21 protein-coding genes, 1 tRNA gene and 2 pseudogenes (1 of these 24 only partly in view) are annotated in these 42,187 nt (G+C 56.6%); 5 read left to right on the top strand and 19 right to left on the bottom strand.

The window, feature by feature from the left end; translation table 11 throughout:
• A pseudogene (locus tag AC07V8_RS00825) lies at positions 1–1,445 on the bottom strand (beta strand repeat-containing protein); the annotation flags it as partial.
• Positions 1,446–1,880: 435 nt separating this feature from the next.
• Positions 1,881–2,009 (bottom strand): annotated as a pseudogene (locus AC07V8_RS00820) (ESPR domain-containing protein); the annotation flags it as partial.
• 724 nt (positions 2,010–2,733) lie between these two features.
• On the opposite strand from AC07V8_RS00820, the gene AC07V8_RS00815 reads away from it, so the two are divergent.
• Entirely contained in the window at positions 2,734–3,768 is a 1,035-nt protein-coding gene (locus AC07V8_RS00815; protein WP_494677089.1) for an AraC family transcriptional regulator, read from the top strand.
• Between the two features lie 745 nt (positions 3,769–4,513).
• Complete coding sequence (locus tag AC07V8_RS00810) at positions 4,514–5,542, top strand: helix-turn-helix domain-containing protein (protein WP_494677090.1); 1,029 nt, start codon at positions 4,514–4,516, stop codon at positions 5,540–5,542.
• Positions 5,543–5,889: 347 nt separating this feature from the next.
• Here AC07V8_RS00810 and AC07V8_RS00805 read toward each other — a convergent pair whose 3' ends face one another.
• From AC07V8_RS00805 to AC07V8_RS00780, 6 genes are all read right to left on the bottom strand, one after another.
• Positions 5,890–7,464, bottom strand: a complete 1,575-nt coding sequence (locus AC07V8_RS00805; RefSeq protein WP_494677091.1) for an OmpA family protein — start codon at positions 7,462–7,464, stop codon at positions 5,890–5,892.
• A 104-nt stretch (positions 7,465–7,568) separates the two neighbouring features.
• Positions 7,569–8,609 carry an OmpA family protein gene (locus tag AC07V8_RS00800; RefSeq protein ID WP_494677092.1) on the bottom strand — a complete coding sequence of 347 codons (1,041 nt, stop codon included), beginning with the start codon at positions 8,607–8,609 and terminating at the stop codon, positions 7,569–7,571.
• A 271-nt stretch (positions 8,610–8,880) separates the two neighbouring features.
• Positions 8,881–9,126 (bottom strand): GlsB/YeaQ/YmgE family stress response membrane protein, encoded by a 246-nt coding sequence (locus AC07V8_RS00795; RefSeq protein ID WP_494677093.1) that lies wholly within the window; start codon positions 9,124–9,126, stop codon positions 8,881–8,883.
• Positions 9,127–9,918: 792 nt separating this feature from the next.
• Positions 9,919–10,965, bottom strand: a complete 1,047-nt coding sequence (locus tag AC07V8_RS00790) for an ABC transporter substrate-binding protein (protein WP_494677094.1) — start codon at positions 10,963–10,965, stop codon at positions 9,919–9,921.
• An 88-nt stretch (positions 10,966–11,053) separates the two neighbouring features.
• Entirely contained in the window at positions 11,054–12,175 is a 1,122-nt protein-coding gene (locus AC07V8_RS00785) for an NAD(P)/FAD-dependent oxidoreductase (RefSeq protein ID WP_494677095.1), read from the bottom strand.
• Complete coding sequence (locus AC07V8_RS00780) at positions 12,172–13,590, bottom strand: FAD/NAD(P)-dependent oxidoreductase (protein WP_494677236.1); 1,419 nt, start codon at positions 13,588–13,590, stop codon at positions 12,172–12,174. The genes AC07V8_RS00785 and AC07V8_RS00780 overlap by 4 nt, the downstream gene beginning before the upstream one ends.
• 2 nt (positions 13,591–13,592) lie before the next feature.
• Between AC07V8_RS00780 and AC07V8_RS00775 the strand changes: the two genes are divergently transcribed.
• Together AC07V8_RS00775 and AC07V8_RS00770 are read left to right on the top strand one after the other, a co-directional pair.
• The gene (locus tag AC07V8_RS00775; protein ID WP_494677096.1) at positions 13,593–13,904 is read left to right on the top strand and encodes a hypothetical protein; all 312 of its coding nucleotides are present in this window, start codon (positions 13,593–13,595) and stop codon (positions 13,902–13,904) included.
• Positions 13,905–13,919: 15 nt separating this feature from the next.
• The gene (locus AC07V8_RS00770; protein WP_494677097.1) at positions 13,920–14,408 is read left to right on the top strand and encodes a LysR substrate-binding domain-containing protein; all 489 of its coding nucleotides are present in this window, start codon (positions 13,920–13,922) and stop codon (positions 14,406–14,408) included.
• A 279-nt stretch (positions 14,409–14,687) separates the two neighbouring features.
• Here AC07V8_RS00770 and AC07V8_RS00765 read toward each other — a convergent pair.
• Positions 14,688–14,764: transfer RNA gene (locus AC07V8_RS00765), tRNA-Val, on the bottom strand.
• Between the two features lie 66 nt (positions 14,765–14,830).
• Entirely contained in the window at positions 14,831–15,574 is a 744-nt protein-coding gene (gene dnaQ, locus AC07V8_RS00760) for a DNA polymerase III subunit epsilon (protein ID WP_494677098.1), read from the bottom strand.
• Positions 15,575–15,725: 151 nt separating this feature from the next.
• Here dnaQ and AC07V8_RS00755 point away from each other — a divergent pair, with 151 nt between their 5' ends.
• The gene (locus AC07V8_RS00755; RefSeq protein ID WP_494677099.1) at positions 15,726–17,039 is read left to right on the top strand and encodes a tyrosine-type recombinase/integrase; all 1,314 of its coding nucleotides are present in this window, start codon (positions 15,726–15,728) and stop codon (positions 17,037–17,039) included.
• 898 nt (positions 17,040–17,937) lie between these two features.
• On the opposite strand, the gene AC07V8_RS00750 is transcribed toward AC07V8_RS00755, so the two are convergent.
• The 9 genes from AC07V8_RS00750 to AC07V8_RS00710 all read right to left on the bottom strand — a co-directional run.
• On the bottom strand, positions 17,938–18,747 hold the full coding sequence (locus AC07V8_RS00750; protein WP_494677100.1) for a 4'-phosphopantetheinyl transferase family protein: 810 nt from the start codon (positions 18,745–18,747) through the stop codon (positions 17,938–17,940).
• 59 nt (positions 18,748–18,806) lie between these two features.
• On the bottom strand, positions 18,807–19,883 hold the full coding sequence (locus tag AC07V8_RS00745) for an ABC transporter permease (RefSeq protein WP_494677101.1): 1,077 nt from the start codon (positions 19,881–19,883) through the stop codon (positions 18,807–18,809).
• The gene (locus AC07V8_RS00740) at positions 19,880–20,827 is read right to left on the bottom strand and encodes an ABC transporter ATP-binding protein (RefSeq protein ID WP_494677102.1); all 948 of its coding nucleotides are present in this window, start codon (positions 20,825–20,827) and stop codon (positions 19,880–19,882) included. The genes AC07V8_RS00745 and AC07V8_RS00740 overlap by 4 nt, the downstream gene beginning before the upstream one ends.
• Entirely contained in the window at positions 20,824–36,981 is a 16,158-nt protein-coding gene (locus AC07V8_RS00735) for an amino acid adenylation domain-containing protein (protein WP_494677103.1), read from the bottom strand. Before AC07V8_RS00735 ends, AC07V8_RS00740 begins: the two co-directional genes overlap by 4 nt.
• A gap of 305 nt (positions 36,982–37,286) precedes the next feature.
• A complete protein-coding gene (gene fabD / locus AC07V8_RS00730) occupies positions 37,287–39,197 on the bottom strand; it encodes an ACP S-malonyltransferase (protein WP_494677104.1) in 1,911 nt (636 codons plus the stop codon).
• 139 nt (positions 39,198–39,336) lie between these two features.
• On the bottom strand, positions 39,337–39,609 hold the full coding sequence (locus AC07V8_RS00725) for an acyl carrier protein (RefSeq protein ID WP_494677105.1): 273 nt from the start codon (positions 39,607–39,609) through the stop codon (positions 39,337–39,339).
• The gene (locus AC07V8_RS00720) at positions 39,606–40,877 is read right to left on the bottom strand and encodes an aminotransferase class I/II-fold pyridoxal phosphate-dependent enzyme (protein WP_494677106.1); all 1,272 of its coding nucleotides are present in this window, start codon (positions 40,875–40,877) and stop codon (positions 39,606–39,608) included. The genes AC07V8_RS00725 and AC07V8_RS00720 overlap by 4 nt, the downstream gene beginning before the upstream one ends.
• Positions 40,878–40,911: 34 nt before the next feature.
• Complete coding sequence (locus tag AC07V8_RS00715) at positions 40,912–41,961, bottom strand: NAD-dependent epimerase/dehydratase family protein (RefSeq protein ID WP_211443793.1); 1,050 nt, start codon at positions 41,959–41,961, stop codon at positions 40,912–40,914.
• On the bottom strand, positions 41,958–42,187 hold the 3' portion of the coding sequence (locus AC07V8_RS00710) for an SDR family NAD(P)-dependent oxidoreductase (RefSeq protein WP_494677107.1). 16,132 nt of this gene lie beyond the right edge of the window; the window shows 230 of its 16,362 coding nt (coding positions 16,133–16,362); its start codon lies off the right edge, out of view; the stop codon is at positions 41,958–41,960. Before AC07V8_RS00710 ends, AC07V8_RS00715 begins: the two co-directional genes overlap by 4 nt.

Raw genomic sequence — 42,187 nt, 5'->3', positions numbered from 1 at the left:
GAAGTCGATGTCGACAACGAAGACACGCTACTGTTAGTCGTGCTCAGACCGCTGGACAGCGAACCAATGTTACTGGCGTTGGTGCTGATGCCCGTGGAAGTCGACGTCGACAGTGACGACACATTACTGTTAGCCGTGCTGAGACCGCTGGAGAGTGATGTGACGTTGCTGTTGGTCGTACTCAAACCGGTCGATGTCGATGTCGACAGCGACGACACGCTGCTATTCGTCGTGCTCAAGCCGGTCGACGTAGAAGTCGACAACGAAGACACATTACTGTTAGTCGTGCTCAGACCGCTAGACAGCGAACCAATGTTACTGGCGTTGGTGCTGATGCCCGTGGAAGTCGAAGTGGACAGCGAAGACACGTTGCTATTCGTTGTGCTGAGACCACTGGACAAGGAGGTAACGTTGCTGCTGGTGCTGCTCAAACCTGTCGAAGTCGACGTCGACAGCGAAGACACATTGCTATTCGTTGTACTGAGACCACTGGACAAGGAAGTGACGTTGCTGCTGGCGCTGCTCAAACCTGTCGAAGTCGAAGTGGACAGCGAAGACACGCTGCTGTTGGTTGTACTCAGACCACTGGACAAGGAAGTAACGTTGCTATTGGTGCTGCTCAAACCCGTCGAAGTCGACGCCGACAGCGAAGACACATTGCTATTCGTTGTACTGAGACCACTGGACAAGGAAGTGACGTTGCTGCTGGTGCTGCTCAAACCCGTCGAAGTCGAAGTCGACAGCGAAGACACGTTGCTATTCGTTGTGCTGAGACCACTGGACAAGGAAGTGACGTTGCTGCTGGTGCTGCTCAAACCCGTCGAAGTCGACGTCGACAGCGAAGACACATTGCTATTCGTTGTACTGAGACCACTGGACAAGGAAGTAACGTTGCTGCTGGTGCTGCTCAAACCTGTCGAAGTCGAAGTCGACAGCGAAGACACATTGCTATTCGTTGTACTGAGACCACTGGACAAGGAAGTAACATTGCTGTTGGTGCTGCTCAAACCCGTCGAAGTCGAAGTCGACAGCGATGCGATATTACTGCTGGTTGTGCTCAGGCCGGAATACAATTCTGACCCATTGATTGCATCAGTCGAGGTTGCAGAAATCCCGCCGGCAGCAACGTTCGTGACTTGACGTTCAGCGCCTGAGGCTCCAACACTAAATGTGCCGGAAGTGGCTGGTGTCGTGCCCTGGAAGCCGCTATAGGTGATACCTCCGACGGTTGCACTGCTGGTATTGACGCCAACGGTCGTCGCCGTAGAGCCAGACCCAATCGCCACGCTATTTGGATTCGATGCGCTTGTATTTAAACCGATGGCAATCGTATTGGTGCCTGAAGCAACGGCGTTATTCCCAATAGCGATTGAAGACGCGCCAGCAGCGTTGGTGCCGCCGAATCCCGCAATGATGGAATTGGTTCCCGTAGCAGTACCTGTTGCCAGCGCTGTCGTAGCAGCAAAATACGGGATGGCAAAATTTCCAGTTACCGTCAGATTATTAATATTCGCGTTCTGCAAATACGCTGCCGTATTCACGTAAAGTGTTCCGCCAATCGTCATATTTGTGGCATTGGACGTTGGATTGTTGGCATAGGCCAGAATACGATTAGTCTGGGTAGCAGCGTCGCTACTGCCGCAAATGACATTGGAACCATAGTAGGTTAATGATGTGTTGCCTACTCCGTCTTGGGTGGTCCCACTATTGCCGTAGCCATTACCAACCTGTCCGTAAGTTTGATATTGGGTGTCGCTACAGGTCATGGTTCCGCTACCAGCCGTACCGCCGCTGCCATAGCCGACTGATGTGAAAATTCCACCCACATAACCAGGTGCCGCCAATGCCTCGCCGCCAAACCCCGTCGCGACCGCTGCTGCAACAATCAATCCCTTAGCAATGCCCCTTGTGGTTTCGCTCTTACCTTTGCTGTGACTCTTCGCGAGTTCTCCCACAACACACCATTGCCCAGTTGCCTTATTCCAAATAACTCTGAAGAATTTATTCACGTTTTCACCACTTTCTAATTAGATTTACTTTGTAATACGCAGCTATATATTCACTGGCACACGTTGGCGAACAGAGGTCGCTTAGCTGAATAAAATTGCGCTTGCCTGCGGAAATTCATCATTTCATTTTCCTGCTGATTTTTTTGCACCTGACGAGTAGAGCTCAATGCAGTTGTCTCCATATCAAAGTCGCATTTACCTTAGAGACTTTTCATTTGATCAATAAAGATTTCAATCTTTGGCAAATGGAAAGGCACAAACACCTTTGAATTTGACTAAAAATTACATTGACTTACGAGGCGGATAGTAGGCGGGGGCAAAACGGAAAATATTGGCAATAACGGACAATTAATTAGCATTTGTGTCCACTAGCTTTTTGCCAGAAAATTTTTTCCGGTGTCGCTCAATCGATGAAGACGAAGAGTCATGAATCTTGACGGCTGCAGAATTCAAGAAAAAATTGTAACTGGGGCCAATTCAAGGATGGGATTCATAGAGGAAATGGTGAGAATTGAGCCGGCGGATCATTTCCGGGAAAAACATTTATATCATTTCACAAAACACATTTATATTTCCACAAGGAAATATAAATGCACGCCAAAATTGATCGTTAACAATTGTAAAATTTCACACCGGGATATTTCCACACAGAAACTCGTTGTATTTTTAGTGCAAAACTAAACGACGATTTGATCGATACGGACCGCGTCATATAATCCGAACTATGCGAGCGAATAAATTAAATACATTTGCGCAGGGCTTTGTATCTAGCGCCTATATGCGCGTGCTTTTTGAGTATTTAAAAAATCAGGGAGTGGATGGTTCAAAGCTATTAAATGAACCAATGCCGGACGATGTCGATCGAGTTCTAATCCGCTACCCGCTGCAACGCTGGGTCTCTCACTTGCAATGCGCAGCAGCTCACCTGGGAGATCCCCTACTAGGCTTACACATGGGGAGAACGATCACACCCGCGCATTTTGGAGTCATTGGTTACATATTCGCGTCGTGCCCAAGTCTCGGTGCATCGCTGTTGCGTCTGCAAGCGTACCAACGCCTTGTGCAAGAGGTAGATCATCACCCCATGGAGGCTCCCATTATTGACGCAAGCGATCTTGTGATTAAATGGCCTGGGGGAAGTTCCGGGGGATATGGGCGACTAAACCATGAATTTGGCATTGCAACATTTCTCCAGTTTTCCAAGTCCATCTCTAGTCAGGATGTCCATCTGAAGCAAGTGGGTTTCATTAATCCCGAGCCGTCTTCTTTAAATTCCTATACAGATTTCTTTGGATGTGATGTTCTTTTTAATCAAGCCACAACTAGCGTACGCGTACCCTTGCATTCGTTGACTGTTCCTGTAAAGGAACCGGAGCCTGTATTGGTAGCTCTGTTAGAGAGGCAAGCAAATGAGCTCCTAAATCAGCTACCTACAGCAAGTGAGTTCGTCATGTCAGTTCGGCGTTGCACAACCAGCCTCATTCATGAAGGCGAGCCAGAGTTGGACAGCGTCGCGAATAGACTTAACATAACACCAAGAACATTGCGTCGCCGCCTCGATCATTACGGCACTAGTTTCCGAGCGCTGCTTGACGAAATTCGTCAACGCTTGGCACAGGAATACTTACTAGATCCAGCGTTGCAACTTTCCGACATCGCTCAATTACTCGGCTATTCTGAGCAAAGTACATTTAATCGTGCATACTTGCGTTGGACAGGGTCAACGCCCAATACATATCGGCGAAGCATCCAATCTTAAGCAACAAGATCTGAGATTTTGCGTCAATTCGTTGCAGACGATTTCCTCACAACCTAGACATAGCTTGCCGGCTTGGCCTTTTTACCAGCTGCGCTAAAAGGAGAGCCTTTAATTCGACGAGCAGGCGGGGCGCTTCAAACATCTATCCCGTTACACCGCTTATTGCGAGGGCGTTCAGCACTTTGTGGGATGGAATGCGCCGTGCCCTTTGCAAGTCTGCATAATATTCCGCGCAAGTTCTCGTCAGGCTCGACAACTCGTTGAATTACTGATCTAGGCTGCATCGCTCAACGATGAAATGCTTGAATAATTTGACTCATGCTTGACTCCCCTGTTTGTCGTTTCGGAAAACCCAGCACGTCATTGATTTGCTCCCCAGGACGTTGTCTCGGCAGCGGGTCTGCCTGTTGCCGCCAAAACGCATAGTCACAACGAATCTGGCATCACTCAATCGATTGAAATGAAAAAGCAACATGACTCTTGATGATCGTGGAACTCAAAAAATTTTGAGGCCGATCTCGATCCAAGGATGGAATTTCGAGGAAAAATTGATGAAATTTACGCTAATGACATGCTCAAAAAAATTATTTATATCATTCTTTCAAAACACATCGATCTTCCAAGATGGTAAATAAACACCTGTAAAAATAAAACGTAAACGAATGCGATTTAGAACTTTGCAGGACTTTGAATACAGAACTGTAAGACGACTTGACCAAGACTTATAGTTTCTTATAATCCAATCATGGAAGCAATTAAATTAAATGCATTTTCACAGGGCTTTGTATCCAGCGCCTTTATGCGCGTACTTTTTGAATATTTGAAAAATCAGGGAGTTGATGCGTCAAAGCTATTGAATGAACCAGCACCTAGCGAGATTGATCGCACTCTATTTCGTTACCCTATGGAACGCTGGATCTCCCACATGAAATGTGCTGCAGCACACCTGGAAGACCCCCTTCTGGGTTTGCACATGGGGGCAACGATTACACCCGCCCATTTTGGAGTCGTTGGATACATATTTGCGTCGTGTCCAAATCTTGGCGCATCGCTGCAACGTTTGCAAGCATACGAAAGCCTTGTGATCGTGGAGGACCAGTACCCCATGGAAGCTATTATTGATGGAAGCGATATTATGCTTAAATGGCTTCCAGGAGTAATTTCTGGGGAACAGAGATGGCGCGAGTTTGGTATTGCAGCACTTCACCAATTTTCAAAATCCATATCTAGTCAGGATATAGAGTGGAAGGAAGTGTGTTTTATCAGTGAGGAGCCGCCTTATCCAAATGCCTATAGGGATTTCTTTGGATGCGATGTGCTTTTTAATCAGGTCGCAACCACTGTGCGCGCACCATTGTATTCGATGGCATTCCCCCTAAAAAAACCAGAACCTATATTGGTCACTCTATTAGAGAAGCAAGCAAATGAACTCCTGGATCAACTACCTACAGCAAACGAGTTCGTGATGTCAGTTCGGCGTTACATCACAAACCAAATTCATGAAGGCGAGCCAGAGTTGGATAACGTCGCGAGCAAACTTAATATAACGCCTAGAACATTGCGTCGCCATTTGGACCAATACGATACTAGTTTCCGAGCGCTGCTTGAAGAAATTCGTCAGCAATTGGCAAAACAATACTTGCTGGATCCAACATTGCAACTTTCTGACATCGCTCAATTACTTGGTTATTCCGAACAAAGCACATTTCAACGTGCATTTTTGCGCTGGACGGGATTAACGCCCAATACTTATAAACGAAGTATTCAATCCTGAATAACAAAGTGCGTTATTTTGCGACAATTCATTGCGGGCGATTTCCTTCGGAATCTGCAGCAGCGCGAAATCTTGGCGTTTTTTGAAAGTAGTGTATTTAACTCGGCAAATAAACGTGGTGGAGCGGAGGACTTGCAGCAGAAGATAGGGGTCAAGCTATTTTCTTCGAGATGAACGCGGCACGCAAAAAGCACTCGGATGCTGCCATCGCTGATGACGGCGGGCTTGAAATGGCAGGCCTAAAAGAAGTCTGTCGACAGTACTGGAGCGAGCTAAAAATATCAGCGGGACAAAAAAACCCGCTAACCTTTCGGCGCGGGTTAAATTTACAATTTACATTGCAATAACTACTTCTGCTCGCTAAACGCAATGCGACGATTTTGGAAACGACCGCTAGCAGTATCGTTGTCCCCTACAGGTTGAGTATCACCGTATGCCTTGGTTGTAAAAGCGGCCGCAGCAATACCTTTTGACACAAAGAAGTCGCGCACCGCATCGGCCCGTTTTTTCGACAGTTCCATATTCGCCGCAGACAATCCCTGATTATCGGTATGTCCGCCGATTTCAAGTTTTGCGTCCTTGGCGCAGTCCTTGATGGCGGTAACCGCCTTGCCGAACTCCAAAACATCTTCCTTGGGAATATCAAAGGAGCCGGAAGAAAAATTAAACGAATAGGTATTCATGGCGCTCACCACATCGGCCGAGGTACAAGAACCAGGTTTGAGCGCGGCCAAAGCGTCTTCAAATTTTTTCTTGCTGTTGGCCATGGCGTCGGAAAGATCGAACAGAGATACGGCATATCCAGCACCAAACAGCGCTTTCGTCTTATCCAGCAACTGTAGCTTAGGATCCGTCGCCGCCCCACCGATTTCTATATTGTTGCCCTTGATCGCCAATTCGGCATTCGGCAATTTCAAGTTTGTCAGCAAGCCCGGCAGTTCGCCAATCCAACCGGCAGGTTTGGTTGTTGCGTCAACCTTGATGTTGGCGTTAACCGCATCTCCATAGTTTTTTTTCAAATCATCCAGAATGGCTGCTTTGTCCATTTCACTACCTACGGTAGCAACAACGGTAGCCTTGCCATCTTTATCTGTCGTCAACGACAGCATCGGCTCCTTGTTAAGCACCGCAGTAGCAGCAGAGACCGGCGACGCTGCAGCCGGTGTCGGCGCAGATGCCGGTTCCTTATTGCAGCCGCGCAAAAAGAACAACAGCGCGGCCAAAGCTAGCAGCGCCAAGAGCCACCACCATTTTGCAATACCAGTCTTTTCCTTGGACACAGGATTGACATCGGCGTGTACAGCTGGCCGTGCATGCATATGAAAGGCCGACAGCGTTGCTTTGAGCTTGTTACCGATACCTTCGAAAAATACCGCCGCGGTCCCCAGCCCTAAGGCAGCCCACACGCTCTCAGGCAGTTTTCCCTGGATAAAAGGCACTTGATGCGCCAATGTGGAAATTAAGGCGTGCTGTTGTCCCTTGGCGGTTTGCAGGTGATTTTTAATCAATCCAAACAGGGTAGCGGTCACCACGCCAGTCATCGACGTGACAGCACTGATCTCCGTGCCGGTGTGCTGAGACACAGCATGCGCCAACTGATCTTGCGCTTTATCGCCAAGCAAGGCGGCAGCCTGCTCGCCGCCGGTTTTGATCAAATTTCCCGCCGACACTGGGTTGTCAAGCAGACTGACCAGATTTGCGCCGATGTTCGCATCGACGCGATGTGACATGATGGACGTGTAAAGCGCGCTCGCGCCATCGGCGGTGTCAGCCTTTTTGACCAAAGAAGCAATTAAGCTTGGCGTCAAGGTGTCAAAAGCGGCCTTGGCTTTGCTTGCGTCAATGCCAAAGTGGGAACTCGCGAGTTGAACAACCTGCCCGCCCAGCGTCGTTTGTGCAAGTTGTAAAAGATTAATGCTCATATGTTTTTCTTCCCAGGTAGATGAAATGGTTCCGGCTCCTAGCGCCGGTTGAAAACAGCAGCAGAAATGCCGCGCCTACTCGCCTCAGGCGTTTGCTGCTCGATTTAACGCACCGGCTTTTCAAACGTAACCTGTTCCAATTCGACGCGGCGATTCGGTTCCAGGCATTTGATCAGTTCCATTTTCTTTTTCTGATTGCATTCAACTACCGGGTTGGCCTTTCCTTTGCCGACCGATGTCAGGCGATTCGCCTCGACCCCTTTATTAACGAGATAGCTCTTGACAGCCTCTGCCCGGCGCTGCGACAGCTTTTGGTTGTACTGATCAGAGCCGAGGCGGTCGGTATAGCCGCTGATGGCGATATTTTTCACTTGTGCGTTGGCCGCCAGCACACTCGCAATTTCATCGAGCTTGGGCTGCGGCATGCGCAGCGTCGCGCTATCAAAACCGAACAGCTGAGTCGACGACAAGGTGATTTTCTCGAAGCGCGGAGGCGCCACTTGTGTGATGGCCGGCACCGGCTCCGGTGCCGATACCGGCTGCGCTACCGGCAGCGGCGCAGGCGCCTTGTCGAAGGCATAGATTAGGCCGATGCCGAATGTCGTATTGTTGTCCCGCTTGAAGCCGAAATCACTATTGTTCCCCAGGAAGCCGACGGAACGCCGTACGTCTGCCTGCATACTCCATTGATCGTTGAGGGCATAGCGCAAGCCGGCGCCAATATTGATGTAAGGAGCTGTCTTAGAAATGCTACCGCCAGCGTTAGTGACCTTATCGTATTCGACGCCCGCACCGGCTAACAAGAATGGCTGCCATGCGCTACGTGAAAACATATAGAGGGCATCGGCACCTAACGTACTTTGCCGGTAGGTGATTCCCACGTCTTTGTCTTTGGCGCGTCCATATGTCCCGCCCAATTGAACATCCCAATCCTGCGAAACAGCGCGGCCAAACCGCAAACCGAGACCGGGACCGTTCTTGTCGTTTCCGCTCAGGAAACGAGCATCGGGGTCAATCAAATTAATGCTCGGTGCGACATACCAAGATGGGTTATAGGAAGTAGCGGGCGCATTTTGCGCTGACGCATTGAACGCGGAGACACCGAATAGGATAAAAATCGCCAAGCTAATTTTGTTTGGATTCATCGTCATCTTTCTTTGTATAAGGGGTGATAAATATTGGCTGTACATTGAGTGCGCCGTTGAACGACGATTCAGTGAAACAATTTAAAACCGAAATACGTTGAGGCTAGGTGAACAACTCAAAAAAAGAATTTCCAGATTGAGGCCTCAACACGTACCGCAGCCGCGATTTAGGTTACCGGCTCTACCGTTAATGATTGTCAAAATATTCTGTTGATGAAAAAAACCCGCATTTAAGCGGGATTTTCAAATTCGTTCTTCGTGCTGAAAAATATCAAGTGCGTTTAATTAGTCGCAGAATGAATAGCAAGATCACCGCACCGACAGTGGCAGTCACAATCGACGCGATAATGCCGCTGCCGATATGAATGCCAAGCACCCCTGCCAGCCAACCGCCGATGAAGGCGCCAACAATTCCGACGATGATGTCAACCAGCACACCAAAGCCGCCGCCTTTCACGACAACCCCCGCCAGCCATCCGGCAACTGCGCCAACAATTAACCACGCTATAAATCCCATAAATTTCCTTTAAATTATTTACGATCAAACTACGCAACAACATTAGCATGAAAAAATACAGAAAATAACGCCGCAATTGTTAAGGATTGCTAAACCTAAGGAATTAGTTTCTCCTAAAAAAAACAATCAATGCCATTTTAAAAAAATAGAAAAGACAAACTGTTTGTCAAAAAATATAAATCATTGTCCAAAAATATTGGGGTTAGAAATATTTCAAATACACATCAACCGCATGGGCAAATAACACACTGCGAAGTATTGAAATGCTCAACGATGACGGCAACCTCACTCAGAGCAGCCACAATTATTGTGTGATCAATGAGCAGTGGCTCTTTGCAAGTCCGCACAAGATGCTCTCAACCCTGGCGCCAATTCTCTCCAGATCCTGTAGCCGGTTGCGTTATCGGCATCGACTGCAGCGACCTCGGCAAGCGAAACGCAGGAGGGTTCTCGGTCAGAATCGGCGGCAGGTTCAGGATCGTCGCCTGACCAGGCGGCGCCGCACAAGGGCACAAAGCCAGCATTGACAGCGAAACGATCGTTGCCAAACCCCGCCAACGACACCTTTCTTTGTTTTCACTCGCCCGATGACGATGTCGGGCCTAGCCTTCAGCTTGGCAAGAACTCTGTTGGAGAGTTGCCCATATTGATTGAGTGGGATGTCTTTTGGGTTCAGCAAGGCCTTGCCGCTTAGCCCGTGAACGCCGCCGGTCTCATACGGGTCAAGATACTGAGCCGCCACGATGGGCGGCGAGCGGTAGACAGTCGCGCATTATTTGATAATGCCAGCATTTAGCGTTCGATCAAACGGCTCCAGCGATCGTTCCAGGCGGCCCGTTCCTTGTTGATGACATCCCAGTCGACCGTGTTGATGTTTTTCATCAGCTTGTCGACATTGCCGATTTTGGCTTGCACCGATTCCGGGATCTTGACGCCCTTGTTGATCGGTATGGCGTTGGCATATTCCACCGCCTTGGCCTGTGAACCAGCGCTCAGCAGGTATTCCACCAGTTTCTGCGACAGCTCCGGCTCGGAATTGTTTTTCAGGGCGCAAGCGCCGACCATCAGCATGACGGCTCCCTCTTTCGGCGTGGCGAATTCAGCCGGAATACCCTTGGCCTTCAGATTCGCGATTGCCGTCGGCGTCAGTGGAAAAATGGCGGTTTCGCCGGTTTGCACCATTTCCGAGATTTTCGCCGAACTGGACAGGTACTCAAGCACGTTGGGACCGACGGTGCTGCCCCATTTCTGGAAACCTGGTTCGACATTCTTGTCGGTGCCGCCGACCAGGCGGTTGAACATCAGGAAGCTGTGCAGGCCGAAGGTGCTGCTCTGGATCGACTGGAACACCACTTTCCCCTTGTATTTCGGATCGGCGAAATCCATCCAGGAGGTCGGCGCGGCCCAGCCTTTTTCATCGAACATCTTCTTGTTGTATCCGATGCCGACGGTGCCCAGCTCTACCCCCACCGCCTGGTCGTTGGCCATGCGCGCAAATGGATAGATTTCCTTGAATACCGGGGCGTCTTTCAGTTTCTGGCACAGCCCCATGCCGATCGCGCGGTACATGACGCCGTCGTCGAGAAACACCAGGTGCATTTGCGGCTTGTCCTTTTGCGCCGACATCTTGGCCATGATGTCGGCGGAGGTGCCGGGAACCACCACGATCTTGACGTTATTGGCTTTTTCAAATTCCGGGAATATATAACTGGTGTAATTCTTTTCCATGCTGCCGCCGTTCATGCCGACATACAGCGTGCGCGTCTCAGCGTTGCTTGCCGCTGCGACGCCTAATGCAGAAATGAATCCTGTCGCCAGGAGAATCTGTTTGAATTTCATGGTCCCGCCTCCTCAAAGATTAAACGCCCCGATATGCCTGCCACATAATTTCCTGATGCACCGGCTTCAGCTTGTTTTCAACTTATTTTCAACTTGCTCCGCTGAATCTGCCGATGCTGAAAGCCTCGATAGGCGTTGCCGTCGCCCCATGGGCCACCAGATCCGCCAAGACTTCCCCCACTGCCGGCGCCAGTTGAAAGCCGGCGCCGGAAAAACCAAAAGCATGAAACAAGCCAGGCGTCGTCACGCTCGGCCCGAGGACCGGCTGATGATCCGGCAATGCGCCCTCGACGCCGGTCCAGCTGCGAATCACCAGTGCGTTTCGCAATGCAGGAATGAATTCGCAGGCCATCCTCATCGAGGCAAACATGGCAGCGCTGTCCGGCCGCGTCGATGCAATCGCCAACTGCCCCGTGCCGCGGCCGCCTCCCAGCACGAAATTTCCTCTTGCCACCTGGCGCACATAAAAGCCGCCGCCGACAATGCCGACGTTGGGCTCGACCAGCTTCGGCATCGGTTCGGTCACCCACATGTTTGGAAAAATCGGATATTCCGGCGCCTGCTCGCCAAATTGCTCGGCAAATTTTGCGCCCCATGCACCGGCGCAGTTAAGCAGGAATTTCGCTTTTACTTCCAGCCCGCCGGCAGCGCAAACCGTAAATTGCCTGCCGTCGAAAACGGCGCTTTCTACTATCGTCCCTTCGCGCAGGTCGGCGCCGTGATTCCTTGCCGCCAATGCAAAAGCTGCGGCCACCAGCCGCGGATTGGCGTGACCATCGCCCGGGCACAAGGAGCCGCCGGCGACCTTCCCGCCGAGCCAGGGATAGCGCTGGCGCAGTGCTGCCCGCCCGAGGATTTCAAGCTGCAAGCCGAAGCCGTCGGCTTGTCCGCGGTAGTCTTCAAGCGACGCCAGCTCCGCCTCGCTGCGCGCCAGTTTCAGATGGCCTGAAACCGTATATTCGCAGTCGCTGCCTATCAGCTGCGGCAAACGCTGCCAGATCGCATAAGCCCGCTGGGACAACGGCAGCTGCACCACGGGCCGCCCCTGGCGCCGCACTCCGCCATAATTGACGCCGCTAGCTTGCGCGCCGCACCAGCCCTGTTCCAGCAACACCACCGACAGGTTCATGCGACGCAAGGCCAGCGCCGCAGAGCAGCCCATCAGGCCGCCGCCGATAATGGCGACGTCAGCTGTCAGCCGCTCGCTCATGAGGTTTCCCGTGCTGGACTCAACGCCACGCCGACCGCCACCGGAAACGGCTTGATCGGAGGCTGTCCGCGCAAGCGTCCGATTTCCGCCAGCGATTTGCCGGCGCTGCAAGCCAGGATTTCAGCGGCGGCGGCACTGCAAACCCGTCCCTGGCAGCGCCCCATGCCAACCCGGGTCAGCGCTTTCAGGCGGTTCATTTCAAGCGTGCCGGCATGGTTCACGGCACGGCGCAACTCGCCCGCGCTGATTTCTTCGCAGCGGCAAATGATTTCTTCATCGGCGCACTCGCGCGCCCATGCGACAGGCGCCGGAAATGCGCGCTCCAGTCCGCGCCGAAACCCCTGCATGCGTTGCAATGCACGATCAAGGCGCCTGCCCTCGCGCAGGTCGATGGTCTTTCCCAAGTCTTCAAGTAAAGCCAGGGCGGCGCGCTTTCCCGCCAGTTCTGCGGCGTCGGCGCCGGCGATGCCGCCGCCGTCGCCTGCAAGATATACCCCTTTGACGCTGCTGCGCCCGGCCAAGTCGCGCTGCGGCAGCCATTGCTGATTGAGCTGGCTGAATTCAAACGCGCAGCCCGCCAGGTCGGCCAGCTGCGTTTCCGAGCGCAGGCCGAAACCGCTGGCAACCGCGTCGCACTCCAGTGCTTGTTCCCGGCCATTCTGATGCCAGGATATGGCTTTTACTTTTTGCTCGCCCGAGACAGCAATTTTTTCTACACCCTCCACCACCTTGACGCCATGACAGCGCAGCCACGCAAGAAAATACAAGCCCTTGGCCAAAGTGAGCGGTTGTTTAAGCAAGTCGAATGTTGCCCGCAGCTTGCCGGAAAAAGAAGAGGTATCCAGCACTGCCGCAATGCTGGCGCCGGCTTTCGCATATTGATAGGCAAGCAGGTAAAGCAAGGGCCCGGAACCGACCAGGACGATACGGCTGCCGATCACGCAGCCCTGCGCTTTCAGCGCAACCTGGGCGGCACCCAGGGTATACACGCCGGGCAAAAGCCAGCCAGGGAAAGGCAAAACCCGATCGATGGCGCCGGTGCATAAGATCAGATGCGAGTAGGGTAAAGAATAGGGCAAAGACTGGTGCCGGCCATGGCCCAGCAGGTCCAGCTGGCAGCCGGCGCAATTCCACACCAGGGTCTCGGGCAGATAATCGATATGGCTGCGCAGTTTGTTGAATGTGCGATGCAGCGCATCCGCCTTGGACGATTCGAAGCCGTAGAGCTGTTTTGCCGAGCGCACGAAGCCGGCAGGCGGCTGACGATATATCTGGCCGCCGGCACGCTGATTTTCATCGACAAGCACGGGCCGCAAGCCGGCAGCCACCAGCACCTCGGCAGCACGCACGCCGGCCGGACCGGCGCCGCCGACCAGATAAGCACCAGATAAGCATTTGTCGCCGCTAGCTGGAATAGATGCTGACGCGATTTCACTGCTGCGACCGGATCAGAATCGTATGCGATCGTCACATCCGGGTCCTTGAATTGCACGTCGCCAGCGTGGATTACGTCGCCCCACAGCAGCAATTTCTTGCCTCGACTACCGATCAGGTAAGCAGTATGGCCGGGGGTATGGCCGCGCCGCGTATCGCAACGGAACTATTGATTGCGCCGCGGCTTGCCCAATTCCGTAAGAACTATCCGGGGATAATCCTGGATATTTCGGTGGAAGATAAATTTGTCGACCTCGCAAAGCATGGATTCGATGCCGGAATTCGCCAAGGCTAGCTGCTGGCCAAGGATATGATCGCCAGCCGCATCGGCCCCGACCGGCGCTTTGCCGCAGTCGCCTCGCCCAGTTACCTGGCAAAACATGGCGTGCCGCATTTCCCGCTCGATTTGCAAAAGCACGAATGCATACGCATCAAGCGCCCAACGACTGAAGTCAACAAACCGTGGGGCTTCATGGACAAAGGACACACGCTCGAAATCTCCATCGCCGGACATTTACTCGTCAATGACGCCAATCTCGCATTGGCCGCCGCGCTAAGCGGTGCAGGCATTGCCTTGCTGGCGGAAGATCATGTGCGCCCCTATTTGCAAAGTGGCCGTCTGGCTGAAATGCTTGAAGGCTACAGCTGGTCCCGCGCTGGATTTTTCCTCTACTACTCCAGTCGCCGGAATATGAGCGCATCCTTGCACGCGCTGGTTTCATTCTTGCGCCAGCCGCTACAAGGCGCCACGCGCAGTCACGACGGGGCCATTGGAACCATGTCTAAAAATCAGGGATAAGTACCAGACGGGCCTGCCAGACTCGGCAAACCTATACGACGGCCACGCTGATGCATCGGCATAAATCCGGATTACATCGCTCGGCAGCTTGGCCATGCAAATGCCAAAATGTTATTTACGGTTTATGCCAGGAAAATTGATGCCGCAGAACGCGGTACCCGGAAAGCAAAAATGGAAGCCATCGGGCTTCCATTCAGCATTGCTTACAACATATTTTTCTTTGATCAATCCCGGAGTCAATCCAGAACTATCCCAGCATTCCCACAACTTCAAGAATACTGGTAGGCACGATTGGACTCGAACCAACGACCCCTACCATGTCAAGGTAGTGCTCTAACCAGCTGAGCTACGCGCCTAAAGAAGCGAAATTATAAGGGCATTTTTGATTCGTGGCTAGTGTCTTGTGAATATTTTTTACAAGATTACTTTTGCGGCGCATTTTCCGCCGGCTCTGCGGGCGTCTGGCGCCATATGCAGGTGCCGCGGGCGTCCTTGTCCAGGCCGTTCAGCAGCAACTCATGCGCCGCCAGCTCTTCCTCGCTGGCGCTGCGCACCACGATTTCCGCCAGCGGCAGCAGTTCCAGCGCTGCGCCGCCGCCATCGGCATCGCCGTGATTGCCGCCGACATCGATGCTGAAGCTGTTCTGGCCGCGGGTCATGGCCAGGTACACCTCGGCCAGCAATTCCGAGTCCAGCAGCGCGCCGTGCAAGGTACGGTGGGCGTTGGAAATGCCGTAGCGATCGCACAGGGCGTCCAGCGAGTTGCGCTTGCCGGGGTACATTTCCTTGGCCTGCACCAGCGTGTCGATGACGCCGGCGATATCGGCCGAGAACGGCCCCTTGCCCAGGTGCTTGTATTCGGCATCCAGGAAACCCAGGTCGAACGGGGCGTTATGGATGATGACCTGGGCGCCGCGGATGTATTCGCGCAGCTCGTCGAAAATCTCGGCGAATTTCGGCTTGTCGCTCAGGAAGGCGGTGGTCAGGCCGTGGACTGCCAGCGCGCCCTCTTCCGAATCGCGCTCAGGATTGATATAGCGATGAAAATTATTGCCGGTCAGGCGGCGGTTCAGCAGTTCGACGCAGCCGATTTCGATGATGCGGTCCCCGGTGCGCGGGTTGAGGCCGGTGGTTTCGGTATCCAGAACTACCATTCTGTTAGCCATATTTCGTAAACTCCTTTTGTGTACCTTTTGGCATATCCCCCAATAGTTACACGGGAGAGGCCCAAATTCCAAATATTTCTGCGTAGAAAATGCTTGTAAGAATTGCAAGCCCGATTTATGCTTCTTCGCAAGTTACAAAATATGTAAACGAATGGAAAAAAAGGGGCGTCTGTTGGGCTTCCAAATCAGATCTTTTGTGTCCAGCAATGGCGAGCGGTTCAGCCTGCTTTTTTCGAGCGAGGAAGCCTTCCCGCTATTTTACCCAACTGCATTTATTTCACGAAGCAAACGACTAAATACGACGCCCAGCACGCAGCTCGTGTATCTGGATGCCATCAAGCGTTTGTTGGAATGGGAAGCTCAACGGAAGCGCCAATGGGATGCTGAAGGAAAAATTGGCTTAGAGGTTCGATTCCAACGCCATGAATTTTTACGACCGCACGAACTTGATGATCTGGCGCGTTACCTCAACGCCGCACGCTACAGAAAGCAAGGAGATACGATCGGCGCCGCCAAAGGGAACACGTATATTAGCTATGCGGCCCAGTATTTGAAGTGGATTGCTGATGAGCTCATTACAGATGGCAGCCGCCCTGACGTTAGGGCTATGATCGATACACAGGATAGAAGGCTAAAAGAAAAGCTTCTGTCAAAAACTGGCTCCAAATCCGCAAAGAATCAAGGAAACTGGAAAAAGCACCTCCCCGAAGACGCGCGGGAACAACTGCACGCGCTATGGAACGATCCATTTGTTGGTCTCTTTCGCACTGCAGATCGCGGCGCGCGACTGCGCACTGTCGTTATGCTCCGAATTCTGTACGAAACTGGAATGCGGCGCGGCGAATTACTCTCATTGAAACTCAAAAACGTGTTGGATTCCGCAGGAGGACAGGTCGCACGCTTGGTCATCGAGCGGAATCATGGCGACTCCTTTGACACACGCGTTAATCAGCCGGTGCCTAAAACACGCGGGCGAATTGTGCCAATAACTGCGGGATTGGAACGACAACTCACAGAGTATATTGCTGAATACCGGGCCGATGTTCCGCGCGTCGGCTTTGATGAGGAAGATTTTGTCTTTGTGACCCATCGCAATAAACGAAGTCAAGGCGCCCCCCTATCAATCTCAGCATTTGATCAAGCTCTGACTGAATTGAGGAAATTGTTTTGCGCCTTTGCGACGCTCCATCCACATTTGCTCAGGCACGATTGGAATTACCGGTTCTCACTGCAGTGCGATAAAGCGAAGTGGACGCCGGAAAAAGAGAGGGCATCTCGGGAGATATTGATGGGATGGGCGGAGGGTTCAGAATCAGCGCTAATCTATAACCTCCGCCACACTCAGGAGCAGGCGATATGCATTGGGCTACAGGTGGCGGGAGATACCGAAAGGCCCGCCCTTCCCTCGAAAGAGATCCTCGCCGCAACAGGAAAACTTGCTGTTGTGGTGGCCAACACCAAATGAAAAGAGTACTAGTCAATGATCGCTAGTCCTATCGAGATGACTGGCACTGATTTCAACCACGAGCAGACTCTTATAAACGGAAAGGCGGAACAGATCGGTATCAAGCTCTTGGACAGAAAAGCACTGGCTATTGAGTACGGAGCCGATTTACTGGCGTGCCTGGATGAATTGAGGAGTTGAGGAGTTGAGAATGCCTAGAGCAATCACTGAAAAAGATGTGCGTTTAATGGTTGAAATGATACATGCTTGGCCAAAAAGCGAGCCGTTCAAGTGGGAGTCAATTTGTAACGGCGCGCAAAGCATACTCGGTTACGAACCTAGCAGGCAGGCACTACACAAAAAGCCAGCGTTGGTTAGCGCATACGAGGTCAAAAAAAAACATCTGCGATCTGAAGCGGACAAGCTCAGCAAAGTAACGCGGCCGCGAACCACGCTGGATGCCATGGAACGAATAGCCAAACTTCAGGAAGAGAACGATCAGTTGAAAGCAGAGGTGCAAAAAATGGCAGAGATCGCCAATCGGTTCATTTACAACGCAACTTTATGGGGCCTTTCTCGCGACAAGCTTATGGCCCCCTTCCTGAGAAGAAAAAAAATCAGAAGGGGTAATGAACCGGAAGAGCAAGCGGCAGATGGCGACAGACAATCTGGTACGATTGACCACCTATTTTCATTTGACTTCCCCCCAATTGCCCGGTGCACACTAGTAACCATATTGAATACAGTTAACCACTTAATTGCATTTAAAGTGTCGTTGACTGTTATTGCCCATCCCCTCGAATATGCTTTGCAGCGCATATTCGAGGGGATGGGTTTATTTAGCCGTCAGCAGTCCGGCAAGGCTATTGCTACAAGAACGTCTTGTTCTTTTTCACGGCGCTCCGCGTCCAGCAGCGCATCACCCTACACCGAAATCAGCGCGACTCTGCCATTCACAAGTCCGCAATTGCAGGTGTCCGATGGGCTCGTCACCGATCAGTGGAATGATCCGGGTCGCAGTGATACTAGGAGACGGAGCAGCCGTCCGATGTTCGGCGCAAACGGCGACAAGATATTTCGAGGCAATCCGGATTTGCCAGTGATGCCAGCGGGATGGGCAATCACCTAAATCCGGTTCCATCCACATCGCCAGGCGACCGCAGGCGCCGAAACGAAAGCCGAATTGGTCAAGTGGTATGGAAAGCCCCATTCCACGTGCCTTGACATAGGCTTCCTTGAGCGTCCACAACTCGAAAAAACGTTCACTTTGCGCAGCAGTCGACAGTTCCTCCAGATCGATCACCTCTACCTCCGCGAAAAACCGCTTGGCGATATTGATCGGCGCTGGCCGCAGTGCGATGTTTTCCACATCCACGCCAAGCTCGCGATCCCGGGTCAACGCCAGTACGATCATGTCGCCGCAATGCGATAGATTGAACGACAGCGTCCGATTATTTGCATCCATGCCGCAAAGCGCCGGCTTGCCATAGAGATTTTCCTTGAACCTCAGGCATTCCGGGGCGACGCCTGTGAAGCGCGCCAGCACGGTGCGCACCAGTGCCCGCGTGACCAGATAGCGATGCCGATCCGGTTCGCGCAGAAAACGCTGGAGGCGACGCCGCTCCTCTGCGCTGAGCAGTTGCCGATAGGCTTCGAGGAGCTGACTATCCCTCTGGTCGTCAAGCGGGGTCAGCCACAGGTCTATGCGTTGCGGATCGGGATCAACCATGGTCGCCGCGCCTTTTCAAATGGCCGGCTCTGCCGCAATGCATGGCCGCATCCGTCCGGCTACCATCGGAACCGTAACCTGACGATAATGAACGCAAGCAGCGACCATCCGCTCAGGACAGCTATTTGCGGCAATAGCCTGGACATGTCGCCAAATCCCACCGAGTTGAACAAAAGTTCGCGCATCGCAAAGTTAAACTGCGTCAGCGGCATCAGTCTGGCGACCGCCTGCAGCCATTCGGGAAAGGCGCTGACAGAGAAGAAGACCCCTCCCAGAATGATGAAGGGCATCTGCACGAAGTTGACGATGCCGTTGAACGCCGTCACCGAGGGACTGACTGTCGCCAGCACCAGGCCCAGACCCAGGAACGACACGCAACCCAGCGTAATGACGAGCAGCATCAACAAATAGTTCACATTGAGAGGAATGCCGAACACCAGCACGCCTAGCATGTATAACGCGAACACAACGCTGTAGGCGATCAACATCCTTGAGATAAACAGCCCGGCAAGGAAAGGCACCGGCGAAGCGTCGATGGTCTTGATATTCTTGAACAAGCCGCGATGCTCTTCTTCGATCAGTACGGCGCCGAAGCCATTGAGGCCGATGATCAGCAATGTCATGCCGATGACGCCCGGCAGCAAGATCATCAGGTACGAGGCGTTGCGGCTGGTCGCTATCTCTTGCTGTTGCGGAGCAGCCGTTACCGGCCCTCGGAAGTAATCGTCGAGGATTCCCTGCAAGGCGACATTTTCAATACGGTTCTCCGGCAAGGTGTTGGCGTACAGTTGGATCCCGGGGTACTTTGGATCGCTGTCGGAGCGAGTGTCGCGAAACTCCAGGTAGTGCTTGATCTGGTTGCTTTCGAGTGCTGCCTTGGGCGATATTTTGGTGTCGGCATACGGCTGCAGATTGATCAGCTTGTGCTTGCCGAGATAGGCGGCCATTGCAGCACTTGAAGGCTCGGCGGCGACGCCGGAGTACCATACGGCGATCTTCGCATCGTCGCGCATTTGCAGCGGATAGCCGACTCCCAGCAGCAGAATCACCGGCAATACGTAACAGAAGAACAATGCTGTTTTATCCGATTTGAGCTGTAGCATGCGCAGTTTGAAGAATACCCAAGTCTTTTTCATACACGCTCTTCCTTGCCAGTGTGCGACAGAAACACGTCTTCCAGATTCGGACGGTTGACATCGAAATTGATGACATCAATGCTTTTGTTTTCGCTTACCGCGAGAATTTCCCGCAGCGTGTCCGCCACCTCCCTGGTCTGCACGCGCAGGCAATCGGTTTTGTCATCCCATTGCAGGTCGATGACGCCGACCAGGTCCTTGATGAATTCCAGCTTGAACTTGCCCTTGGCGAAGCGGAACTGGATGGAATGGTGTGCCTGCATCGATTGCACCAGTTCCGACGGGCTGCCTTGGGCGATCAGCTTGCCGTCGTTCATGATCATGATCTCGTCGCACAAGCGTTCGGCTTCCTCCATGTAATGCGTGGTGAGAATGACGGTCTTGTCGGGATCCTGCTTCAGTTGCTCGATGAACTCCCAGGTATAGAGCCGGCTGTGCGGGTCGAGCGCAGAGGTGGGTTCATCGAGAAAGATGACATCCGGATCGTCCAGCAGCGCGACAGCGATCGATAGCCGCTGCTTCTGTCCGCCGGAGAGCTCCTCCACCTTGAAGTTGAGCTTGTCTTTCAAGCCGAGCCGATCCAGCAACCAGGCGACCGGCCTGCCATTACGCTTGCCGCTGCCTGCCACCCGCAACTCCTGATAAAACTTCAGCAGTTGCGCCACGGTCAGGAAGCGGAAGTAGTTGCTCTGTTGTAGCTGTACCCCCATGCGCGGCTGGACCTGGCGTATCTGCGTGGCGACATCCATCCCCAGCACGGAAATGGAGCCAGAGGTAATCGAAGTGAGGCCCTCGATCATCGCCAGCAAGGAAGTTTTTCCGGCGCCGTTGGGCCCCAGGATGCCGAAACAGCCTCCTTTCCTTACGCGAAAGCTCATGCCTTTGACTGCCTCGAAATCGCCATAGCGCTTGCGGACGTCATTTATTTCCAGCGAGTAGGTCATAGGTTTCCAATCTCTGCGGTGTCGTCGATTGACTGGCAATCGGCCGCGAAAACTTGTCGGAAACTATCAATTTCCGCATCGTCTCCCCTGAAAACGCAATGAATTGACAGCTTGCCATCTGCTACATAGGCTTCCAACAACAGCCCGTAGTAATCCTTAAGCTCCTTGCGATGCTGCGCCTTATCCGTAGTAGATCGCTGCTGTGACTGCGGCGATCCTACGGTCTGGAAGTTGAACAATATCTCTTGCAGCAAACCAGGCAAGGCGACCGCTCGTTCAGTGCTTGCTGCGTCATCCAGGCTGGCGTAATGAATGCCCTGCTTCTGCAAGTACGCCGCCTTGGCCGACATCTCCGCCAACGGCGTGTCCGGCGCGATGACGAACGGGATCGTGTCCAGGAACAAGCCAATCTGATCGAAGTACGTATGCTCGCCCAGTTCCCGCCCATGATGAATCAGCACCATGCCGACCCGCGCCAGGCCGGTGGCCTGCATGATCCAGCGCTTGAATATCTCAAAGGCCTGCTCGCCTCCTCCGCCTGGCACATTCAGCGCCACCTCGAAGTCGACGATTTGCAATGGCTGGTGGCGTCTTGCTTCAAGTGCGTTTCGAGTTGCCGACATGACCGCCGAGAGTTCGGCATAGCCCAGCACCTGGTCTGCGACATCGCGAGCCGCGATGTCGCACTTGCGCTGAACATCGCCTAGATAATCCCGATACGAGCGCGCAATCGGTTTGGGCTTGGGTTTCAACAGTTCGGTCAAGCGGCGCTGAGCGCTACTTTGCGACATGTCGTCCCAGATCAGGTGATCGAGCGCCAGCAGCAGGAAATGCTGGGTGTCCGATGCCGATACCCATGCCGCCGTGTATGCTAGCGGCGTCCGTTTCCTGGCATCGCGCAAGATGCTGCCGAGAGCGGCCAGTTGGCGCTTCAGCTCGTCCTTGCCAGCGGATTTCAAATCGATATGGACTATCGGCGCAACTGTCATTGCCGCCTCAGCCAGCAAGGCCCAATGCCTGCGGTCATAATCGGGCGCTGCGCGAAGCAACTCCTGCTCCTGAGTCAGGCGTCCGAAAGCATCCTGCAGTTCCTCTGCCGTATGCCAGCCTGCGATCTCTATCGTGCTGAAGCTATCGTGTTCGTCCCACTCCAGCATGCCGCGCTGCACCGCACTGAATGGGAACTCTTCCTCCCGCGGCGCGGCCGCAATGGCATCGAGATAGCTGGCGAATTGCGCTTCGTAAGCAATCGGCGCCGGCCTGATCGGACTTAATCCCAGCGCGCTTGCACCTTGGGATTCCAACCTCAGCGCGGAACCTTCGACGTCGTCGCATATCCGGATGAAATCCGGCCGGTCATCGCTTGCCATCAGACTCAGCTTGCTTTTTAGCTCACCTATCCTGGACGGCTCGACCTGCTCGACCAGCAGCACGGCAACCCTCTTCCCATCGACCTCCAGCGCCATGTTCTTGTATGTCCAGCGGCGGCTTTCCAGCCAGTCGCCCAGTCTGAGGCCGCTAAACGAAGACACTGCCCCCAGCTTCGCGAGTGTACGTTGCTGATACACATCGGTGACACTCAACGACAGACCTTGTTCGCGTAAGCGGCCAAGCATGCGCACCAGCAGAATCGAGCTACCGCCGAGATCGAAGAAATTATCGCCGCGGCCGACTTGCGGGACGTCGAGCAATTCTTGCCAGGTCGTGGCAATCAGTCGCTCGGCGGCGCCTTCCGGTTGTTCGTATGTCGCTTGCTGAAATGCGCTGGCGGAGAGCGCCGGCAGCGCTTTGCGATCGACTTTGCCATTGCCGTTCAAGGGCAAGCTATCGAGCACCATGATCGCCGCCGGGATCATGTAGTCCGGCAGCGTTATGCGCAGATGCGCTTTCAGGTCATCCACCGCCACGGCGCTTTTCAGCGTGACATACGCTGCCAGTTGCGGATTGCCGGAGCCCAGTTCGTATGCCACCACCACCGCTTCACGTACATCAGGATGATTGACCAGGCTGCTCTCGATCTCGCCCAGCTCAATCCGGAAGCCGCGGATTTTGACCTGGAAGTCTTTGCGCCCGACGTATTCCACCGTGCCATCGGCCAGGCGACGGCCAAGGTCGCCGGTCAGATAAAGACGTTGTTCAGTCGCATGGCGGGCATACGGATTGCGGTGAAACTTGGCCTGGGTTTCCTCGCTGCGGTTGAGATAGCCTCGACCGACCACTGCGCCGGACACAGCGATTTCGCCAACCACGCCTAGCGGCAGCAGCCGGAGCTGGTCGTCCACCAAGTGCATTTGCGCATTGGGCAGGGCCGCGCCGATCAGCACACGCTCAACCGGAGCGTGGATTGGATGGAAGGTGACATCGTCCGAACATTCGGCCGGGCCGTAGTGATTAATCAACGGCAAGTCCGGGTATTGCTCGAACCAGCGCTCGACCAGTTCGCGCGGCAGGGCCTCGCCGACCGAGATCACCCAGCGCAGATGGGGCAGCGGCCGGCTGTACGGCAATGTCGCCTGGATCAACGACGGCACCGGTTCCCAGATCGTCACACCTTGGCGGTCGAGGCATTCCAGCAGCGCTTGTGGATCGCGGGTGATGTCGTTGGCGACGATATACACCTTCGCCCCCAGCAGCAGGCCCGTGAGGAATTGCCACACCGAGATGTCGAAGCATTGCGGCGCAGTCTGGGCGATCACGTCGTCCGCCGACATAGCCAGCGGTGCGACCTTGGAGCGCATGTTGTTGATCATGCCGCGATGTTCGATCATCACGCCTTTAGGCTTGCCTGTTGAACCCGAGGTGAAAAGCAGATAGGCCAGATCGTCAAGGCTTGGCGGCGGCAGCTCGGTGGTCGTGGTCGCGACAGCAAGCAGCTCGGCCATCGAACGCAGACGTTCGGCCGGCCAATGATCCTCAAGCCAGCGGCGCGGCTCGGCCAGGGTGTCGCCGACCACCAGCAGGCAAGGTTGTGCTTCCTGCAGGATATCTAGCCAACGCAGCGTCGGATGGGTCGGATCGATCGGTAAATAAACGGCGCCCGCCTTGAGTACCGCGATAATCATCACCAGCAGATCGGTGCCGCGGTTATCGAGCAGGGCAACGGTCTGTCCCGGCACCACGCCCTGCTCCCGCAAGGTTGTCGCCAACCGCGATGTGCGCTCGTGCAACTCGCCATAGCTCAGTTGCGTGGTCTCGCATTGCACCGCCATGCGCTCAGGCGTGCGCAAGGCCTGGGCAGCAAATAACTCAGGCCAGGTACGGTCGATCAAGTCCGGCCGATAGGTGTCATTGAAACTCAGCAAGCGGCGGGTTTCTTCCGCCCCCAGAAGATCCATTTGCCGCACGCACTGCTGTTCCTGCGTCACCATCGCCCGCAATGCGCGTTCCAGATAACCGCTCCAGCGCTCAACCGTCTCCCGTTCAAACAGCGCGGTTGCGTATTCCAAAACACCGCTGATGCAGCCGTCGGCTTCGGCCAGATCGAGGGTGAGATCGAACTTGGACAAGACACGCGGCGCACTCTCCGGTGCGATCCGCAAGCCATCCAGGTCAATCGCGTCAGCGACATTCTCGCTCAGCCAGTTGAACATAACCTGGAAGATCGGCGCATGCGCCATACTGCGCGGCGGCTGCAGCACCTCCACCACTTGCGCGAACGGCATCTGCTGATGCCGTTGCGCCGCCAGCGTCTGTTGCTTCATCCGTTGCAACAGTTCAGCCACCGTCGGCTCGTCCGACAGATCGATCCGCAGCGCCAGCGTGTTGACGAAGAAGCCGATCATCGGCTCCAGCTCCGCCTGCATGCGATTTGCCACAGGGCTGCCGATCACCAGATCCTGCTGGCCCGACAAGCGGCTGAGCACGATAGCCCAGCCCGTCAACAGCGTCACGAACAAAGTGGTGTCGTGACGGCGGCTCAACTCTTTCAAGGCCGTCGTCAGTTCCGCATTCAAGGTGAATACCGCCACATCGCCGTCGTATTTCTGCTGTGCCGGACGCGGCCTGTCGGTCGGCAACTCCAGCAATGCCGGCGCGCCGGCCAGGTTACCATGCCAGTAGTCGGTCTGTGCCTGCAGCCAGCTTCCCGATAAGCACTGGCGTTGCCAGACCGCGTAATCGGCGTACTGCACCGACAGCGCGGGCAGCGGATCTTCCGCGCCAATGCGGTAAGCGTTATAAATAATGCTTAGCTCGCGCACCATCAGCGTCAGCGACCAGGCGTCGGTCACGATATGGTGTTGCGTGATCAGCAACACATGCTCCTCCGCCCCCAGCGCGACCAGGCGGCCGCGCAGCAGCGGACCAGCAGCCAGATCGAACGCTGCGCTGCTCTCCTCCTCGATCAGCAGCGATAGACGTTGCGCAGCATCGGCCTCGTTGCTGAGGTCGTGCTCGATCAGGGCGAAACCCTGATCGGCGGCGGCAATGCGCTGGTACGGCTCGCCATCGACCAGCTCGAAACGGGTGCGCAGCACCTCGTGCCGGGCCACGATCCGATCCAGCGCACGCCGCAGCGCCGTGCGATCCAGTCTGCCCTGCAGACGCAGCACGCCGGGTACGTGGTAAGTCTCGCTCACGCCTGGCATCTGCGACAGCAGCCACAGCCGTTGCTGTGCCAGCGACAAGGGCAAGCTGCCGTTGCGGTCGACCGGCACAATGGCCGGCAATGCGTGGCGGCTAGAGTTTTCCACCAGCGCAGCCAGATCGGCGAGCACCGGACTTGCCAGCAAGTCAACCACGCCAAGATCCACGCCAAGCTGCTCACGCAAGCGCGTGATGGCGCGCATCGCCAACAGCGAATGACCGCCCAACTCAAAGAAATTGGCGGTAGCGCTGATCTGTCCCGGTTGCAGTTTCAGCACCGATGCCCAGATCTCGGTCAATACGGTTTCGTTCGCAGTACGCGGCGCAACATAAGCCGCTTCGAGGCCGACGCCGAGGTCGGGCTGCGGCAAGGCCTTGTCGTCAAGCTTGCCGTTGGCGGTGAGCGGTAGCTGGTCCATCGGCACAATGTACTGAGGCACCATGTATTCCGGCAGCGAACGTCGCAGAAAATCACGCAGAAGCGCCAGGAACTGAGCGGCTTCGGTCGGTTCCGCAGTGGCTGTAGTGGCTTCATTGCGCTGCACGACCCAGGCAATCAATCGCTTGTCGTCCTCGTCTCCCCGCACCAGCACCGCGACATCCTGGATTGCCGGATATTCGCGAATCCGGTTCTCGATTTCGTTCAATTCGATGCGGAAGCCACGCAACTTGACCTGACGGTCTCGCCGGCCGACGCACTCGATGCGGCCATCGTCCAGCCAGCGGCCAAGGTCGCCGGTACGATAGACCCGGCTACCCGGCCGCCAGGGGTCGGCGATGAATTGCTGAGCGCTCAGGTCAGGCCGGTTGAGATAGCCCTGCGCTACGCCTTCGCCGCCAATCCATATCTCGCCAAGCAAGCCGGGTGCACACAACTGGCCCACGCTGTCCACTACATACATCGTCGTGTTGGAGATCGGACGACCGATTGAAAGCTTGCCGTCGAAATTGTCATCCTCGCCCATCCAGGCCGAGGACAGGATGGTGGTCTCGGTCGGTCCATAACCGTTGACGTAGCGGCAGTGCTTGCTCCAGCGCTGCACCAGTTCAGGGGTCGGCGCCGAACCGGCGGTGAGCAAGCTCATGCCCTGCGGCACCAGGTCGGGGTCCATCTGCAGCAAGTAAGGCGGCGGGAAGGCGGCGAAACGAATCCGTTGCCCGCTGAGGTACTCGGCCAGAGCGCGCGGCTCCTGAATCAGTTCGCCGCTGAGCAGATGTAGCTCGGCGCCGTTGAGCAAAGCGCCGAAGATCTCTCCTGCCGATGCATCGAAGGTGTGCGGCGCAAACTGCGAAAAGCCATCGCCGGCCCGCGACAGGCCGGTTTGACCGAACCAGCAGCAGAAATTGACCAAATTGCGGTGGCTGACCAATACCCCCTTGGGCTTGCCGGTCGTCCCCGAGGTGTAAATGACGTAAGCGGTCGAGTAAGGGTCTGGCACCCGTGACGCGGAAATCCCGGCATGCCGGTTTTGCGGGCAATCTTCCAGAAACAAGGGCATTACGCCCCAGCCGTCCGCCTGCTCCTGATGAGCGCGTCGAGTCACCAGCCGTTTGATGCCCGCATCCTCCGCCATGAAGCTGCCGCGCTCCGGCGGACAATCCTGCGCCATCGGTACATAGGCGGCGCCGGCCCGCATGATGCCCAGCATGGCGGCGATCAGGTCGGGTTCCTTGCCCAGACTGAGTGCGACCCGCTCGCCCGGCTCGACCCCGCTCTCGGTCAGCCATGACGAGATCACCTGCACCCGTTCGGCCAGTTGTCGATAAGACCAGCGTTCAGTTCCCGAGACGATTGCGGTTTCGCTCCCGCGCGCGTCAGCCTGTATCTGAAACAATTCGTACACGCAGCGATCGAGAGGATAGGCGGCATCGGTGGCGTTCCAGTCCCGTATGGCGCGCTGGCGCGCTGCCTCGCTCAGCACGGACAGCTGTGAAATCGGCTGTGCGCCGCCTTTGGCAAAACTCGTCAGCAACTGGCTCAGGCGCTGCAATAACAGCAGCGTCGAGGCGTCGTCGAACTGTTTCGACTGATAGGCCAGTTTGAGCGTCAAGCATTTGCCGGGATACACGATCAGGCTCAAGCCGAGATCACTGCGCTCGACGCCCTGGACGTCAACCACGCGCAGGCCATCGGCCGCCTCGGCGGCCAGAAACGCGCGGTCGAGCGGGAAATTTTCGACCACCACCAGCGCGTTGAACAGCGCCTGGCCGAGGCGTGCGCCGCTGCAGCGCTGGATATCCGCCAGCGGCAGAAAGCCGTGATCCTCGTGATCGAGCTGTATCCGCTGGATATCTTGCAGCCAGGATGAAAGGCTCTGATCCACGACGATCTTTAAACGGATGGGCAAGGAATTGATGAACAGCCCGACCATGGTCTCGATGCTTTCCAAGGCAGCCGGACGACCGCTGGTGGTGTAGCCGAACAGCACTTCCGGCTCGCCGCTGTATTTGCTTTGCAACAGCCCCCACGCGGCCAGAATCAGCGTGCCGAGGCTGACGCCCTCAGCCTGCGCCAGCCGCCGCAACTGCGCCGTGGCTGCCGTCGAAAGCTCGATCGAATGTGCTTTCTGTTCCCCGCTGCCAGACTGCTCGGCGGCGGCACTGTCCTCGGGTTCCGCCACTAACGGCAAGCTGGCACTGGCGGCAAGCGGCAAACCGTCGAAGTAAGCACGCCAGTAGCGCACTGCAGCTTCCTTATCTTGCGAATGCAGCCAGGCGATGTAGTTTTTGTACTCGGGCGCCGGCAGCGATTGAGCTTGCGTTTGCGGTGCGGCATAGATCTGAAACAATTGCTTGACCAGCAGCCCCATCGACCAGCCGTCGATCAGGGCATGGTGGTGGGTCCAGATCAGGCAATGCTGGCGCTCGCCGGTGCGCGCCAGCAGCAAGCGCATCAGCGGCGCGGCGCCAAGATCGAAAGGCTTGCTGCGCTCCTCAGAAAGCAACTGTTCCAGCCCTTGCTGCACATTGTTCGCAGCATCCGCTGTACCGAGGTCTGCTTCGCGCCACGGCAGGTCGACCTCGGCCATCACCATCTGTAGCAGTTCATCCTGCCCGACGTCGACAAAGGCGGTGCGCAGCACGGGGGTCCGTTTTACTAATTCCTGCCAGCTTTGGCGCAGGCGCGCCGGATCGACCGCCTCCAATTGCATCCGCAGCTGGGTGAGATAAAGTCCGTCTTTCGAGGCACGGTCGGCGAGCAACAACAAGCCCTGCTGCATTCCCGTGCAGGGATACAGATCCTGGAGTGCGGGGTATTTCGCTTGCAAGGCGCTCAGATCGGTCGGCCCGATCCCGGCCAATGGAAACTGCGATGACTCGGACCCGAAGCCAGGACCGGCCTCACCGCCACCTCCTCCTCCGTCGCAAGTAAGCATGTCCTGCAACACCCTGACCAGGCGCGCGGCCACAGCCTCCATCGTCTCGCGCCTGAACTGCTGGCGGCTGTAATCGATATGCAAGGCCAGCACACCCGCGCCGATCATGCCATTGATATTCAGCGCATGAGTTCTGCTTCTGCGCGGGCTGACGAAACCGCCGCCTTGCAGCTCCGGGTCGACCTGTCCCAGATAATTGAACAATACTTCGGATGTACGGCCGCCCAGCGCTTGGCTGGCGGCAGCAAGATCCTCGTCATGCGCCAGGCTGGTCAGTACGCCGTAACCGATGCCGCTGCGCGGCACCGCTTCCAATTGCTGCCTGGTGCGGCGGATGTGCTCGACCAGATCGCCTCTAACGCCGGCCACATGGACGGGATACAGTGCAGTGAACCAGCCAACGGTCTGGCTGAGGTCGACACCCTCGAGTGCCGCTTCTCCTGCCATGTCGTCGCGGCCGTGGCTTTCAAGATCGATACGGATGTCATCGGCACCGAGCCAGCCGCCCAAGGTCCGGCTCAACGCGGCAATCAGCAACTGGTGAGTCCGGACCTCGAAGAAAGTGCTGGCCCGGCTCAGCAGCAAAGCGGTCTCCTCGCGGCTCAAACTCACTACTACCTGTTCTGTGGTTTCCTGAATCGGGAAATCAAGATCGCGGGAGTCTTCCGGCGTCGCTTCACGGTCAACCTCGTGGTCGAACCTCAGGCCTGCCGCCGGTGCTTCCAGTTGCTGCAACCAATAGCTTCTCTCTCTCTCAAGCGGCGCACTGTAGGCATAGTCATGCAGACGCGCCGCCCACTCCTGGTAACTACTCGATTTGGGAGCCAGCCTGAGCGGTTCGCCGCGGCTGCATTGCGCCAGCGCCATGTTCAAATCATCCTGCAACACTTGCCACGAAACCACATCGACGATGAGGTGATGCATGACCCAGATCAATTGCGACTGATCGCCGTCGCGCAGCCAGACCCAGCGACAGAGCTTGCCTTGCTTGATATCGAGCCCGGCCTGCGCCAGTTCCATTTCAGCCCGGATGCGGGCCTGCCGGTCGGCAGAGTTTTTCAGGGTATCCCGGGCATCGACTTCGACGATCATCTCATCGAGCACGCTCGCCAGGTCGGATAGCAACTCAGGACGATACAGAGCAATCCAGCCAGCTGGCGTCTGCCGGAATTTCAGGCGCAGCACATCGTGCCGTGCAACGATCGCGGCCAGCACCGTCTTCAGCAAAGCCAGATTTGCCTGGGGAGGCAAGTTCACTGCGGCGTATTGGCAGTAATGATTCACATCGACGCCATCGTCCTGCAGGAATCTGATCTGGATGGGCAACAGGCGCTGCTCGCCCTTGCATGCCTGGAGCTCATGCGCCGGCTCAGCAATGGCAGCAGCAGTGGCCGTGGATTCTTCTTTCTCCACCAGTCTGGCGACCAGATTACGAATAGTCTTTTCCTCGATGATCAACCGCGGCGTGAGGGTAATGCCCTGCTTCGCTGCGCGCGACACCACCTGGATTGCGAGGATGGAATCGCCGCCGATGGAAAAGAAATTGTCGGTCACGCCAAAGGATTCGGTACGCAGCACGTCGCCCCAGATCGCCCGCAGATTTCGCTCGCGATCATTGCCTGGCTCAACATAGGCCGCGTGTACATAGGCGGACGGCCCCGGTTCGGGCAAGCTGGCGCGATCGACCTTGCCGTTGGCGTTGCAAGGCACCGCTTCCAGCAGCACGAATGCCGCCGGCACCATATATTCCGGCAGTTCGGCTTGCAGTTTTTCCCTGAACGACTGGATTAACTGTGCATTGGCGTGTTCATCCTCCAGCGCCGGTTCTTTGGCGACGATATAGGCGACCAATTGCTTATGCTCGCCATCCGCCCTGGCGATCACCAGCGCCTGCTTGACGTTCTCGTGCGCGGACAAGGCGTGCTCGATTTCGCCGAGTTCTATGCGGAAGCCGCGAATCTTGACTTGATGGTCGAGACGACCCAGGTACTCTACTTCGCCGTCGGCTCGCCAACGCGCCAGATCGCCCGTGCGGTACAGCCGCTCTCCCAGCTCAAAGGGACTGTCGACGAAGCGTTCGGCCGTCAGCTCAGGGCGGCCCAGATAACCGCGACCGACCGCCACGCCACCGATATACAGCTCACCGCCGACGCCGGCCGGAACCGGCTCCATGCGCTCGTCAAGCACATATAAGCGCGTGTTCCAGTGCGGCCGGCCGATCGGCACGGTCGCGCCATCGGCGGACGTGACCTCATGGCAGCTAACTTCGACCGCAGCTTCGGTAGGGCCGTACAGGTTGTACATCCGCGCCTTCGACAAGGCTAGAAAACGCGCTGCCAGTGCTCCAGGCAGCGCCTCGCCGCTGACGAACATGCGACGCAGACTGCTGCACGAATGCAGCTCGCCGTCGTCGACAAAAATCTGCAGCATCGAAGGCACAAAACTCAGCGCGGTGATGCCGTGCTCACGGACGGCCTGGCTCAGATAGGCCGGGTCGCGATGACCGCCCGGCCTGGCCATGACCAACGTCGCACCCGTCAATAACGGCCAGAAGAACTCCCGCGCCGAGACATCGAACGAGAATGGCGTTTTCTGCAACACACGGTCGGTCGCATCCAGGCCATGGCCGGCCTGCAGGCATTGGATGTAATTGACCAACGCGCCATGCTGGTTCATCGCGGCCTTCGGCTTGCCGGTGGAGCCGGAAGTGAAGATCACGTAGATCAGATGCGCGGGCGTGACACCGGTCACAGGCGCCGTGGCCTCATACTGCGCCATCTGCGCCCAATCCGCGTCCAGACGCAACAGCCGCACTTCTGCGCCCACTTGCGATAGAGGGCCAGCCAACTGTTGTGCCTGGGTCAGCACCAGATTCACGCCGATATCGGCCACCATACTGGCCAGTCGCTGCGGCGGCAGTTCGGGGTCCAGCGGTACATAGGCCCCGCCAGCCTTTAAAATCCCCAACAGTCCGACCACCATCTCCGTGGATCGCTCGACGCACAGCCCCACCACCACATCGGGGCCGACGCCCAGGCTACGCAGATGCTGCGCCAGGCGGTTGCTGCGCTGGTCGAGTTCGCGGTAGCTCAAGCGTTCTTCCTCGCAGACCAGAGCTTCGGCATGCGGTGTTCTTGCGGCTTGCTCCGCAAACAATTCGTGCATGCAACGGTTGTCGCTGTAGGCATGATCCGTCTGGTTCCATACAGACACCGATTGTTGCTTCAATGCCGGCGGCAGCAGCCGCAACTCGCTCCAGGCGGCATCCGTATGGGCGATCAACTGACGCATGCAATGGGCATAGATATCCAGCCACATAGCGACGGATGCCTCATCGTACAGATCGGCGTCATAGCCTATTCTCACGCTATAGTGGGGCACGGTTGACGCCGCTCCAGATTCTTCGGCGCCGGAATCCTGTTCGATCAGGCCGAAAATGAAGCGGTAATTGGTCGACTCGTAACCCGACTCCAGGACAGGATGCAACTGCGCATTGTGCTCGCCGTAACGCTGGCTCACGATATTGAACAAGTTGCTGAACAGCTCGTCGTCGAGCCGCGATTTGACGGTTTCATGGATATGCGACAAAGGGAAAGCCGCGCAGGTGCGCATTGCTTCCAGTTGCGCGTTGACACTGGCCAGCAGAGCGGCCGGCGTGCTTGATGCCTCGATGTTCAGCACCAGGGGCAAGGTGTTGACGCAACATCCGGTGATGGTTTCGAAGCCGGGAATCTCTTCCATTCGTCCATTCTGGATGACGCCACAGCGCACTTGCGCCTGGCCGCCCAGATAACGCAGCAGGCAGGCGTAACCGGTCAGCCACAAACTGTTGGCCGTGACGCCGAGCGCAGCAGCCCTGGCGCGCACATCCACCTCCAGCTCGCGCTCGATGCTGCTGAGATAAATCCGTGTGTTCGGCGCTCCCGGCTGCTCAGAGTTATGACCGTTAGTGTAGCCATTAAGCGGCGCCACGCAAGGCAGCTGGCTGGCGCTACGCTCCCACGGCAACTCGGTCCAGTATTTTCGCCATTCATCGCTGGCCAGCAGGCGGCGCTGCTGCGCCACGATGTCAGACATGTTGGCAAGCGGCGCGTTCGGCCTGGATTCGTCTTCCCCGAGGAAGTGGCGATAGGTACTCAGAAGATCGCTCAACAGCAGTTTGATCGACCAGCCGTCATGGATGATGTGATGGATGGACAGCACGGCCAGGAAGCTGTCGCCGGCTTCGTCCACGACCTGCAGATCGAACAACGGCGCCTGGCTGAGTTGCACCGGCTTGCTGCGCGCGTGTCCGATCAGTTGCTCCGCGAATGCTGCGCCCTGGCCGGGCTGTACCTGGTGTATGCGTGTCGCCGCCGCGATCGTCGTCAGCACGACCTGATGGATTTCGCCGCCGTGCCATTCCTTGATGACGGTGCGCAGGCAATCATGCCGGTCAATCCAGTCGGCTACCGCCTGCTGCCAGGCCGGCTGGTCCAGCGCGCGCGGCATGCGATAGCACATGTGCACCTGATAAGTGTCCTTGTGCCGGTGCATGGTGTGTTGCATGTCCGTCAATGGATAAATCGCCTTTACCGCTACCGGCAACGCATCGGCTTGCGCCTGTGTCAGCGATACGAACGGAAAATCGGAGGGCGTCCAGCGACGGTTGGCGTCAACTACGCAATGATCGATCACTTCCCGCAGGCACTGGATCAAGCTCTGTCCCAGGTTTTCGGCCATGCCATCGACCCATGCCGCTGGATCGAAAGACAAACTGACCTGCAATTCACCGTCGAGGATCTGGCTTTCCACCGACAGCGCGTAGGGACTGGCGCTGCTCTCTCCCATTTCGATGGCGGTCATCGGCACCGTGCGCCAGCGCTCGTGGCTGCGCTGCACCACGCCGGAGAAGTTATTGAACAGCACTTGCGGCGAGCGGTAACGGTCGAATTGCTCACGCACGGCAGGATCGCGGCTCAGGTAGCGCAGCGCGTAGAAATCCCGCCCGCGTTGCGGAATCGCCGCACGGCGTTCCTTCAGTTCGATCAGCCACGCGCCCAGGTCCGGTTGCGCCGGCACTGTCAGACACAGGGGATGCACGCTGCTGAACCAGCCCACCGTGCGATCGAGACCCTGCGAACCGGCAAATGCCTCGTCCCGGCCATGCCATTCGAGGTCTAAGCAGATACGTTCCAGCTTGCAGCTACGCGCCAGCGCCAAATAAGTCGCGGCAAGCAGCAACTCTTCTGCGCTCTGGCGGTAACAGGCCGCTGCTGATCCGAGCAGGCGCGCGGTATCCTCCCGCGACAGGCTGTACTGCCCGATCGCAATCGAGCGCCCCACTGCCTCACTCCCCACAAGCGGAAGCGCCTGCGCGCTTTCGACGGCGCGCAGCACAGGAAGCCAGTCGTCCAGCAGTGCGTTCGGCCGTTCGGCGATATGCGCATGGAATTTTTCCGACCAGTCCAGGTAGCTGATGCTCTTGCCTGGCAATACCTCTTCGAGGCTGCTCTCGTCGCTGACGTAAAGATGACGCAGATCGTCCAGCAGGATGCCATGGCTGATGGTATCCACAATCAAGTGATGCAGCACCCACACCACGCGCGAGCGGCTCGGTGTTTTCAGCAGAACGATGCGAAACAGAGGCGCCTGCTCGATACGCAGTTGCGCGGCAAGCATGTCGCGCCATTGTTCGCTGGCCTGCTCCAGTTCTGCTTCGGCAACGTCGATGGAGGCAATCGGCGGCAGCTCCAGCGCCGCACCGGCGACTTCCTGCCGCCAGGCCAAAGGCTCCTGCACAGCCATTTCAGCATGGACGGAATGGACAAAATGGGCCCGCAATTGATCGTGGTAGGTAACCAGACGCGAAAAAGCCCGGTGCAAGCGCTCGGCGTCGAGGCTTTCTTCGGTCTCGAAGGACAAGGCTTGGCAGAACGCACCCGGCCGCGCCATTTGCAATTGAAAGAACCAGCCCTGAATCGGGCTGAGCGGCGCAATCCCCTGGCGGCTGGCATAGTCGCGCTGCATCAGGCGCTCGGAGTGGCGCAGCAGTTCGGTGAAATCGGCCAGGCATGGATGCGACAGCAGTTGCGACGAAGTGATCTGGTAGCCCAGCCGTTTCAGCGCGGACATCACCGCCAGCGAGGTCAGCGAATCGCCGCCCAAATGAATGAAGTTATCCTCGCGCGAAATATTCGGCTGCTGTAGAACGTTGCGCCAGATATCGGCGACCTGCGCTTCCAATTCGTCAGCGTAGTCCACTGACTGCAACGGCGCATCGTTCTGCTGTAGCCGCGCTTGCAGCGCGCGATAGTCGGTCTTGCCGTTCACCGTCAGCGGCAGTTCGGCCAACCAAAGTATCCGGTTAGGCATGGCCCAGGCCGGCAGAACCTCGGCTAAACCGGCCCGGATCGCCTCTTCCGGCTGTGGCTGGCCGACGCAGAACACCACCAACTGCTTGACCGCCTGAACCTCGACGACGATGGCAGCAGCATGCTCGATCCCCGGCAAGGTCAACAGCGCTGTCTCCACTTCGCCCGGCTCCAGGCGATGCCCGCGCAGCTTGATTTGATTGTCGACGCGGCCGGCGAAGAATAAGCGGTTCTGATCGTCGAAGCAGGACAGATCGCCGCTGCGGTACCAGCGCGTCAGATCTGTCGTAATGAATTTATCGCGCGTCATTTCTTCGCGCTTGAGATAGCCGTGCGTCACACCCGCGCCGCCGATCAGCAGTTCCCCGATGGCCCCGCGCGGCAATGGCTGGTTGAAACGATTGACTACACGGACCTCGGTATTGATGATCGGAAAGCCGATAGTCAAGCGCTCTTGCTGCTCAACCTGACGGCTGGCCTGCCAAAGTGTCGACAGGATCGTGGTCTCCGTCGGACCGTATGCATTGACGTACTGCAGATGCGGGCGCCAGCGCCGCACCAGTTCGTGATCGGGCGCCGATCCCGCAGTCAGCAGGGTCTTCAGTTGCGGCAGCTTCTCGGGCCAAAGATATTTTGCGTATTGCGGAGGAAAAGCCGCAAACGTCACCCGTTGCTCGCTCATGTATGCCTGCAGCCGGTCGGGGCTGTCGATCAATTCGGCCGGCAGGATCACCAGCGTGGCGCCGTTCAGCAGGGCCGAATGGATTTCACCGACTGAGGCATCGAATGTGGCGGGGGCAAACTGCGACACGATTTCGTGCGCGCTCATCAGTTCTTTCAGATGAGTGACGAAATTGAGCAGGTTGCCATGGCTGACCTTGACACCCTTCGGACGGCCGGTCGAGCCCGACGTAAAGATCACGTAGGCCAGATCGTCCGTGCTCAGCACATCCAGTAGTTGTGGACGATGCGAGGCAGGATCGATGACAAGGTCGGAGGAAGAAGCGGCGGCAGAGGATGCAACATCGAGGCATAGCACGGCCGGCAAGGCTTCGCGCATCAACGGCATCCAGGATGCGTCGGTCAAGGCGACGCGCATCTCGGCGTCGTCGGCCATCGCCTGCAGGCGGGTCGCCGGCTGGGTGGCGTCCATGGGGACAAACACCGCCCCGACTTTCAGCACCGCCAGTTGCGCCGCAATCATGCGATGGCTGCGGTCGAATGCAACGCCGATGTAGTCGCCGCGGACCACGCCTGCCGTGTGCAAGGCCTGTGCCCAGCGTTCGGACAAGGCGTCCAGCTCAGCGTAGCTCAGGGCGCCATCGGCGTCGATGACGGCGATCTTATGCGGTTCGGCGGAAACCTGGGCGGCAAACCGTCCGGGCAGATTGCCTGCAATTGACTTCGCCGGCCCGGTCATATCGGTTTGCGACGGCGCATAGGCATCCAGACCGTCGAAACGGTGCTCATCCGACAAGCGCGATGCCGGGCTTTCCAGCATCCTGGCGACCAGGTGGGCCCACATGGCCATCACGGAACGCTGATAGGATTCGCTGAAGCGGCTGGCATCGCAATCGACGAACCATGCCTCGCAATCGTGCACGATCGTGAACTCTGTCTCGCTCGCCTCTTCCGAGACACCATGCAGGCAGATCGCGTGACAGCGCAACTGATCGGTCATGCCGGGATGATTCGGATCATGCAAATCGAACCAATCGCTCTCGTTGTCCACCCATTGCTGTTTGACATCGGCCAGCAGTTCGCCCAGGGAGGTGCGCTCGCTGATCGCTGTGACCAGTGCCCAACATTTCTCGGCCTGCGCGCCCAAAAGACAGGTCATTACGGGTTCGTCGTTGTATCTCAGCCAATGCAGAACGCCATGCCATGCGGCCACGCAGAGGGGCAGATCGGCATTGCACGGGAAAGGGAACGGCATGCACTCCAGCATCCGGCGCTGGCCATCATATTTTGCACTGGCCATACCGTCGTTCAGCGAGCTTGACAACTCCATCCCATAACCACTATGACGCATGCTCAAACCGGCCGTCGATTCTTGTCCTGATAACATTTTTTCTCCATGATCTTCAATAACGATTCATCCGTGCGGCCCACCTTTCACCGGCTTCAGCTCCGGCGACCTATCCGCTAAGCGGAAAGCCTGGTCAGCAATTTGGACACTGTTTCCATGTTTTTTCCGAATTGATTGATCGATACAGCGTGATCGACGCGATTGCCAAAGCCGTACTTGATGAAACCGGATAAGGTTCCGGTCGGACCAAGATCGACGAAGCGGACGCCTTCCTGCCCGCTCAACGAGCCCATCAGCTTGTGGAAATCGACACGCTGCCGCAGCACATCCCAGAAGTACTGATCGTCAAATGCATCGATCACATTGATCGCGCGGCCATGCATGGCCGAGTAGATCGGCAGGCGCGGCATCTGCCGTGGGAGCTTTTGCAAGAAGCGGCGGAACTCTGTCTCTATCGGCTCCACCGCCGCCGAATGAAAGCCGTGATCGACCGACAGAAGCAGCGATACAATATCCTGCGCGTCCAGCCGTTCCTTGATCGCGAGCAGTGTCCGCTGGTCCCCGCTGACCACGAAGTTGTCGTTGAAGTTGACGCTCGCCAGCGTGCCGCCCCGGTACACATCGGGATGGCGTTCAAAATGTTCCACCGGCGTCAATACCGACAGCATGCCGCCGCCAGAGGTTTGTTCGCTGAGCAAGCGCGCCTGGCAAATAACCATGGCCATCGCATCCTCCAGCGAGACCACTCCCGCAACCGTCGCCGCGACGTACTCGCCGAGGCTGTAACCCAACACCCCGTCCGGCTCGATACCCGCTTGCCGCAGCACCTGGGTGAGGCTGTAGCCCAGGCTGAATAGTGCCGGATGCGCCAACAGCACATCCGTCATCTCCTGGTGCCGCTTGGTCTCGTCGTACAACTCCGCCACCATGCTGCGACCAGTGTGCGCACGATGCAGCGCATCGCAAGCGTCCATCGCTTCGCGAAACGGCGCGCTGTGCTGGTACAGTTCCTTGCCCATCAAGTAATACTGGGAACCCTGTCCCGAGTACATGAACACGGTACGCCGCGAAGGCGGTGCCGGCCCATCGGCAGGTTTGTGGCCGGCAACTGCCTGGCTGTTGCGCGCCGCTGCTGCGGCAGATTCGTCTGCGCTATCGCTCAGCGGCGTGGGCAGCGGCATCGGCTTCTGCCTGATTTTGAAAAAGAGCTTGCTGAGCACATCGCCCGGCCCGACCTCTTCCAGCGCCATCTCACCACGCGACAGCAGCCGCGAGATCGACTCGTACCACTTCACCGGATGGGTGATCTGCCGCACCAGCAAATCCTGATAGCCAGTCATCGGATAGGGCTGCGCCGTGCAATTGGCAATGACTTCCGCGTTCAGCGGCTGCAAGGGCGTGCGCGCAAGGTAAGCGGCGAACTGCTGCTCGACGTCGCGCATGAATCTGGAATGGAAAGCGGCGCTGACATTCAGGCGCACATAACGGCCGCCGGCCCCTGCAAATAGTGCTTCGCAGCGCGCAATATCATCTTCCTCGCCCGAGATCACTATCTGCTCTGAGGAATTGATATTCGCGATGTCGATCTGGCCGAAAGGCAAAGACGCCAGCAGTTCGCGCACTTTGTCCTGATCCAGGCCGATGACGGCCGCCATGGCGCCGCGCGTCGCCTGCGACATTAAGCGCCCACGCTCCGCCACCAAGGCAACGCCGGTCTTGAAATCGAAGCCGCCGGCGGCGAAGATGGCGTTGAATTCACCCAGGCTGTGTCCCGCGTAGATAGCGGGCGGCGCATCGCCTTGCTCGCGCCTGGCCAGAAAAGACAGTGCCGACGTGACAAACAACGCCGGCTGGGTGTACTCGGTATGGTTGAGCACATTCTTCGGATCGTCCAGACACAACTCGCGAATCGAATACCCCAATACCTCATCCGCCTCGCGGACGAGCTGGGGAAAGCGCGCGAATAGCTCCGCGCCCATGCCCTTATACTGAGATCCCTGCCCTGGAAATACCCACGCTGATGTCATGCCGTCACTCTCATGTTTTGATTCTTCGATGGCGTCTGCCGGATTGGATTGCTGTACTGGATTACCGTAGCGGATTGCCGTAGTGGCTAGCTACAGCCGCAGGCAGGCGGCGGTTAGAGAACCGCCTGCCTGCATCGCATCACAAGGCTGCCGCTACCGGGACCAGTTTGCTTTCCAGAAGATGGATGACCTCATCCAGGGTGTACAGATCGCGCTTTTCCGCATCCTGCACACGGATATTCAAGCGCTGTTCGAGCTCGTACCAGATTTCAAGCATTTCCTTCGAATCGACGCCAAGATCGCCGCCCAGATAGAAGTCCGGCTCCACCGAGTCGCGTGTGAATCCGGTTTTTTTGATGTTGTTGATGACATCCAGCAGCGTTTCCAACACTTCTTCTTTCTTGCTCATCATGCATTCTCCAAAGTGGTGTTATTTTGCAAAGCGCCAAATTCACATGCCGTTTCCACAATGAGCGATACGGCTGTGTCGATTTCCTCGCGCGTGTGGGTCGCCATCACCGACAGTCGCAAGCGCTCCAGTCCGGGCGGCACCATCGGGTATTCCATGATGTTGGCGAACAGTCCGCGCCGGTACAGGGCGCGATTGATCTTGCGCACCACGCCATCCTCATCGAAGAACACCGGAATGATTCCTGACTTGCCGCGAATGATGCGAAGTCCCGCCGCTTCCAGTTGATCCTGCATATAGCGCACGTTCTTATGCAGCATCTCGATGCGTTCCGGTTCGTTTTCCATGATGTCCAGTGCGGCGGAAATTGCTGCGATGGTCGGCTGCGCCATCGCCGAAGTGAATAAATAGGGATAGGAGAAATTCCTCAACAAGAAGATCAGCTCCTTGCTGCCGGAGACGAAAGCACCCTGCGCGCCGATTGCCTTGCTGCAGGTGGACATGCGCAGATCGACCTGACCCAGAAGATCCAGGTATTCCAGGGTGCCACGACCGTACTTGCCGACCGTACCCAGTCCGTGAGCGTCATCCAGGATGGTGATGACGTCATGGGCCTTGCAAATCTCGATATAGCGCTTCAGTTCGATGATCGAACCGTCGATCGAGCGAACCCCTTCAACCGTCGAGAAAATCTGCACGTCCGCCTTCGAACGCTGTTTGATCCGCTTCAGAAGCGTCTCGAATTCATCGAGTTTCTCGGGATCGAATGTATAAAACGGCACACTCGTCATTTTGATCGCATTGATGACGCTGGCATGGCTGTTCTTGTCGTAGACGATGACGTCGTTACGGTTCATCAAACCGTTGACCCAGCACAGGTTTGCCATATAGCCGCCTGGGAGCAGCACGGCGTCCTCGTGGTCCGCCAACCTGGCCAGTCTCTTTTCGAGATCCTTGTGTTGTTTGGTGTAGCCGGAGAAGGCAGGCGAACCGCCCGAGCCGATGCCGTATTGTTCGACGGCCTCCTTCACCTTGCGTTTCACATAAGGATCGTTCGACAAGCCGAGATAGCTATTGGAACCGAAGATAAGTACGTCGTGAAAGACTTCGCTGTGCAAGTCCTTGTATTTCATCCGGCGATCGACCGGACCGAAGCCCTCCCGACCGGACATCAAGCCCTGCTCCACTTCATTTAAGTAAACCGAATACTGCTGGGCCAGCCGCTGTTTGAATGGCTGCCGTTCGAGTTCGATTAGCGCTCTGGAATCCATCGTGTCTCCCCTGTTTCAATGATGTTGGTAATGTTCAATTAATCACTGCTGCTGGTCTGCTGATGAAACCGTGACGTTGGTACCACTGCACACAGTCATGCAGCATCTGTTCGAGTGAAACCGGCCGATAAGACAACTCACGCTCGGCCTTGGCGCTGTCAAAGTAATACGTACCGCCGAAAACCCGCATCCGGTAAGGCTCGACGATGGGCTTGCCGGACAATAACAATGGAAACTTCTCTTGCAAAACCGATTTGACATACAGCCAGGTGTAGTTGACGTCCGGCTTGTCGAAAACCTGGCCCAGAACCTTGGCGATGGCCGTCAGGAAATGCTCGTAGCTGACGTTGTCGCCGCCGAGAATGTAGCGCTCGCCGGAACGTCCCTGCGTCAATGCGCTGACGTGTGCCCGTCCGACTTCGGCGGCGCTGCAAAAGGTGCCGCCGCCGGGCGGCATGAAGGGCACCTGGTTGTGATATACCGCCAGCACCATCCGCCCCCATTGCATCGAGTAATCAAAGGCGCCCAGCACTTCGGCAGGATTGAGGATGACGCATTCCACGCCATGCTTCTGCGCATCGAGCACAGCCTGTTCGGCCATCTGCTTGCTGATCCCGTAAGGACTGCGCGCCCGGAAACCCTTCAGCACCGTGTCTTCATTCGCAACCTGCGCTTCGTCCTTGAAGGCTCCGATGGTGGAAGTCGTGCTGGTATACACAATGCGCTGGACCTTATTGGCGATAGCGGCGTCGACCACGTTGCGTGTGCCTTGCACATTGACCTCCTGCAGCAGCGGCCAGTCGCGCTTGTTGCAACTGGTGTTGCCGGCGGTGTGGATCACTCCTTGGGCGCCGCTCATCGCCTTCACCACCGCGCTGAGATCGCTTAGCTCGCCGCGCACGATATCAACGCTGCCGACGCTGCCGCCACCGTCGGCGCCGAACGGCTCCAGATAGGAAACGTTCGATCCGGGCCGGACAAAGGCAGTGACGCGATGCCCGGCCGCCACCAGCGCGGCGACGATATTGAGACCGACGAAACCGTTCGCCCCCGTCATGAACACATGCATTCCGTTCCTATTCATCGATTCACCTTGTCCATGGTTTTCCAGAAAGTTTCCCGGCTCTCGCGCTTGGTGCGCATAGTCAGGGCTGCCGGGGTCTTTTCCGGATTAGCGGCCAGACCTTCCAGCAGCACCTGAAAATGATCGAGCAGCGTGCTGAGCTTTTCGTCTTCCGCTTTTGCCGAGCGATAAGTCAGGTTAAAGTCCAGCGCGTCGCTGTGGATAGTTACCGTCAGCTTCATGGCGA

This window comes from Collimonas sp. GW821-FHT02H07, from assembly GCF_059421505.1.
This window is presented reverse-complemented; position numbering and strand designations above follow the sequence as displayed.

Excerpts from the sequence above, each read along its gene's own strand:
- AC07V8_RS00815 (WP_494677089.1), top strand. The coding sequence starts at position 2,734 with ATGCGAGCGAATAAATTAAATACATTTGCGCAGGGCTTTGTATCTAGC.
- AC07V8_RS00810 (WP_494677090.1), top strand. The coding sequence starts at position 4,514 with ATGGAAGCAATTAAATTAAATGCATTTTCACAGGGCTTTGTATCCAGC.
- AC07V8_RS00805 (WP_494677091.1), bottom strand. The coding sequence starts at position 7,464 with ATGAGCATTAATCTTTTACAACTTGCACAAACGACGCTGGGCGGGCAG.
- AC07V8_RS00800 (WP_494677092.1), bottom strand. The coding sequence starts at position 8,609 with ATGAATCCAAACAAAATTAGCTTGGCGATTTTTATCCTATTCGGTGTC.
- AC07V8_RS00795 (WP_494677093.1), bottom strand. The coding sequence starts at position 9,126 with ATGGGATTTATAGCGTGGTTAATTGTTGGCGCAGTTGCCGGATGGCTG.
- AC07V8_RS00790 (WP_494677094.1), bottom strand. The coding sequence starts at position 10,965 with ATGAAATTCAAACAGATTCTCCTGGCGACAGGATTCATTTCTGCATTA.
- AC07V8_RS00785 (WP_494677095.1), bottom strand. The coding sequence starts at position 12,175 with ATGAGCGAGCGGCTGACAGCTGACGTCGCCATTATCGGCGGCGGCCTG.
- AC07V8_RS00775 (WP_494677096.1), top strand. The coding sequence starts at position 13,593 with ATGCTGACGCGATTTCACTGCTGCGACCGGATCAGAATCGTATGCGAT.
- AC07V8_RS00770 (WP_494677097.1), top strand. The coding sequence starts at position 13,920 with ATGATCGCCAGCCGCATCGGCCCCGACCGGCGCTTTGCCGCAGTCGCC.
- dnaQ (WP_494677098.1), bottom strand. The coding sequence starts at position 15,574 with ATGGCTAACAGAATGGTAGTTCTGGATACCGAAACCACCGGCCTCAAC.
- AC07V8_RS00755 (WP_494677099.1), top strand. The coding sequence starts at position 15,726 with ATGGAAAAAAAGGGGCGTCTGTTGGGCTTCCAAATCAGATCTTTTGTG.
- AC07V8_RS00750 (WP_494677100.1), bottom strand. The coding sequence starts at position 18,747 with ATGGTTGATCCCGATCCGCAACGCATAGACCTGTGGCTGACCCCGCTT.
- AC07V8_RS00745 (WP_494677101.1), bottom strand. The coding sequence starts at position 19,883 with ATGAAAAAGACTTGGGTATTCTTCAAACTGCGCATGCTACAGCTCAAA.
- AC07V8_RS00740 (WP_494677102.1), bottom strand. The coding sequence starts at position 20,827 with ATGACCTACTCGCTGGAAATAAATGACGTCCGCAAGCGCTATGGCGAT.
- AC07V8_RS00735 (WP_494677103.1), bottom strand. The coding sequence starts at position 36,981 with ATGACCTGTCTTTTGGGCGCGCAGGCCGAGAAATGTTGGGCACTGGTC.
- fabD (WP_494677104.1), bottom strand. The coding sequence starts at position 39,197 with ATGACATCAGCGTGGGTATTTCCAGGGCAGGGATCTCAGTATAAGGGC.
- AC07V8_RS00725 (WP_494677105.1), bottom strand. The coding sequence starts at position 39,609 with ATGATGAGCAAGAAAGAAGAAGTGTTGGAAACGCTGCTGGATGTCATC.
- AC07V8_RS00720 (WP_494677106.1), bottom strand. The coding sequence starts at position 40,877 with ATGGATTCCAGAGCGCTAATCGAACTCGAACGGCAGCCATTCAAACAG.
- AC07V8_RS00715 (WP_211443793.1), bottom strand. The coding sequence starts at position 41,961 with ATGAATAGGAACGGAATGCATGTGTTCATGACGGGGGCGAACGGTTTC.